The 57,020-nt window shown below is 59.2% G+C and carries 52 protein-coding genes (1 of these 52 running past the window's edge); 23 read left to right on the top strand and 29 right to left on the bottom strand.

What is annotated here, in order from left to right; genetic code table 11:
- The 3 genes from ACA072_RS00260 to ACA072_RS00250 form a co-directional block, all read left to right on the top strand.
- Positions 1 to 1,841: the 3' portion of a GGDEF domain-containing protein gene (locus ACA072_RS00260; protein ID WP_497622341.1), read on the top strand. The gene continues 172 nt to the left of window position 1, outside the view; only the last 1,841 of its 2,013 coding nucleotides appear in the window; its start codon lies beyond the left edge, outside the window; its stop codon occupies positions 1,839 to 1,841.
- Positions 1,842 to 1,944: 103 nt separating this feature from the next.
- On the top strand, positions 1,945 to 2,724 hold the full coding sequence (locus ACA072_RS00255; RefSeq protein WP_497622340.1) for an N-acetylmuramoyl-L-alanine amidase: 780 nt from the start codon (positions 1,945 to 1,947) through the stop codon (positions 2,722 to 2,724).
- 75 nt (positions 2,725 to 2,799) lie between these two features.
- Complete coding sequence (locus ACA072_RS00250; RefSeq protein WP_497622338.1) at positions 2,800 to 4,413, top strand: EAL domain-containing protein; 1,614 nt, start codon at positions 2,800 to 2,802, stop codon at positions 4,411 to 4,413.
- Positions 4,414 to 4,428: 15 nt separating this feature from the next.
- Here the strand turns inward: ACA072_RS00250 and ACA072_RS00245 are convergent, their stop codons facing one another.
- Together ACA072_RS00245 and algB are read right to left on the bottom strand one after the other, a co-directional pair.
- Positions 4,429 to 6,216 carry a KinB sensor domain-containing domain gene (locus tag ACA072_RS00245; RefSeq protein ID WP_497622336.1) on the bottom strand — a complete coding sequence of 596 codons (1,788 nt, stop codon included), beginning with the start codon at positions 6,214 to 6,216 and terminating at the stop codon, positions 4,429 to 4,431.
- A 7-nt stretch (positions 6,217 to 6,223) separates the two neighbouring features.
- The gene (gene algB, locus ACA072_RS00240; RefSeq protein WP_010465602.1) at positions 6,224 to 7,570 is read right to left on the bottom strand and encodes a sigma-54-dependent response regulator transcription factor AlgB; all 1,347 of its coding nucleotides are present in this window, start codon (positions 7,568 to 7,570) and stop codon (positions 6,224 to 6,226) included.
- Positions 7,571 to 8,013: 443 nt separating this feature from the next.
- On the opposite strand from algB, the gene ACA072_RS00235 reads away from it, so the two are divergent.
- From ACA072_RS00235 to ACA072_RS00215, 5 genes are all read left to right on the top strand, one after another.
- On the top strand, positions 8,014 to 8,301 hold the full coding sequence (locus ACA072_RS00235) for a hypothetical protein (protein ID WP_497622334.1): 288 nt from the start codon (positions 8,014 to 8,016) through the stop codon (positions 8,299 to 8,301).
- An 82-nt stretch (positions 8,302 to 8,383) separates the two neighbouring features.
- The gene (locus ACA072_RS00230) at positions 8,384 to 8,548 is read left to right on the top strand and encodes a DUF1328 domain-containing protein (protein ID WP_003177151.1); all 165 of its coding nucleotides are present in this window, start codon (positions 8,384 to 8,386) and stop codon (positions 8,546 to 8,548) included.
- Between the two features lie 2 nt (positions 8,549 to 8,550).
- Positions 8,551 to 9,015 (top strand): inhibitor of vertebrate lysozyme family protein, encoded by a 465-nt coding sequence (locus ACA072_RS00225; RefSeq protein WP_497622332.1) that lies wholly within the window; start codon positions 8,551 to 8,553, stop codon positions 9,013 to 9,015.
- 699 nt (positions 9,016 to 9,714) lie between these two features.
- Positions 9,715 to 11,046: a glutamate/aspartate:proton symporter GltP gene (gene gltP, locus ACA072_RS00220; RefSeq protein ID WP_497622331.1), complete on the top strand. Its 1,332-nt coding sequence runs from the start codon at positions 9,715 to 9,717 to the stop codon at positions 11,044 to 11,046.
- 221 nt (positions 11,047 to 11,267) lie between these two features.
- The gene (locus ACA072_RS00215) at positions 11,268 to 12,497 is read left to right on the top strand and encodes a nucleoside recognition domain-containing protein (protein WP_219094744.1); all 1,230 of its coding nucleotides are present in this window, start codon (positions 11,268 to 11,270) and stop codon (positions 12,495 to 12,497) included.
- Positions 12,498 to 12,632: 135 nt separating this feature from the next.
- On the opposite strand, the gene ACA072_RS00210 is transcribed toward ACA072_RS00215, so the two are convergent.
- From ACA072_RS00210 to ACA072_RS00150, 13 genes are all read right to left on the bottom strand, one after another.
- The gene (locus ACA072_RS00210) at positions 12,633 to 13,259 is read right to left on the bottom strand and encodes an ABC-type transport auxiliary lipoprotein family protein (protein ID WP_497622329.1); all 627 of its coding nucleotides are present in this window, start codon (positions 13,257 to 13,259) and stop codon (positions 12,633 to 12,635) included.
- Positions 13,256 to 14,194: an MlaD family protein gene (locus ACA072_RS00205; protein ID WP_497622327.1), complete on the bottom strand. Its 939-nt coding sequence runs from the start codon at positions 14,192 to 14,194 to the stop codon at positions 13,256 to 13,258. The genes ACA072_RS00210 and ACA072_RS00205 overlap by 4 nt, the downstream gene beginning before the upstream one ends.
- Position 14,195: 1 nt before the next feature.
- A complete protein-coding gene (locus ACA072_RS00200; RefSeq protein ID WP_497622325.1) occupies positions 14,196 to 14,999 on the bottom strand; it encodes an ABC transporter ATP-binding protein in 804 nt (267 codons plus the stop codon).
- Positions 14,996 to 16,144: an ABC transporter permease gene (locus ACA072_RS00195; RefSeq protein ID WP_497622323.1), complete on the bottom strand. Its 1,149-nt coding sequence runs from the start codon at positions 16,142 to 16,144 to the stop codon at positions 14,996 to 14,998. The genes ACA072_RS00200 and ACA072_RS00195 overlap by 4 nt, the downstream gene beginning before the upstream one ends.
- A 55-nt stretch (positions 16,145 to 16,199) precedes the next feature.
- Entirely contained in the window at positions 16,200 to 17,228 is a 1,029-nt protein-coding gene (locus tag ACA072_RS00190) for a DUF5924 family protein (protein WP_497622321.1), read from the bottom strand.
- 219 nt (positions 17,229 to 17,447) lie between these two features.
- Positions 17,448 to 18,836, bottom strand: a complete 1,389-nt coding sequence (locus tag ACA072_RS00185) for a M16 family metallopeptidase (protein WP_497622319.1) — start codon at positions 18,834 to 18,836, stop codon at positions 17,448 to 17,450.
- A gap of 167 nt (positions 18,837 to 19,003) precedes the next feature.
- On the bottom strand, positions 19,004 to 20,662 hold the full coding sequence (locus tag ACA072_RS00180) for a Na/Pi cotransporter family protein (RefSeq protein ID WP_497449589.1): 1,659 nt from the start codon (positions 20,660 to 20,662) through the stop codon (positions 19,004 to 19,006).
- A 278-nt stretch (positions 20,663 to 20,940) separates the two neighbouring features.
- Positions 20,941 to 21,600, bottom strand: coding sequence for a hypothetical protein (locus ACA072_RS00175; protein WP_497622317.1), 660 nt, complete (start codon positions 21,598 to 21,600; stop codon positions 20,941 to 20,943).
- On the bottom strand, positions 21,597 to 22,226 hold the full coding sequence (locus ACA072_RS00170; protein ID WP_497622315.1) for a hypothetical protein: 630 nt from the start codon (positions 22,224 to 22,226) through the stop codon (positions 21,597 to 21,599). The genes ACA072_RS00175 and ACA072_RS00170 overlap by 4 nt, the downstream gene beginning before the upstream one ends.
- The gene (locus ACA072_RS00165; protein ID WP_497622313.1) at positions 22,226 to 23,383 is read right to left on the bottom strand and encodes a DUF2515 family protein; all 1,158 of its coding nucleotides are present in this window, start codon (positions 23,381 to 23,383) and stop codon (positions 22,226 to 22,228) included. Before ACA072_RS00165 ends, ACA072_RS00170 begins: the two co-directional genes overlap by 1 nt.
- 19 nt (positions 23,384 to 23,402) lie before the next feature.
- Complete coding sequence (locus tag ACA072_RS00160; protein WP_497622311.1) at positions 23,403 to 23,906, bottom strand: PAAR domain-containing protein; 504 nt, start codon at positions 23,904 to 23,906, stop codon at positions 23,403 to 23,405.
- A gap of 252 nt (positions 23,907 to 24,158) precedes the next feature.
- Positions 24,159 to 24,926: a TerC family protein gene (locus tag ACA072_RS00155; RefSeq protein ID WP_497622309.1), complete on the bottom strand. Its 768-nt coding sequence runs from the start codon at positions 24,924 to 24,926 to the stop codon at positions 24,159 to 24,161.
- 85 nt (positions 24,927 to 25,011) lie between these two features.
- On the bottom strand, positions 25,012 to 26,319 hold the full coding sequence (locus tag ACA072_RS00150) for a CitMHS family transporter (RefSeq protein WP_497306722.1): 1,308 nt from the start codon (positions 26,317 to 26,319) through the stop codon (positions 25,012 to 25,014).
- A 406-nt stretch (positions 26,320 to 26,725) separates the two neighbouring features.
- On the opposite strand from ACA072_RS00150, the gene ACA072_RS00145 reads away from it, so the two are divergent.
- Positions 26,726 to 27,127, top strand: a complete 402-nt coding sequence (locus ACA072_RS00145) for a GFA family protein (RefSeq protein ID WP_497622307.1) — start codon at positions 26,726 to 26,728, stop codon at positions 27,125 to 27,127.
- Here the strand turns inward: ACA072_RS00145 and ACA072_RS00140 are convergent, their stop codons facing one another.
- Entirely contained in the window at positions 27,128 to 27,454 is a 327-nt protein-coding gene (locus ACA072_RS00140) for a DOPA 4,5-dioxygenase family protein (RefSeq protein ID WP_497622305.1), read from the bottom strand.
- Positions 27,455 to 27,531: 77 nt separating this feature from the next.
- Between ACA072_RS00140 and ACA072_RS00135 the strand changes: the two genes are divergently transcribed.
- Entirely contained in the window at positions 27,532 to 28,209 is a 678-nt protein-coding gene (locus tag ACA072_RS00135; RefSeq protein WP_497622303.1) for an NAD(P)-dependent oxidoreductase, read from the top strand.
- On the opposite strand, the gene ACA072_RS00130 is transcribed toward ACA072_RS00135, so the two are convergent.
- Positions 28,196 to 29,146, bottom strand: a complete 951-nt coding sequence (locus ACA072_RS00130) for a choline sulfate utilization transcriptional regulator (protein WP_497622301.1) — start codon at positions 29,144 to 29,146, stop codon at positions 28,196 to 28,198. The genes ACA072_RS00135 and ACA072_RS00130 overlap by 14 nt on opposite strands.
- A 114-nt stretch (positions 29,147 to 29,260) precedes the next feature.
- Between ACA072_RS00130 and betC the strand changes: the two genes are divergently transcribed.
- From betC to ACA072_RS00115, 3 genes are all read left to right on the top strand, one after another.
- Positions 29,261 to 30,775: a choline-sulfatase gene (betC, locus tag ACA072_RS00125; RefSeq protein ID WP_497622299.1), complete on the top strand. Its 1,515-nt coding sequence runs from the start codon at positions 29,261 to 29,263 to the stop codon at positions 30,773 to 30,775.
- A gap of 16 nt (positions 30,776 to 30,791) precedes the next feature.
- A complete protein-coding gene (gene choX, locus ACA072_RS00120) occupies positions 30,792 to 31,712 on the top strand; it encodes a choline ABC transporter substrate-binding protein (protein ID WP_497622298.1) in 921 nt (306 codons plus the stop codon).
- Positions 31,713 to 31,882: 170 nt separating this feature from the next.
- Positions 31,883 to 33,451, top strand: coding sequence for a SulP family inorganic anion transporter (locus tag ACA072_RS00115; RefSeq protein WP_497622297.1), 1,569 nt, complete (start codon positions 31,883 to 31,885; stop codon positions 33,449 to 33,451).
- A 90-nt stretch (positions 33,452 to 33,541) separates the two neighbouring features.
- Here the strand turns inward: ACA072_RS00115 and aroE are convergent, their stop codons facing one another.
- Together aroE and hemF are read right to left on the bottom strand one after the other, a co-directional pair.
- On the bottom strand, positions 33,542 to 34,363 hold the full coding sequence (gene aroE / locus ACA072_RS00110; protein ID WP_497622296.1) for a shikimate dehydrogenase: 822 nt from the start codon (positions 34,361 to 34,363) through the stop codon (positions 33,542 to 33,544).
- Between the two features lie 11 nt (positions 34,364 to 34,374).
- Positions 34,375 to 35,289 carry an oxygen-dependent coproporphyrinogen oxidase gene (gene hemF, locus ACA072_RS00105; RefSeq protein ID WP_497622295.1) on the bottom strand — a complete coding sequence of 305 codons (915 nt, stop codon included), beginning with the start codon at positions 35,287 to 35,289 and terminating at the stop codon, positions 34,375 to 34,377.
- Positions 35,290 to 35,445: 156 nt separating this feature from the next.
- On the opposite strand from hemF, the gene ACA072_RS00100 reads away from it, so the two are divergent.
- Entirely contained in the window at positions 35,446 to 36,423 is a 978-nt protein-coding gene (locus tag ACA072_RS00100) for an NADPH:quinone reductase (protein ID WP_497622294.1), read from the top strand.
- A gap of 128 nt (positions 36,424 to 36,551) precedes the next feature.
- Here the strand turns inward: ACA072_RS00100 and tsaC are convergent, their stop codons facing one another.
- From tsaC to ACA072_RS00085, 3 genes are all read right to left on the bottom strand, one after another.
- On the bottom strand, positions 36,552 to 37,109 hold the full coding sequence (gene tsaC, locus ACA072_RS00095; RefSeq protein ID WP_497622292.1) for an L-threonylcarbamoyladenylate synthase type 1 TsaC: 558 nt from the start codon (positions 37,107 to 37,109) through the stop codon (positions 36,552 to 36,554).
- 54 nt (positions 37,110 to 37,163) lie between these two features.
- On the bottom strand, positions 37,164 to 38,267 hold the full coding sequence (gene dprA / locus ACA072_RS00090) for a DNA-processing protein DprA (RefSeq protein WP_497622291.1): 1,104 nt from the start codon (positions 38,265 to 38,267) through the stop codon (positions 37,164 to 37,166).
- Between the two features lie 80 nt (positions 38,268 to 38,347).
- Positions 38,348 to 39,373, bottom strand: a complete 1,026-nt coding sequence (locus ACA072_RS00085) for a LysM peptidoglycan-binding domain-containing protein (RefSeq protein ID WP_497332161.1) — start codon at positions 39,371 to 39,373, stop codon at positions 38,348 to 38,350.
- A 167-nt stretch (positions 39,374 to 39,540) separates the two neighbouring features.
- On the opposite strand from ACA072_RS00085, the gene def reads away from it, so the two are divergent.
- The 5 genes from def to ACA072_RS00060 all read left to right on the top strand — a co-directional run bounded on the left by def (position 39,541) and on the right by ACA072_RS00060 (position 44,227).
- The gene (gene def / locus ACA072_RS00080; RefSeq protein ID WP_109627010.1) at positions 39,541 to 40,047 is read left to right on the top strand and encodes a peptide deformylase; all 507 of its coding nucleotides are present in this window, start codon (positions 39,541 to 39,543) and stop codon (positions 40,045 to 40,047) included.
- Positions 40,048 to 40,104: 57 nt separating this feature from the next.
- A complete protein-coding gene (fmt, locus tag ACA072_RS00075) occupies positions 40,105 to 41,064 on the top strand; it encodes a methionyl-tRNA formyltransferase (protein WP_497622289.1) in 960 nt (319 codons plus the stop codon).
- On the top strand, positions 41,061 to 42,371 hold the full coding sequence (rsmB, locus tag ACA072_RS00070; protein WP_497622287.1) for a 16S rRNA (cytosine(967)-C(5))-methyltransferase RsmB: 1,311 nt from the start codon (positions 41,061 to 41,063) through the stop codon (positions 42,369 to 42,371). The genes fmt and rsmB overlap by 4 nt, the downstream gene beginning before the upstream one ends.
- 22 nt (positions 42,372 to 42,393) lie before the next feature.
- Positions 42,394 to 43,767 carry a Trk system potassium transporter TrkA gene (gene trkA / locus ACA072_RS00065; protein WP_497449569.1) on the top strand — a complete coding sequence of 458 codons (1,374 nt, stop codon included), beginning with the start codon at positions 42,394 to 42,396 and terminating at the stop codon, positions 43,765 to 43,767.
- Positions 43,768 to 43,912: 145 nt separating this feature from the next.
- Entirely contained in the window at positions 43,913 to 44,227 is a 315-nt protein-coding gene (locus tag ACA072_RS00060) for a tetratricopeptide repeat protein (protein ID WP_497622285.1), read from the top strand.
- Here ACA072_RS00060 and ACA072_RS00055 read toward each other — a convergent pair whose 3' ends face one another.
- The 3 genes from ACA072_RS00055 to tag form a co-directional block, all read right to left on the bottom strand.
- Positions 44,228 to 44,467 carry a PilZ domain-containing protein gene (locus tag ACA072_RS00055; protein ID WP_497622283.1) on the bottom strand — a complete coding sequence of 80 codons (240 nt, stop codon included), beginning with the start codon at positions 44,465 to 44,467 and terminating at the stop codon, positions 44,228 to 44,230. It lies immediately after the preceding gene.
- Between the two features lie 72 nt (positions 44,468 to 44,539).
- Positions 44,540 to 45,427, bottom strand: a complete 888-nt coding sequence (locus tag ACA072_RS00050; protein WP_497622281.1) for a lysophospholipid acyltransferase — start codon at positions 45,425 to 45,427, stop codon at positions 44,540 to 44,542.
- 40 nt (positions 45,428 to 45,467) lie between these two features.
- The gene (tag, locus tag ACA072_RS00045) at positions 45,468 to 46,025 is read right to left on the bottom strand and encodes a DNA-3-methyladenine glycosylase I (protein WP_497622279.1); all 558 of its coding nucleotides are present in this window, start codon (positions 46,023 to 46,025) and stop codon (positions 45,468 to 45,470) included.
- A gap of 81 nt (positions 46,026 to 46,106) precedes the next feature.
- Between tag and glyQ the strand changes: the two genes are divergently transcribed.
- From glyQ to ACA072_RS00025, 4 genes are all read left to right on the top strand, one after another.
- Entirely contained in the window at positions 46,107 to 47,060 is a 954-nt protein-coding gene (glyQ, locus tag ACA072_RS00040) for a glycine--tRNA ligase subunit alpha (RefSeq protein ID WP_008155694.1), read from the top strand.
- Positions 47,057 to 49,111 (top strand): glycine--tRNA ligase subunit beta, encoded by a 2,055-nt coding sequence (glyS, locus tag ACA072_RS00035; protein WP_497622277.1) that lies wholly within the window; start codon positions 47,057 to 47,059, stop codon positions 49,109 to 49,111. Before glyQ ends, glyS begins: the two co-directional genes overlap by 4 nt.
- A 4-nt stretch (positions 49,112 to 49,115) precedes the next feature.
- Complete coding sequence (gene gmhB / locus ACA072_RS00030; RefSeq protein ID WP_497625057.1) at positions 49,116 to 49,655, top strand: D-glycero-beta-D-manno-heptose 1,7-bisphosphate 7-phosphatase; 540 nt, start codon at positions 49,116 to 49,118, stop codon at positions 49,653 to 49,655.
- Between the two features lie 81 nt (positions 49,656 to 49,736).
- Entirely contained in the window at positions 49,737 to 50,516 is a 780-nt protein-coding gene (locus ACA072_RS00025; RefSeq protein ID WP_497622275.1) for a lysophospholipid acyltransferase family protein, read from the top strand.
- Between the two features lie 287 nt (positions 50,517 to 50,803).
- On the opposite strand, the gene gyrB is transcribed toward ACA072_RS00025, so the two are convergent.
- From gyrB to dnaA, 4 genes are read right to left on the bottom strand one after another with little or no spacing between them, the layout of a single operon-like run.
- On the bottom strand, positions 50,804 to 53,227 hold the full coding sequence (gene gyrB / locus ACA072_RS00020; RefSeq protein WP_131059042.1) for a DNA topoisomerase (ATP-hydrolyzing) subunit B: 2,424 nt from the start codon (positions 53,225 to 53,227) through the stop codon (positions 50,804 to 50,806).
- Between the two features lie 5 nt (positions 53,228 to 53,232).
- The gene (recF, locus tag ACA072_RS00015) at positions 53,233 to 54,336 is read right to left on the bottom strand and encodes a DNA replication/repair protein RecF (RefSeq protein ID WP_131059041.1); all 1,104 of its coding nucleotides are present in this window, start codon (positions 54,334 to 54,336) and stop codon (positions 53,233 to 53,235) included.
- Positions 54,337 to 54,356: 20 nt separating this feature from the next.
- Positions 54,357 to 55,460, bottom strand: coding sequence for a DNA polymerase III subunit beta (dnaN, locus tag ACA072_RS00010; protein WP_497622274.1), 1,104 nt, complete (start codon positions 55,458 to 55,460; stop codon positions 54,357 to 54,359).
- A gap of 39 nt (positions 55,461 to 55,499) precedes the next feature.
- Positions 55,500 to 57,020, bottom strand: a complete 1,521-nt coding sequence (gene dnaA / locus ACA072_RS00005) for a chromosomal replication initiator protein DnaA (protein ID WP_497622272.1) — start codon at positions 57,018 to 57,020, stop codon at positions 55,500 to 55,502.

The raw sequence follows: 57,020 nt of genomic DNA, 5'->3' as shown, positions 1-57,020 counted from the left end.
TGCGTGAAGTGGTGCGCACCGATGACATGGACGCCGGCCTGGCCGCCCTGCTTCCGCGTCTGGAAAAAGCCGTACTCGATTCCGAGCAGCGCCGGGAAACCCGGGTCAATCAAACCAGCGCCGCACTGAATGCGCTGGTGACTCAATTGCAAACACTGCCGCTGCCTCGCGAAGTCAGTCGTCCGTTGAAAAACTTTGCCAAACAACTGGACAGCCGAGTCAGCCAGGCCCGTGAACTTCCGTTGCTGCTCAGCGAGCTGAGTGGCCTGCAAGGCAAAGCCTTGCGTCAACTCGATACGCCGGCAGAACCTGATCGCCCCGGTTTCCTGCAGCGACTGTTCGGTAACCGGGAAGCGGATGAAGCCGCGCCGCAGATCGTCGCTCCTGCGGCACACGCAGCGCCCCAGCAAATTGTCGAAACGATCGCCGATGTCCCGCACGTAGCGGTTGATCTCGCACCCATGGCCGAGCTGCAGCCAGCCGTGCAGCCGACGGTAATCGACGTCGAACCCGCCGCTGTAACCCCTGATTCACTGGAAATACACGCCACGGAACCTGCTCCTGTAGTGGTGGCGTTTGTCCCGCCTGTGCTCCAGCCGGAGACTCCGCCTGCGCCAACTGTTGAACCTCTGCCGACCATCGAAGAGCCGGCAGAACCAACACTTGCGAACATTTCGCCAGTCGAGCCGGTGCAACAGGTAATCAATCCGGATGAACTGATCCCGGTGGCCGCTGAAGCGGAGCACCTCGAGCCTGAGGATATCGTCTACGCCCTGCCCGATTCACCCGAGCCGTCCTACAGCTCTGTCGCCAAGCACATCGAAGACACGCTGCTGGGCCTGCTCGACGAACTGACGCTGCCCGAACGCCATCGACCGCAAGCTGAAGCGATGCGTGATCGCCTACAAAACGGTTTGAACTGGTATGAATTAATCCCGATCCTCGACGATCTGGCGACGTTGATGCTGGCGATCACCGACAGCGGTCAGCACGAGTTCGAAGCTTACCTGCAGCAACTCAACGAACGTCTCGAATCGTTCCAGAGCAACTTGCAAGCGGCCAGCGACGGACATGCCGACAACCGCTCTGCGGCGCGCGAGATGGATACGCAGATTCGCGAGCAAGTCGATGGCCTGCAGAGCAGCATGCAGGAAGCGGCGGACCTGGACGACCTCAAGCACGTCCTGGAGAACCATCTCGAAGGCCTGCTTGGCACCATGGATCAACACCAGAAACAGCGCGACGAACGAGAGCAGGAAGTCGCAGCTCGGCTCCACAGCCTGGCCGAACGTGTGGCGCACATGGAACAGGAAGCGCTGGGCTACCGTGAACACCTTGAAGAACAACGGCAGAAAGCCCTGATCGATCCACTGACCAGCCTGCCCAATCGGGCGGCCTGGAGTGAACGGCTGGAGCACGAAGTCCGCCACTGGCAGCAACACGGCAATACCCTGTTGCTGGCGATGCTCGACCTCGACCATTTCAAACGCATCAACGATAACTACGGCCACCTGGCGGGTGACAAGGTGCTGAAGATTATTGCCAGCGTGTTGCGCAAACGCCTGCGCGGGACGGATTTCATTGCGCGGTTCGGGGGTGAGGAGTTTGTCTTGCTGATGCCCGACACCTCACCGGTAAATGGCGCAAAGCTGCTGGAAACCTTGCGCGCATCAATTGAAGCCTGCCCGTTCCACTTCAAAGGCGAGCGGGTGACCATTACCATTTCCATGGGTTTTAGCGCCTTCAAATCAGGAGAACATAGCGACTTTGTGCTTAAAAGAGCCGATCAGGCGTTATACCGGGCAAAAAATGCCGGTCGCAACCGAGTCGAAGCTGGCTGACAGCCAATTGTTCCATTTTATTTAAAACAGCGCTTTTGCCCTCTGCGCGCAAGTCAGTACGTTACACTGTTGCATTACTGACTTGCGTGTATTGCCTCCTGCCATGAAATGTCTTGCTCTCATTGTGTCGCTGCTCCTGTTGGCCGGATGTGCCAGCGGCCCGCGGATCGACACCAGCCACCCTTCCGCCAATCACGACAGTCGTATTCAGTTCGTGGTGGTGCATTACACCTCCGCGTCGCTCGAACGCTCGCTGCAATTGCTCACCCAAGGTGAGGTCAGCAGTCACTACCTGATCGGTGACGACAAAGGCGCCACCATCTATAAGCTGATGGATGAAAATCTTCGGTCCTGGCACGCAGGCGAAAGCGAATGGCAAGGCCGGACCTGGTTGAACTCCAGCTCCATCGGCATCGAGATCGTCAATCCTGGCTTCAAGGACACGCCGACGGGACGCCTCTGGTACCCGTACAGTGAAGATCAGGTTCAGTCGCTGATCTTCCTGCTCAAGGACATCAGCAAGCGTTACAACATCCACCCGAGCTCCATCATCGGCCATAGCGACATCGCGCCGCTGCGCAAGCTCGATCCCGGCCCGCTGTTCCCCTGGAAACGCCTGGCCGCCGAAGGCATAGGCGTCTGGCCAAACGAGCAGGCCGTCGCGCGCCAGCAGGCCCGGTTCGCAGCAGAACTGCCGAGCGCCAGCTGGTATCAGGGACAGCTGGCGCGACTGGGTTACGCCACGCCACAAACGGGCGAGCTTGATGTCGCCACGCGCCATGTACTGGCGGCCTTTCAGATGCACTTCCGCCCCACCCGATTCGACGGCACACCCGACGCTCAGACGGCGGCGCTCCTGCAAGTATTGAATCAGACAAAATAATGACGCCCGCCCGACGGTAAGGGCTTTTTCTCAATCAGCAGCTATAACTCATTGGTAATTCTTCGGATATCCATAATGACTGTAGCTCGAGAGACGCTTCGTAGCTGGTTCTATCGCCCCTGGTTTTTGGCGATGCTGGCTGCTGCCTTGAGCGCAACGTTATTGATGGCCGCCAGCCTGTTTTTAGCGATGCATCAGGTCGAGCAGAGAGAAAGCCAGGAAATGAATGCCCAGGGCGAGCGCTTCCTCGCCCGGTTGGAGCAACTATTCGGGCAACTACGTGAAAGCCTCGACGATCTGGAAGCCCAACCCCTGCGTGGCTGCGATGATGAAATGATCGCAACCTTGCAACAGGTCAGCTTCAACTACCGCTTCGTTTACGAAGCCGCCTATATGGATGCCTCGCGGATCTGCTCGAACCGCCCTCGCCAGGAGGGGCTGTCGCTGAGTCGACCGCCGGACATCAAGGGGCCCACCTACAGCTATTGGCTGAACACCACCACCGAACCTGATGAAAACCGCGCTGCGTTGATGCTTGGACGCGGCAACTTTCGGGTCGCGACCTCTCGCGGCCATTTGACCGATATGGTCGATCTGTCCCCGGGGAGCAGCCTGCTGGTGGTGCTCTCCCATGGCACCCGTGCGATCCCTGTCCTCGGTGTCGCACAGGTCTGGCCCCCCACAGAATCCTGGCCCCTGACAAACCGCGATGCGCTGCAAGTGACACAAACTCGCTTGATTTACCGTATGCCCACCAACAATCCCGAATACCAATTGGTGCTGATCACCCCGCGCACGAACATGCATGTGCCGGCCGTGTGGTGGTGGCTGCTACCGGCCAGCCTGGCGCTGGGTATCTTCGTCGGGTTCATGGTGTTTCTGCTGGTGCGCCAGCGTCAGTCACTGGACGCCGAACTGAACGGCGCCATTCGACGCGGCGAATTGCAGGTGCTTTATCAGCCGATCTTCGATCTCGACAGCCGCAACTGTGTCGGGGCCGAAGCCTTGCTGCGCTGGCGAAGACCGGACGGCACCCTGACCAGCCCCGACCTGTTTATCCCGATGGCGGAAAACACCGGCCAGATTCGCCAGATGACCGACTTCGTATTGCAGCGACTCCTCGAACAACTCGGGCAACTGCTGCGCGCCAATCCGCAGTTGTACATTTCCGTCAACCTTGCAGCTTGCGACGTCATGGTGCCGCGTATCGGCCAGGTGATGGCACGTCTGCTGACCCTGCACCGGGTCGCGGCGAAGCAGATTGCCTTCGAGGTGACTGAGCGGGGCTTGATCGATGTGGTGGTGGCCAGAGAAAACCTGCAAGCATTGCGCGATGTCGGGCATCAGGTGCTGATCGATGATTTCGGCACCGGCTATTGCAGCCTCGCCTACCTGCAAACCCTGCCGGTGGACTGCCTGAAAATCGACAAGGCGTTCATAGATGCCCTGGGCCATGATGCCGCCAGCAGCGGCGTGGCACCGCACATCATTCACATGGCCCAGGCCCTTCAACTCAGGGTGATTGCCGAGGGCATAGAACATGAAGCGCAAGCAGCATTTCTGAGCAGCGAAGGGGTGAAGTACGGCCAGGGCTGGTTGTTCGCCCATGCCCTGAGCGCCGTGCAGTTCATCGAACTGATTACCCGTGGTCGCCGGCGGAACAATCGACGCCTGGATGATGAAGCCTGAAGAGACTGCAGCGGTTTAAACTGCCAGTGCCATGTAGAACTGCGTCCCCTGCCCCGGCCGCGAATAAACGCCCATCCGTCCGCCATGCAACTGCACGATTTCCTTGCACAGCGCCAAACCAAGTCCGGCACCGCCCTTCTTGCGGCCGACCTGGACGAAGGGCTCGAAAATCCGCCCCTGCTGACCGTAGGCGATGCCTTCACCGTTGTCTTCCACGCTGATAATCACCCGCTCACCATGGCGCCGCGCCTGCAACCGTATCAGCCCATCCTGGGCGGTATGGCGCAAAGCGTTATCGATCAGGTTATCAAGCACCCGGTCCAATTGCGCCTGGTCGGCCTGCAACCTGGGTAAAGGCCCCTGCACTTCCACCACCAACTCGATGCCCTTCAACGCTGCAGCCCCGGCAAAGCGTGCCTGAGCCTGCTCCAGCAACGCTTCAATGGAACATGGCGCCAGCGAAAGTTTCTGCAACCCGTTCTGGTAGCGCGAGAAATTCAGCAGGTCGTTGATCAGTTGCATCAAGCGCTGCATTTCTTCATTCACGGTGTCCAGCAAATCGGCTTCGCGGGAGTCCTCAGGAAATTTCGCGCGCTCGCGGAACAGACCGAAGGCCATGTGCATTCCCGTCACCGGGGTGCGCAACTCATGGGAGGCGCGCAACACGAATTCGCTGCGCACCCGTTCGAATGCCCGCTGTTCGGTAACGTCATGCAGCACCATCACGGCGCCGAGAATGTGGCCCTGCGTATGGCTGACCGGAGTCAGGCTGTAAGTCAGCAACCGCGACTCACCGTCGACCTCGATGCTCAAGTCTTCCGGCGCCCGCTCCAGGGTCCCGCCGCGCAGCACCAGTTGCAGCTGCTCATCCAGTTCGGGACGCTCAAGCGCCGTGCCCAGCCCCTGACCGAGTCGGTCGGTGTCCCAACCCAATTGACGCTGGGCCACTGGGTTGAGGTGCTCCAGATGGCCTTCGCGGTCGATCATCAGCAATCCATCGTCGATGCTGTCGAGTACAGCCTGCAAACGCTGCTGACCGGCGAGCAGTTCGTCGATATTCATCGCCTGATGCTCGCGCAGCGCCTCGGCCATGATGCCGAAGCGCTTGGTCAGCTGGTTCATTTCCTCGGCGGAGGAAACCGGCAGGGTCACTTCGAAATTACCTTGGCCGATGTCGTCAGCGGCCTGGACCAACGCTTCGATCGGAGCGCCAAACCGCCTGGCGATCGCATGGGCAGTCATGAAACCGATGATCAACACCGCCAACCCCACCAACCCGAGCAGCCCGGCAATCAGCAGTGCGCGTTCTCGGGCCTGGCGCTCAGTGTCGTTGATGTTATCCAGTGCGCGCTTCTGTTCGGAGACCAGACCGCTGCGCAGGGTATTGAATTTTTCCGCCAGTGCCGCGTTTCCACTCAATGCAGGCGTCGGCGACTGGGTCTGATCGTAGACCTGAAGAAAGTCGAGGTAGTCAGCCTTGGCCTGATTGAACCCGTAGCCGCTGTTGCTGGAATGCTGAAGCGTGATGCCTTCTTCCAGCAGCTCGAGGTAATGCTGCCTGGAAGCCTGGAACGCTGCGGGATCGGGCTTTTCGTCGATCATGATCATGAGCTGATCACCCAGGGTCTGACGCAATTTCAGCCCCAGGTCCAGCGAGACAAAATTGTTGCGAACCAACACTTCCTGGGTGCCGGCCATCTGCATCACGCTGACGAGCCCGAGCAAGAGCCCGAGCAGCGCCACAGTGATCAGCGCCGAAATACTCAGAAACAGCCGAGTCCGCAGCTTCATCGCCAGTTTCATTGTCGGCTCACAGGTTGTACTGCTTGCGTTTGCGGTACAGGGTCGAGGCATCGATGCCGAGGGTCTTGGCCGCCTGATCCAGCGTATCGGCGGTGGCGAGGACGGCGCCAATGTGGGCTTTCTCCAATTCATCCAGGCTCAACGCCGCACCAATACGCGGCGCATTGTTGGTCGGGGTCTCTGCCATCCCAAGGTGACTGATCTCGACCCGTTCCTGTGGGCAGATAATGCTCGCCCGCTCCACCACGTTACGCAGCTCGCGAATGTTGCCGGGCCAGCGATAACCCAGCAACGCTTCCCGGGCCTCATCGCTGAAACCCCGTGCCGGACGCGCGTATTCCTTGACGAAGCGAGCCAGGAAACGGTCGGCCAGGTTCAGAATGTCTTCCCGGCGCTCGCGCAGTGGCGGCAAGTGCAACGTGATGACGTTCAGGCGATAGAGCAGGTCCTCTCGGAAACGGCCGTCGCGCACCATGTCTTCGAGGTTCAGGTTGGTCGCCGCGAGGATTCGCACATCGGCGCGGCGTGTCACCGGATCGCCGACGCGCTCGTATTCCTTGTCCTGGATGAAACGCAGCAACTTGGGTTGCAACGTCAGGGGAAAATCGCCGATCTCGTCGAGAAACAACGTACCGCCATCCGCCTGATTGACGCGTCCCAGAGTGCTTTCGCTGGCGCCTGTGAACGCGCCTCGGCTGTGGCCGAAGAGTTCGCTTTCCATTAATTCAGCAGTCAGGGATGGGCAGTTGATGGTGACGCAGGATTTCTTCTGACGCTTGCTCCAGCCGTGAATGGCCTGGGACAGTTCACCTTTACCCGTACCGGACTCACCGAGAATCAGAATGTTGGCATCGGTACTGGCGACCTGGCGTGCCGTTTCAAGTACCACTTTCATGGCCGGGCTGTGGGAATCCAGGCCGTCCTTGGGTTTACGTACTTCGCCTTCAAGGGCTTCCAGGCGCGCCGAAAGCTGCCGAACTTCCAGTTGCTTGGCAGTTGCCAGGCGCAGTTGGTCGGGGCTGCAAGGTTTGACGAGGTAGTCGGCGGCACCGGCCTGGATCGCATCCACGGCGGTGTCCACGGCCGAGTGAGCGGTGACAATTACCACCCGCATCCAGGGGGCCTGAATGCGCATCTGGGCCAGCACATCCAGGCCATTGTCCTCACCCAGGCGCAGATCGAGGAAGCACAGATCAAACACCTGGCGTTGCAGCAAAGCATCGGCCTGTGCCGCACTGTTCGCGGTGGCCACGCTATAGCCTTCGTCTTCGAGGCAATAACGGAAGGTTCGCAGAATGGCGGACTCATCATCCACCAGCAGAATACGGCCTTGATGCTCAGTGGCTGATTCCATGTTCCCGCGCTCCTTTAAACGAATGATTTTTGATTTAGTCCCGGAAAAATCGGGCAAGTTGCATGGTTGATTCTGATCCATTCCAGCCATGGCAGGGTAGCTCTCTACTCACCCATTAGCTAATGGGCTGATTTTGCTGGTTTTTTAGTAAAAATCCGCTTTTCAAGCGATTAGCCACGTCCTTTTCTGACATCTGCGCCCTCCTCTCAATTCAAAAATAATCAAAGTTCTCGCGAACTGATCGTGCAATACGCACGACCCTGCGCGGCCCATCGTGCAGGATGCGTCTATCATGTTTTTCTCACACAAGATAACTAGTTGATTTTTAAGGATTTTTTTCTATAAAAAAACTGGCATGCAGGCTGCAATAACCTAGGTAATCAGGGCCATTTTGAAACGTCGCCCGCGAACAAGATCACCACCAGAGTGGGAGGAGTTTCAGGATGAATCGCCAACGTGTCGCCCCATTGCGCATCTCGCCGTTGCATATCCAGCAAGGCCTGTTTGGCATCCTGGCGCTGTTGATCACGCTGATCGCAGGCCAGCAGTTCCTTCTGTGGGAACAGAGCCAGCAACCCGAGGCGCCGCAGGTGTCGATTCAACGTGCAACCCAGACCCACTTCAGCGCCGTCAGCAGCCACCAGGCTGACCTCGCCCCGATGCGAATGATGGACGTCGACCAGGCTCAGCCTGTGGATGAGATGCCCCGTCAGGAACGTTGGGTGTTCTGAGCAACCGAACCTGGCGCGCTCGATGCGCCGGGAAAAGCACCACAAGATGCATTTCTAATATAGAAGCGTAAGGAGAATCACCATGTTGAGCTGGGCAATCACATTCTTGATCATTGCCATCATCGCCGCCGTACTGGGCTTCGGTGGTATCGCGGGCACCGCCACGGGTATCGCCAAGATTCTCTTTGTCGTGTTCCTGGTGATGTTCATTGCTTCGTTCTTCTTTGGCCGTCGCGGTCGAGGCTGAATATGAGCGTTTTTGTAAAGACATTGGCAGCCGCCCTGCTTCTGGGCGGCAGTGCCATCGCGATGGCGGCCAATGATGGCCAGACGCGGGCCAGCGAATTGTTGAATTCGGACCCGCAGTACCGTGAAACCTGGACTAAAGTCGTTAAAAAGGAAGAGCGGCTGCCGGAATGGGTGATGAACCTTTCTGGCGATTCCGAGCAAATGAATGCAGTTGAAGAAGATGGCGACAAGTACCTGGTCGGGCCGCTTTGCGAAACGCAACCGACGTGCCTGAACAAACGCTTGATCGTGGCCTTCAGCTTCGACAAAAAGGACGCGTACGCCATGCTGGTCGAAGTGCCCGCAGGACTGCCAGCCGACAAATCGCCCACGCGACATGCCGACTATCGCTTCCTCGGGAAACCGGACCAGGGCATGCAGGATCTGTTGATGGAACAGCTCAAGAAAGATCCTAAGTGGTACTGAGTTTGAAACACGAAAGGAGCAGCATCGCTTCTTTCCAGTGCGCTACCCGAGGAAGGTAGACGCATGACCAAGGGGTCGGGACGTTCTGCCTGTTTCAGCGGCGGAGTGACCTACGGGCACATGGAGTGTCTGCGCAAGGGCCGGGTCAGGTAATAAAGCTGCGACGCAAGTTCGCCAGCCCCGAGTGGCTCGACGGACTTGCGAAGAGCTTCAACGTGCAAAACGTTGATCTAGAGCACTTCGCTCATTCCCTTCTGCTGCATATTCCCCGCAAAACCGTTTCGCGGTATTTCTTCACGACCGTATATCGAGAAACCTTCGACTTTCAGCTGAGGAGTTTTCGCTGGAAAACATAGGCTTTTTCCGAAATTTCGTCGTAAATTCAACTGTTTAAAAAACAACCAACCTCCTCTGAAATGACCGGTTCACGGCACTTATGCCTGCCGAAATGTCGTATTCGAACCGGTTGGGACGCGAGTTTCAATTAAAAAAGCTCATGCCGATTCGGCATAGGGTAGGCGTTTACGGCATTAGACGTCGCTTCCTTGCATCGGAATAGTTGCGCCTTTTTTCGCCTGCCAGAGAGCCGAAACAAAGCGCTCCGGGGCACCTTATACGGGGGCAGATGCACAGACTTTTTCGCCACGAGCGTTCCAGTTCTTGCATTCGCCTGAGTCAAACGCAAGTAAGGGTAAAGATATGAAGAAGGCAAAGCTCAGCCTCGCCTGGCAGATCCTCATCGGTCTGGTTCTGGGGATAGCAATCGGTGCGCTGCTCAACCATTTCAGTGCCGAAAAAGCCTGGTGGATCAGCAACGTCCTGCAACCGGCAGGCGATATCTTTATCCGTCTGATCAAGATGATCGTGATCCCGATCGTCATCTCCTCGTTGATCGTCGGCATCGCTGGCGTAGGCGATGCGAAGAAACTCGGGCGTATCGGCCTCAAGACCATCATCTACTTCGAGATCGTCACCACCATCGCCATTGTGGTCGGTCTGTTGCTGGCCAACGTGTTCCATCCGGGCACCGGCATCGACATGAGCACCCTGGGTACCGTGGATATTTCCAAGTACCAGGCGACGGCGGCCGAGGTTCAGCATGAACACGCGTTCATCGAAACCATCCTCAACCTGATCCCGTCGAACATCTTCGCGGCCATGGCCCGCGGCGAGATGCTGCCGATCATCTTCTTCTCCGTGCTGTTCGGTCTCGGCCTGTCGAGCCTGCAATCGGACCTGCGCGAGCCGCTGGTGAAGATGTTCCAGGGCGTCTCGGAAAGCATGTTCAAAGTCACCCACATGATCATGAACTACGCCCCGATCGGCGTGTTTGCACTGATCGCAGTGACCGTGGCCAACTTCGGTTTCGCCTCCCTGGTGCCGCTGGCCAAACTGGTGATCCTGGTTTACGTCGCCATCGCCTTCTTCGCCTTTGTCATCCTCGGCCTGATTGCCAAGCTGTTCGGCTTCTCGGTGATCAAGCTGATGCGCATCTTCAAGGATGAGCTGGTTCTGGCTTATTCCACCGCCAGCTCTGAAACCGTACTCCCGCGCGTGATCGAGAAAATGGAAGCCTACGGCGCGCCGAAAGCGATTTGCAGCTTTGTGGTGCCGACCGGTTACTCGTTCAACCTCGACGGTTCGACCCTGTACCAGAGCATCGCGGCGATCTTTATTGCCCAGCTCTACGGCATCGACCTGTCGATCAGCCAGCAATTGCTGCTGGTGCTGACGCTGATGGTGACCTCCAAAGGCATCGCCGGCGTACCGGGCGTGTCCTTCGTGGTGCTGCTGGCTACCTTGGGCAGCGTGGGTATTCCGCTGGAAGGCCTGGCGTTCATCGCCGGTGTCGACCGCATCATGGACATGGCGCGTACCGCTTTGAACGTGATCGGTAACGCCCTGGCCGTGCTGGTCATCTCCCGTTGGGAAGGCATGTACGACGACGCCAAGGGTCAGCGCTACTGGAACTCGCTGCCGCACTGGCGCAGCAAGGAAAAATTGCCGGTGGGTGAAGTCTCCAGCAACTGATAGCTGAACCCTGTGGAGTCTGGCTTTTATGTGGGAGCCAGCCTGCTGGCGATAGCGGTGTAACAAACAACAGAGATGTTGAACGTGCCGGCCTCATCGCCAGCAGGCTGGCTCCCACAGTGACCCGAGCAAGCCACACAAACAAACCCCGGAGAAATCCGGGGTTTGTCGTTTCTGCACACCCCGCTATCATTCGCCGCATTCTTCGGGGGATTTAACTGATGCTCAATGGCCTGTGGCTTGGCTTCTTCATCGTGGCTGCCGTTTCGGCGCTGGCGCAATGGCTGATCGGCGGCAACGCCGGGATCTTCGCGGCGATGGTGGAAAGCATTTTCGCCATGGCCAAGTTATCCGTCGAGGTCATGGTCCTGCTGTTCGGCACCCTGACCCTGTGGCTGGGCTTCCTGCGAATCGCCGAGAAGGCCGGGATCGTCGAGTGGCTGGCCAAGGCACTGGGCCCCTTGTTCCTGCGCCTGATGCCGGAAGTACCGGCCGGTCACCCGGCCATCGGCCTGATCACGCTGAACTTCGCCGCCAACGGCCTGGGCCTGGACAACGCCGCCACGCCGATCGGCCTCAAAGCCATGAAGGCGCTGCAAGAGCTCAACCCCAGCGCCACCATCGCCAGCAACGCACAAATTCTGTTCCTGGTGCTTAACGCCTCCTCCCTGACCCTGCTGCCGGTGACGATCTTCATGTACCGCGCCCAGCAAGGTGCGCCCGATCCGACGCTGGTGTTTCTGCCCATCCTGCTGGCAACAAGCTGTTCGACACTGGTGGGCTTGCTGTCGGTGGCGTTCATGCAACGTCTGCGGCTGTGGGACCCGGTGGTGCTCGCCTATCTGATTCCCGGCGCCTTGGCCCTCGGCGGCTTCATGGCGCTGCTGGCGACGCTCTCGGCGACCGCCCTGGCCGGCCTGTCATCGATCCTCGGCAACCTGACCCTGTTCGGGCTGATCATGCTGTTTCTGGTGATCGGCGCGTTGCGCAAAGTGAAGGTCTACGAAGCGTTCGTCGAAGGCGCCAAGGAAGGCTTCGACGTGGCCAAGAATCTGCTGCCGTATCTGGTGGCGATGCTGTGCGCCGTCGGCGTGCTGCGCGCGTCGGGGGCGCTGGACTTTGGTCTGGACGGGATTCGGCATCTGGTGGAGTGGGCCGGTTGGGACACGCGCTTCGTCGATGCGCTGCCGACGGCGATGGTCAAGCCGTTTTCCGGCAGCGCCGCGCGGGCGATGCTGATCGAAACCATGAAGACATCCGGGGTAGACAGCTTCCCGGCGCTGGTCGCAGCGACGATTCAGGGCAGTACTGAAACGACGTTCTACGTGCTAGCGGTGTATTTCGGAGCAGTGGGGATTCAACGGGCGCGGCATGCGGTGGGGTGTGCGTTGCTGGCGGAGCTTGCCGGCGTCCTCGGCGCCATCGGCGTTTGCTACTGGTTCTTCGGATAACCACAAAAACCACTGTGGAGAAAAACCCTGTGGGAGCGGGCTTGCTCGCGAATGCGATGTGTCAGTCAACATCATTGCTGAATGACCCACCGCATTCGCGAGCAAGCTCGCTCACACATTAGGTTTGTGTTGGCTTCAAGGGCGGGGCGGCGGCGCGACTTTCTGCCCTTGCTCAACCGCCCAACTCACCACCTGCGCCGTCAACTTATCATTGGCCTGGCCAAACCCGATCACCACCGCCGGCACCTTCACGTCGCTCAATGGCTGACGCACTTCAAAGCGGCGACTGGCGAGGATGCGCTGGTCATACCCGCGCACGAGCAAAGCATCCAGGCGCACGACCACGCTGGCGGCGGTGCCTTGGTATTCAGTCTGGAACGCCTGCAAGCTTCCGCCCAATTCCAGATCTGCCTGGAAGTTGCTGTCATCGGTGCTCAGCAACGGCACCCGACCGTCCCGCTGGAAACCATCCAGCAGCCGATTACGCAGCAACACCGGCGCCGGATCGCTCCAGCGCGAGGCGGCGTAGCTGCTGATCAGATCACCTTGCGGGATCACGGCGATTTTCGGGCTGTTCAGCGCTTCGCTGGCCTGTGGCTTGGTCAGGCGCAGCGACCAGCGTTGCGGCGTGCCGTGACTGGCCGATGCGCCGCTCTGGGCCGAAGGCAAGCGATAGACATCGGACGGCTCGGACTTGGGCAGGATAGAGCAAGCGCTGACCAACGCGAAGCCGGCGAGGAGGGCGAGGGTCGCAAGCTTCATGGCGTGAACTCCTTGTTCTTGTCATTGCCCAGCAAGTAACCGCTGGGGTTGGCTTCCAGGCGTTGGGAGATGGCCCGCAACGACGTCAGGGTATCGCGCAGTTCGCGCACCGCCGGCGCCAGGCCATTGAGGCCCTGCATACCACTGTTCAGCGAATCCTGGTTGTTGGTGAGCAATGTGTTGATGGTCGCGCTGCTTTGCTCCAGCGACTTCATCGCCTGCTCGGCGCTGCCGAACATCTGCTTGCCCTGATCGTTGAGCAGGCCGTTGGCGTTACGCATCAGCGCTGATGTCTGTTCCAGCATCGCACTGGCCTGCTTGCCGACCGAGGCCAGTTGCTGCATCGCCTGACGAATATCGCCGCGCTGGTCGGCGATAGTGCCGGTGGTTTGTTCCAGATGTTCCAGCGTCTGGCTGATGCGCTCGACGTTCTCCGTGGAAAACATCAGGTTGGCGTTATGCATCAGCGTGTTCACGCCGGCCATCAGGTCGCCGCTGTCATTCAGCAAACGAGCGATAGGCGAGGGTGACGCAATAATCACCGGCAGATGGCCGTCTTTACCCTTGAGGTTCGGACTTTGCGGCGTACCGCCGCTGAGCTGAATGATCGAGGTGCCGGTAATCCCGGTCAGTGCCAATATCGCCCGGGTATCTTCCTTGATCGGCGTATCGCCGCCCAGGCGAATTCGCGCCAGCACCCGGCGCGGGTCTTTCGGGTCCAGGCGCAACGTCACCACGTCGCCGACCTTGATCCCGCTGTATTGCACGGCGCTGCCCTTGGACAAGCCGCTGACCGCCTCGTTGAAGACGACTTCGTAGTCCTTGAACTCGGTGTCGACGCTGGACTTGGCCAGCCACAGACCGAAGAGCAGGGCGCCTGCCACCACAATCACGGTGAACAGGCCGATCAATACATGATGGGCTCGGGTTTCCATGTCAGACCTCGTTCAACTGTTGAGCGGCCGTCAGCGCCGCGCGGCCGCGAGGGCCATGGAAGTATTCGTGAATCCACGCATCGTCGGTTTCCGAGACCTTGTCGATGGCGTCCGCCACCAGCACTTTCTTCTGCGCCAGCACCGCCACCCGGTCGGTGATGGTGTAAAGCGTGTCGAGGTCATGGGTCACCAGAAACACACTCAGGCCCAAGGCATCGCGCAGGGTCAGGATCAATTGATCGAAGGCTGCAGCGCCAATCGGGTCGAGGCCGGCGGTGGGTTCGTCGAGAAACAGGATGTCCGGGTCCAGCGCCAGGGCGCGGGCCAGCGCCGCGCGCTTGATCATGCCGCCGGACAGCGAGGCAGGGTATTTGTCCGCCGCCGACAGCGGCAGCCCGGCCAACGCCAGTTTCACCGCCGCCAGGTGCTCGGCGTCTTCACGGCTCAGGCCAGCGTGTTCGATCAGGGGCAGGGCGACGTTCTCGGTCACGGTCAGCGAAGAGAACAGGGCGCCTTTCTGGAACAGCACGCCGAAGCGCCGCTCGACCATCGAGCGCTCGTGTTCGGGCAGAGTAGGCAGGTTCTTGCCGAAGACCTTCACCATCCCTTCGCTGGGCTGGCGCAAGCCGACGATGCTGCGCAGCAGCACCGATTTCCCGCTGCCGGAACCGCCGACCACGGCGAGGATTTCACCTTTGTACAAATCCAGATCGAGGTTCTCGTGCACGCTCTGGCTGCCGAAGCGATTGCACAGCCCACGGACTTCGATCACCGCCTCGGAGGGCGCTCGGGGTAGACGACTCACCAGCCCATCTCCATGAAAAACAGCGCGGCTACAGCATCGAGCACAATCACCACGAAAATCGACTGCACCACGCTCGACGTGGTGTGCGCACCAACGGACTCGGCGCTGCCACTGACCTTGAAGCCTTCAAGGCAACCGATCGCAGCGATCAGGAAGGCGAAGATCGGCGCTTTGACGATCCCCACCAGAAAGTGCTGAACGCCGATATCGGTTTGCAGTAACGACAGGAACATCGCCGGCGAAATATCCAGCGACACGGCGCACACTACGCCACCGCCGATAATCCCCGAAAGCATCGCCAGAAAGGTCAGCATCGGCAGCGCCACCAGCAACGCCAAAACCCGTGGTACCACCAGCAACTCCATCGGATCGAGACCGAGTGTGCGGATGGCATCAATTTCTTCGTTGGCCTTCATTGAGCCGATCTGCGCCGTGAACGCACTGGCGGTACGGCCGGCCATCAGGATCGCAGTCAGCAACACACCGAATTCGCGCAGGAAGGAGAACGCCACCAGGTCCACGGTGAAAATGCTCGCGCCGAAGCTCGCCAATACCGTCGCGCCGAGAAACGCCACCACGGCACCGACCAAAAAGGTCAGCAAGGCCACGATAGGCGCGGCGTCGAGGCCGGTCTGTTCGATGTGCGCCACCATTGGCGTGATGCGCCAGCGCTTGGGGCGAAACAGCCCGCGTGCGATGGTTTCGAGGATCAGGCCGACAAAGCCCAGCAGTTGCAGGGTGTCCTGCCAAACAGTGTCAACCGCACGGCCGATGCGGGTCAGCAGCTGAATGCCGACGCTGATTTCCGGTTCCTTGATCGGCACGCAGAAGTCGCTGAGCGAGCAATAAACCGTCTGCAACAAGGCGCGGTCGGGAGGGGACAACGTGCAATCGGGATGTTCGGCGGACCGGCCCAAACGCTCGGCCCCGAGCAATTCGACCAGCAGCGACGCACCGGCCGTATCCAGTGCACCGAGTCCATTGAGGTCGATGTGCGCGCTGTCGTCGTATTGGCCGCGGAGTTTTTCGCTCAGGTCTTTGAGAACGGCGTAATGGGCGAGCGTCCAGTCACCCGTGACCCGCAGTTGTGCAGGGGAGTGAGAGGCGTCTAGCTGGGCATTGCCGGCCATTGTGCTGCTGGTCATAAGCTCCGTGCTTGTTCGGCTATTTACGCAGAACTACGTAATAGCACGAACCGGATTACTTTTCTTTGATCGGTGTGCTGTCCGTGATCTTGAAGCGCAGCACACCGATCAGTTGCCCGTCTTCGGTCAGCACCCGAACCTGCCACTTACCCGCAGGGTTGCCGGGGAAGTTCTGCTTGTGGGTCCAGGCGCGGTAGCCTTCCTTGCGCCCGCCGTGGATGTCCAGCGGGATGCGATCAACCTCTTTGCCGTTGAACTGCCAGACGTGATAAATCCGCTCGCCCAGGCCGCGCGGGGCGTTGATCGCGGTGAAGGCGTACAAGCCGCCGCCACGGATCTGCTCGGCGCTGACTTCTTCGAGACTGGCACCGGGGGTGCGGTCCTGCATTTGGGTGCTGATCGCCACATCGGTCATCCACAGGGTCGCCGGCGGCACCCACGAACGCAGCACCCAGCCGAGGCCACCGATACCCACGGTGATACTCAGGATCGCCAGCGCGTTGCGCACCGTGCGGATCGGGAAGATCGACGCCAGGCTCGGGAACGACAACACCACAGCGGTGCCCAGCGCCAGTTTGAAACTCTGTGCAGTGGTCAGGTGCAAAATGACGGGCAGGGCGGTCAATAGCGCGGCGAACAGCGTCAACGTGTGCAACGCCAGGAACGCCCAGCGCCGAGGCGCCAGCCATTTGTAGTAGAGCGGGTCGATGATGGAAATCAGCGCCGCCATGCTCAGCAACCCGGTGAAGAACAACTGGCCGCTGTTCCAGGTCGTGGTGATGAAAAAGAACGGCAGGACGAAGAACAGGCTTTCCTGGTGGATCATCTGCGTGGCGTAACGCAGCAAAGGCTGGGGGATTTCGCGCTTGAAGAGCCTGGTGAACAGCTTGGTGAGGCTGTTTTCCAGCATCAGCCAGATCCAGCTGAGCACCATGATGATGGTGATCCAGGTCGCCAGGCCCTGTTGCCGATCCACCAGCATGAAGCTGCCGACCCCGGAGATAAAACCACCGAGCGCAATGACCCCTGGATAGCGCTTCATCAATTCCAGGATGCGCTGGACGTACAGGGTCAGAGTAGGCATTCGGCGGTTCACAATAGTCGTGGGGAAAATCCTCGACAGAGTACCGCCCGTGGAGCGGTGTGGCGAGGTCCGCAATCCGATCATAAAACCCTGTAGCAGCTGGCGTAGCCTGCGTTCGGCTGCGCAGCAGTCGTCAAACCATTCACCGCGGTGTATCAGGTACATGTAGCAAAACGGATTGACGACTGCTGCGCAGCCGAACGCAGGCTACGCCAGCTGCTACACGGGTGGTGGCGCTCTTCGGTGCAAGCGCCAGCCCAGCAGCATCAACACCACAAGACCAAACACCCCGGCCATCACCCACATCAACTGGTCATAACTCATCAACGGCTTCTCGATCCGCACATACCCCGGTTGCACGAGCAACTCACGCATGGCCTTGTTCGCTTCCGCCAGGGTCACGCCTTGCAGTTCCCTGGCCGGGTCGGCGAAGCGCCCGTCCTGGTAGTCCCCAAGCGCGCTCCAGTAGTAATCGGCCAGTGCGCTGTTGCCTTGCACGGCCCAGGCCTGGCGGGCAATGGCGGCCTGTTTGAGGCGGTTGAAAGTGCCTGCGTCGAGACCGTCCTTGAGCAAACTGGCCTTCAACTCATCCAGCACCTGTTCGGCTTCTGCCACGTCGTCGCGCTCGAGGTCAGCGTTCAGGCTCATGAAGCCCACGCCGCCAAACACTTCGCGCTCGGCCGAAGGGCCATAGGACAAACCATGGGACAGCCGGAGTTGGCGATAGAGCGCCCAGTCCAGATAGTCCTTGAGCAGATCGAAGGTTTCGTCGTGCTGATCCTGCAGCACCGGTTCCGGCACCAGCCAGTGCACCTTGGCACCCCCGCCGACAAAGCCGTCGCTTAGGGTTCGCTCGTGAGCCGCACTGGCCTGGATTTCCGGCAAGGGCAGGTGATCGGTCGGGTCGACCGCTTCAAGCGCGCCATACGAACGCTCCAGATACGCCGGCAACAACTTGTCGAGCTCGCCGACCACGATCAGCGTCATGTTGTTGGGCGCATACCAAGCCTTTCGCACGGTCTCCAGTTGTTCGCGGGTCAGGTCATCGACCTCGGCCCGCTCAGGGCATTTCAGGCCCAGTTCCACCGCCAGCTGATTGCTCGCGGTGTGGCCCAGGTCCTGACGATCCAGCCAACGCTGCAAATGCGAGTAATGGCCACCGTCTTCGCGCTCGACCACTTGTTTGGCGGCGTTGATGGCGTTGTCGTCGATTCGGGTCTGGGTCAGCAGCGCCAACAGCAGGTCGAGCACCTTGCGCTGGTTTTTCGCCGGGGCTTCGATGACGAACGTGGTGTCCGCATTGCTGGTGAACGCATTCCACTCACCGCCCAAGGCCTGCATGCGCTCTTCGAGGCCGCCTTCGCCGGTGGCGTCGATGCCGCTGAACAATAAGTGTTCGAGCAGATGCGGCAGTTCCTTGTCGGCGCAGCTGAAATCATCCAGCCCCACGCCGACCACCAGGCGAATCGCCACATGCCCGCGCTCGGTGCCCGGCTTGAGCAGCAACTGCAGACCGTTGGGCAGCGTATAGCCCTCGACCTGGAAGCGATCCAGGGCAAAGGAAGGGAATGAGCCAAGTAAAAGACAGGCGAACAGCAGACAACGCATAGCAAGCTTCCAGGCAACCAATCGGAGATCCATGTCGTCAGTCATGCCGCCTTCGCGAGCAAGCCCGCTCCCACATTTGAAACGCATTCCACTGTGGGAGCGGGCTTGCTCGCGAAGACGGCCTTGAAGCTGAATACATCTTACTGACTGACCCCACCGCCAGACGTTCAAGGCGAATGCGTGATGTCAGCCATATCGTCGACCGCCAGTGCACCGGTGTCCGACGTTTCCAACACCACATAAGCGCTGCTGCAGAACAGCGAATTCAAGCGCTTCATGTCGGCGATCAACTCCAGGTGCAGTGAACTGGTCTCGATACTCTGCACGATCTTACGTTGCAACCGGCTGACGTGAGCATGGGCCAGGCGGCGTTCCTGTGCGCGAAAGCGACGTTTCTCACGCAGTAACTGCCGGGCACTTTCCTTGTCGGCACTGAGAAATACCGACAACCCGAGACGCAGGTTGGAGATCAACTGGCTGTGCAACCCGGCCAATTCTTCCAGGCCCACCTCGGAAAAAGACCGGCGCTGCGAGGTTTTCTGCTGCTGCACCTTTCGCAGCATGCGTTCGATCAGGTCACTGGCGAGCTTGAGGTTGATCGCCAATTCGATGATTTCCGCCCAGCGCCGACTGTCTTGATCGCTCAGGTCTTCCCGGGGCATTTGCGCCAGGTAGAGCTTGATCGCGCTGTAAAGCGCTTCGACATCATCGGTCAGCTTGCGCATTTCCTGGGTGATGGCGGATTGTTTGCCGCGCAGCACGTCGAGCATCGCTTCGAGCATGTTGTCGATCAGGTCGCCCATGCGCAGGGTTTCTCGCACGGCGTTGGCCAGTGCCAGGCTGGGGGTGACCAGCGCTGTCAGGTCAAGGTGTCGGGGTTTCGCCATGCCGTTGAGCTCCGGCCGCTCCGGCAGCAGCCACGCGCAGAGCCTGGCCATCGGGCCAACGCTGGGCAACAGGATCAGGCAGCGTGCGGTGTTGTAGAGCAGGTGGAAGCCGATGACCATTTCCTGAGGGCTGAAGTCGAGGCTGTCGATCCAGTGCACCAACGGGTCCAGCACCGGAATGATCAGCAGCAGGCCGATCAGTTTGTACAGCAGGCTGCCAAGCGCCACTTGGCGCCCGGCGGCGTTTTGCATGCTGGTGCTGAGGAAAGCGAGGACGCCGCTGCCGATGTTGGCACCGATCACCAGGCCGATGGCCACCGGCAGACTGATCACGCCAGCGCCAGCCAGGGTCGCGGTCAGCAGGACGGCGGCCAGGCTGGAGTAGGAAATCATCGCGAACAGCGCGCCGACCAGGGCGTCGAGCAGGATGTCCCCGGTCAGTGAGGCGAAAATCACCTTCACGCCCTGCGCCTGGGTAATCGGCGCGGCGGACTCGACGATCAGTTGCAGCGCCAGAATGATCAGCCCGAGGCCGATGCTGACGCGGCCCATCTGGCCCAGTCGGGTCTGCTTGCGGGACAGGAAGAAAATCACCCCGAGAAAGATCAGCAGCGGCGACAGCCAAGACAAATCGAGCGTCAGCACCCGCGCCATCAGCGCGGTCCCGACATCCGCGCCGAGCATGGTCGCGAGAGCGGGAGTCAACGCCATCAGGCCCTGACCGACGAAAGAGGTGACAAGCATGGCGGTGGCGTTGCTGCTCTGGACCATCGCGGTGACGACGATCCCCGCAATGAACGCCAGCCAGCGCTTGGACATGTTCTGGCCGATCACATGGCGCAGATTGGAACCGTAGACCCGCAGGATGCCGGTTCGGACGATGTGCGTGCCCCAGATCAACAAGGCCACGGCAGATAACAAATTGAGCAGGGTGAGCATGCAGGCCCCCTGTGGTGGTAGCGCCCCAAAGGGGCAAATTGACGGTGCCGCGCGACGTTCTACGTTCTGTACTTAAGCTGTAGTTGGCTAACGGTCTGGGCGCCAGCATCGCATAGCTAAAGAAGTGATTGAAACAAAACTGTCATGAAAACAGGTTCATGCAGAAGAAGGGGCCCGAAGGTCTCAGTCCCTCAATTGAAAAAGTGCGCGAACCTAACCCTGTGGCGAGGGAGCTTGCTCCCGCTGGGCTGCGCAGCAGCCTCGTCTGAAGCGACTCTTCATTCGCTGTAGTAATCCGAACCTACACTGACATCGATCAGATACTTCGCCGTTTTCGGGTCACGCTCATCACAGCGGGCGTAGCATTTGACGTTAAGCGCAAGACTGTACTTGTGAGGTATAAGGAGCATCACAATAACAACCTGATCGAACAATTTACTTTGAAGCGAATTTCTTTCAGTTTCATTTGTTGTTACCAGCCAAGCATGATCACTGGTGTCTCGCGGTGTCCAACCTGCTTCTTTCAACATGCTCTGCATTTTTTCTAGAAGGGGCATGAGCTCCTCAAATGCTAAAGTCTCTAGCATTGGAGATGTGGTAAGGGTTGCAACTTTGCTCTTGTTGTACGTCACTGCACCAAATTTGGTTGGTGGCAAGGTGAAGCCATGCTCGGGATCATCAAACCGGATTACAACAGGGCTGCTGATCCAGGTTGAACTTGGATGAGGTGGATCTTTAACGTCGTTAGGATCCCCAGGATAAATTGCCGTGTTGCCATGAACAGGGAATGTCGAGTCTCGTGCGACTTCTCTGTATGACTTCCCGATATAAACGTTCAAAAAATCAACTGGGTAGTGAAAGGAAGTCAGACAAATGAACAGCATAAAAAATGCTGCCCTTTGCAAAAAACGACGCCGCCTTCTGGAGCGACTCTTCATTCGCTGGAGTAATCCGAACCGACACTGACATCAATAAGATACTTCGCTGTTTTCGGGTCGCGCTCATCACAGCGAGCGTAGCATTTGACGTTTAGCGCAAGACCATATTTGTGCGGGACCAGAAGCATCACAACAACAACTTGGTCGAATAACAGGTTCTGCAAAGCATTTCTCTCGACCTCGTCACTTAACCCCAACCACGCGTGGTGTTCATTATCCCGCGGGACCCATCCAGAACTTTTTAACATCTCCTGCAACTGGATAATTAAGGGCGTTAACTGATCGTAGGGTAAAGCTTCTAACATCGGAGAAGTGGTAAGAGTCGATACTTTTTCCTTACTGTAACCCACCGCGCCAAACTTAGTTTGCGGTAAGGTGAAGCCGTGCTGCGGGTCATCAAAATGGACAACCACTGGACTGCTGATCCACGTCGAGTCTACTTCAGGCGGCTCACTTGGATATATTGCAGTTTTAGCTTTTACTGGAAACGTTGAGTCTCGCACTACATCTTCATAGGGTTTTCCTACACGAACGGAAATCGTATCTACGGCTTTCAAATCGCGAACGACATAAATAATCAAGAATATGGATATTAGAGTCAGAAGGCTCCAAACCAGCTTACGCATCACTTTACTCCTCCGCCGCTAGCAATTTCCGAAATAGATGTCTTTAGTTGAGCATGGGCAGTTGGATTTTTTAACAAGGTGTCAAATTGTGTTGCCGCTCGTAATACGAACTCCATTCGCTGATCCTTGTCCGCTAAATCCGCGATGGGGTTACGGCTAAAAGCGACTTTCCGACCATCTGGAACTTTACATTGACTAGCAAGAGTTAACTGTATTTCCTCCGGCAGCCCCGAAAACAAACCAGTAACAACCGACACCACGTCACCCGCTTGAGTCCCTCGCATTAATAGCGCGAAATGTTCTACGTCATACATTGCAGGTTGAAGGATATTTAACTGCTCATGACGAGCCATCACTCTGACGCTGCCGCTAACATCGCCCTTATCAATAGAGGCGAAAGTTTCGAAAATCTCCAAACGGGCAGTACCAAAGTCAACTTTATCCGCAATAGGCCAGAGCACTTCACTACGCAGGCTGCTGCGGTCAGGTAAACACTTCTCCATTTCTTTAAATCCACGCACCATAAAAAAACGGTGCAGTGGGTAAACATCCAAGAACAGAGCAGTGTTTCCAAGCGCCAGCATTTGGTGAACGTATTTCAATTCTTCTTGGAGCAATGCAATTGCATCACCAGAGAGTGGGTCACTCGTAAGGGGGACCGAATTCTGCTGCTTTGCCTGGTTCCATTTTTTCCAAAGCTCAGGGTCCGAACGCCATTTGTTGACCACCATACGTTCATACAAATCCTTGGGCTGGCTATCTTTGAGCGTCCGGTAAGCCTTTTTTTCGGCTTCAATTCGTTGCTCCAACGTAGCGGCATGCAACAACCCACACCCCACCTGCTTCGAAGCAAACGCCGCCAACCCCGCCCACTGAAACCGGTTATCCGCCAGCCACAACTGTGCATAGGCTGCGTTGATCTTGCGGTTACGAGCTTGCGGGTCGGCAATCAACACGCCGCCCGGTGCGACCCATTCTTCGGCTTCTTTCTGAAACCTGCGCCACAGGCAGTTACAGGTCAGCAACGGCACTTCGACGCGGGTTTTCGGGTTGGGGCCGCCCTTGGTGGTTTCGCGCTTGCAGGCGGGGAGTTCGCAGGTGCTGTCCCAGAGTTTTTTCATGTCCAGGTCGTCTGGCGCGATGCATTGTCCGGTCATTTCATTCTTCCTTGAGGCGTCAGACAGTCCAGCGGACTACGGCGAGGTCGGGCTGTAGGGTAGCGACGCTTTGGGTCATGCCCTCAGCGTTGGTCTGGCCTTTGACGATGCGGCCTTCGGCGGTTTCGATTTCGTAGTCCTGCTGGGCAATCGGCTCGCCATCGCCGGCGCTGACAGCTTTGAATTCGACCAAGGGCTGACCAATGATCGGCAGGGGCGGAATGAATGGCGTGGGGGTATGAGAGCTGCCGATGATGACGTCACCGGAGCCGCCAATTACCACACCGCCATGGCTGGTGGTGCTATCAAGCGTCATGGCGTTCAGACCGTTGATGAACACGGTTGAAGAGAATCCGCCGTTCAAGACCTGACCGCAGGTGCATGTGTCGCTGACCCGAGCGGCCGCAAGGCCGTTGAAAAACACATCGGGAGACCCGCTGGCAATCGGGTTGGTGCCGTGGCCGGGAAGGGGACAGGTGGTCGGGTCCGTGAGACGTGCAGCCGGTTTTCCAGACATATGCATTCCTTGGCTTTGTCGTTTGAAGCGAGCGGGGGACGCTAACCACCAGAGCTCGGTGCGTCAACCTTTGAACAAACCTTCGTGAAGAATTCGCAATCGAGTGGTGAATAACCGCGATCCGCCAGGCTAATCACAGAGCAAAAAAAGTGGGAGCGGGCTTGCTCGCGAAAGCGGTGTATCAGGCAACATTGATGTCGACTGACACTCCGTCTTCGCGAGCAAGCCCGCTCCCACAGGTTTATGCGCAGACTCGGGTTATTGCCCCGGAATGTCCTTGCGCAGTTTCACCGGATCTTGCTGTTTGCGTTTTTTCGCAATCGCGGTGCGCATCTTGATGTTGATCGCTTCCACCGCCAGCGAGAACGCCATGGCGAAGTAGACGTAGCCTTTTGGCACGTGAACGTCGAAGGATTCAGCAATCAGCACGGTACCGACGATCAGCAGGAACGACAGCGCCAGCATTTTCAGCGACGGGTGCTTGTCGATGAACGCACTGATGGTGCCGGAAGCCAGCATCATCACCAGCACCGCAACGATGATCGCCGCGACCATGACCGGTACGTGGGAGACCATGCCGACAGCGGTAATCACCGAGTCCAGCGAGAACACGATGTCGATGATCGCGATCTGGATGATGGTGTAGAGGAAGTTGCCGCCCTTGCCACCTGGCTCCTCATTGGTTTCGTCTTCACCTTCCAGCGCGTGGTACATCTCTTGCGAGCTCTTCCACAACAGGAACAGGCCACCGAAGAACAGGATCAGGTCTCGCCCGGAAATGCCTTGGCCGAACATTTCGAACAAGTCGTTGGTAAGGCGCATGACCCAGGTGATCGACAGCAGCAACAGGATCCGCGTGACCATGGCCAGCGCCAGGCCGAAGATCCGGGTGCGCTGCTGCATGTGCTTGGGCATGCGGCTGACCAGGATCGAAATCATGATGATGTTATCGATACCCAGGACGATTTCCAGGGCGGTCAGGGTAAAGAAGGCAACCCAGATTTCAGGGTTGGTCAGCCATTCCATGTGTATTCCTTTGAGCGAGTGTTAAACCAGAACGGGCCCGGACTTCAAACAGCGAAGCCTGGACCCGTTGTGGTGAGTCTTGGGCTTATAGAGTGCTGAACAGCGGAAAGATCCCCATCAGCAATGCTGCAACCAGTATGCACATGCACACCAACACTGCCCATTTCAGGGTAAAGCGCTGATGGTCACCAAAATCGATACCGGCCAGGGCCACCAACAAGTAGGTCGATGGTACCAGCGGGCTCAACAGGTGGACGGGCTGACCGACGATCGAGGCACGTGCCATTTCAACCGCGGTTATACCGTAATGACTGGCTGCTTCGGCAAGTACTGGTAACACGCCGTAATAAAATGCGTCGTTCGACATGAAGAACGTGAACGGCATGCTCACCAGCGCAGTGATGACGGCCAGGTACGGGCCGAGGAAATCAGGGATCACCGCCAACAGGCTTTTCGACATGGCATCGACCATGCCGGTGCCCGACAGGATACCGGTGAAGATGCCCGCCGCGAAGATCAAACCGACCACCGCCAGCACGCTGCCGGCGTGAGCCGCGACGCGATCCTTCTGCTGTTGCAGGCAAGGATAGTTGACGATCATGGCAATACTGAACGCCACCATGAACAGCACCGGCAGCGGCAACAGTCCGGCAATCAGGGTGCACATCAGGCCCAGGGTCAGGGCGCCGTTGAACCAGATCAGTTTTGGACGACGGGCATCCGGGAACTGCGAGACGCTGATTTCGCTGTGGTCGACTTCATCGCCCACCAGGTGCAATTCACCCAGACGCGCACGTTCACGTTTGCCGTAGAAGTAGGCAATCAAGAGGATTGCCACGACCCCGGCAGCCATCGCCGGAATCATTGGTACGAAAATGTCGGACGGATCCACGTGCAGCGCACTGGCCGCACGGGCCGTCGGGCCGCCCCACGGGGTCATGTTCATCACGCCACCCGCGAGGATGATCAGGCCGGCCATGATCCGCGGGCTCATGCCGATGCGGCTGTAGAGCGGCAGCATGGCGGCCACGCAGATCATATAAGTGGTCGCGCCGTCACCATCGAGGGAAACGACGAGCGCCAGTACGGCGGTGCCGACCGAAACTTTCAGCGGGTCGCCCTTGACCAGTTTGAGGATCTTGCGCACGGCCGGGTCGAACAGGCCGGAGTCGATCATCAAGGCGAAATACAGAATGGCAAACATCAACATCACGCCGGTCGGCGCCAGCTTGGTGATGCCTTCGAGCATCATCGGGCCGATCTTCGGCGCAAAACCACCGAACAGGGCGAAGACGATTGGAATGATGATCAGGGCGATCAGCGCGGACAGGCGCTTGGTCATGATCAGGAACATGAACGTGATGACCATGGCGAAGCCAAGGAAAGTCAGCATGGGAATACTCCAGGCGTAGCGCGGCTAGGGAATGGGCGAACCGGTGGGTCAGCGCAGAACGGGAAGCACGAGGCGTACGGGCGGAGTTGCAGCGAAGCGGCGGGTAGCAGAGGACATCAGGGTCACCATTGTTGTTGTTAAATGGGCTGTGCGAGCGATAAAACACTGGCATTGGCCGACCGGTCTTTTGCCGGCAGTGGGGGCGATCCTAATCGGGGAAGCTTTCAGCCAGCTTTCGCTGGTGAAAGCATTGACCGGATGGGCGACCGGTCGTCGGACTGGGGAAGGGAGGTGGATCGGGTTGAATTCTTCGCGAGCAAGCCCGCTCCCACATTGAAATGCGTTCTGCTGTGGGAGCGGGCTTGCTCGCGAAGGCGTCAGTAAATACGCATCAGGAGGTAAGGTCATGATCGACATTCACACCGGCGGCTGCCACTGCGGACACCTGCGCTATCAATTCAGCGGGCCGTTGCACGACATCGCCCACTGCCACTGCTCGATCTGCCGACGGGTCAGCGGCGGGATCGTGACGACCTGGATCACCGTGCCCGCATCGGCCTTTAAATGGCTGAAAGGAACGCCGGCGCAGTACGAATCTTCAACCACCTGCGTGCGCTATTTCTGCCCGACTTGTGGGGCACAACTGGCGCTGACCACGCACCTCAGCCCCGCAAGCATCGACGTGACCATCGCCACCCTCGATTACCCGGAGCAGGCCCCGGCCGAGCGGCATATCTGGACTGACAGCCGTTTACCCTGGCTGCACCTGGACGAGCACTTGCCGAGTGAAGCCGAAGAAAACCTCTGATCAAAAAATAGACAGATCCAGCGGCCGGACCGCACCCATCCAGATAGCGTGCTCGGTGTGGTCCAGCAAATCATCGCCGGTGTCCGGGTGCAGGAACACCACCAAACCCTTGCGGTTGAGCGCCAGCCACGGCAGCACGTCACCGATCAGCTCCGGCCCGAACGCCAATTGGCAACTCCAGTCCGGGTGCGGCCCCACCGGGCGTTCGTGCACGCGGCCCATTTTCAGCGGGAACACTTGCGCCGCTTGCTCACACAGCGCTCGCGCCTGATCAATGTTGCTGGCGTCGAAATAGACATGAGCGTGGTAACCCTTGATCTGTTGCATCTGATTCCCTCAAAAACCCAGTCGAACCCTCACCGATTCCTACAGGTCACACGCCATATAGAACAAGGAATCCCAGCATGAAAAATGCCGAAACCCCGGTGGTGAAGGTGGTGCTTTATGGTGCCATGAGTAGCCTGGGCAGTGCGCTGATGGCTGAAATGCTGCGGCGCCAACATGAAGTGATCGCGATTCTGGACGACCTGACGGCGCTCCCACCGCGCCCGGGTTTGCGCACCAAGGCCGGCGATCTGTTCGAGGCCGAACGGGTCAAGCAAAGCGTAGCGGGCAGTTCGGCGGTGATTTGCCTGCTGGACGCACCGGGGCTGCCGTTCAACAGCGAACATGTGGAAAAAACCATCGTGCCAGGCCCGGTCGAGCAGGTGCTGGCGGTGGATGCGCTGATCGAGGGCATGCAGGCGGCGGGCATTGCACGACTGTTCCTGGTAGGGAATTTCGACGAACTCGACGAAACAGAGGTTGAAGTGCTGGATCACCTTCAGCGGCATGCCGCCGAGGAAATCCTGGATGCGCTGCAAAGCAGTGCCTTGCACTGGACCTTGGTGAATGCGCCTCGCGGCGTACCGGGGCTGACGATCGAACATTTCAGCCATATCAGCAGCAGCCTTGAGCCAGGCCTGGCCGAACCGCTTGGACGGTTGAACCGCGTGGCGGTGGGGATTGCCGATGAGCTGCAGCTTAATCTTCACGTACGTGAGCACGTGAACTTCGTTTCGACCGACCCTACACCGCGATAGACGGCAGCGGCAAACCACTCAGGGATTGGGCGCTGGTGGCCTGCTCAGCCATCAACCAATCGACAAACTGCTGGATCAATGCCCCGCGCCGTTTGCGTTGGGGCAGAACCACGTAATAGCCGAGCCTGGAAATCACCGTGTCCGCAATCGGTCGGCATAACAAACCCTGCGCCAGTAAGTTATCCACAAGGTGCCGCCAGCCAATGGCCACGCCTTGGCCGCCGATCGCTGCTTGAATCAGCAACGTGTAATTGTCGAAGCGCAATTGCCCGGGGGCCGGTGCCGACGTAATCCCCAACTCGCGAAACACGCCGCTCCAGTCGAACCAGTTACTGCTGTTTTCACCGCGCAGGTGCAGCAGAGGGAATTCCAGCAATGACTGGGCCGGCAAGGGCAGGGGACGGTCCTTCAACAACAACGGGCTGCACACCGGAAACACCTCTTCGCTGAACAGCCAGTGGCTTTCACCCTGTTTAAAGCGGCCATCTCCAAACAGCACCGCCACGTCGATATCGGTGCGCAACATGTTGTGATTGCGCTCGCTGGTGACCAGGCTGACGTCGACTTGGGGATTGGCTTTATGAAAGCGGTGCAGTCGTGGCATCAGCCAATACGCGGCGAAGGCGAAATCCGTGGCTACCTGCAACACTTCATGTTGATGCTGTGCGCTGATTGCGCTCAATCCCGCATCGATATTCTGCAAACCGAGCTGAACTTGTTCAAAAAGAATGGTCCCGGCTTCCGTCAATTCGATGCCACGGTAGATGCGATCAAACAGCCGTGCCGCGAGCTGTTCTTCCAGCCGTTTTATCTGCTGGCTGACGGCGGGTTGGGTAGTGCCGAGTTCAACCGCCGCCGCGGTAAAGCTGCGATGACGCGCCGCCGCTTCAAATGCTCGCAGTAGATCCAGCGACAGGTTTCCAAGGGCGTCATACATAAGCGGGGCTTATCCTAGTCATTGCCGTGGCTGGGCTTTACCACAAAGTGCATGGACTCCATGCTCGATCGCAGCACTCTCGCATAAATATTCACTATGGAATGCCGCGATCACATGAAGCGCAAGAATATTCTTTTCATCATGGCCGATCAGATGGCCGCGCCAATGTTGCCGTTCTACGGTCCTTCGCCCATCAAACTGCCTAATCTGAGCCGCCTCGCCGCCGAAGGCGTGGTGTTCGACGCCGCTTATTGCAACAGCCCACTGTGCGCGCCGTCGCGTTTCACCCTGGTCAGCGGTCAGTTGCCGAGCAAGATCGGCGCCTACGACAATGCGGCCGATTTCCCAGCCGATGTACCGACTTATGCCCACTACCTGCGTCGACTCGGCTACCGCACCGCGCTGTCGGGCAAGATGCATTTCTGTGGTCCGGATCAGCTCCACGGCTATGAAGAACGCCTGACCAGCGACATCTACCCGGCCGATTACGGCTGGTCAGTGAACTGGGATGAGCCAGATGTACGCCCGACCTGGTTCCACAACATGTCCTCGGTGCTGCAGGCCGGGCCATGCGTGCGCACCAATCAGCTGGATTTCGACGAAGAGGTGGTGTTCAAGGCCCAGCAGTACCTGTTCGATCACATTCGCGAGGATGGCGAACAGCCGTTCTGCCTGACCGTTTCGATGACTCACCCACACGACCCGTACACCATTCCCAAGACTTTCTGGGACATGTACGACGATGCCGACATCCCGTTGCCTACAACACCGGCACAGGCCGAACTCGATCCGCACTCCCAGCGTTTGCTCAAGGTGTATGACCTGTGGGACAAGCCACTGCCTGTGGATAAGATTCGCGATGCGCGTCGCGCGTATTTTGGAGCGTGCAGCTATATCGACAGCAACGTCGGCAAACTCCTGCAAACACTCGAAGATACCGGGCTGATCGACGACACCATCATCGTCTTCTCCGGCGACCACGGCGACATGCTCGGCGAGCGTGGCCTCTGGTACAAAATGCACTGGTTCGAAATGGCTGCACGCGTACCGTTGTTGATCAGCGCGCCGGGGCAATTTGGTGCTGGCCGGGTCAGTGCTGCCGTTTCCACCGCTGACCTGCTGCCAACCTTCGTTGAATTGGCCGGCGGCTCATTGGAGCCGGGCCTGCCGCTGGACGGTCGCTCGCTGGTCTCGCACCTGCAAGGGCAGGGCGGTCACGACGAAGTCTTCGGTGAATACATGGCCGAAGGCACCATCAGTCCTTTGATGATGATCCGCCGCGGCGCCTACAAATTCATCTACAGCGAAGACGACCCTTGCCTACTCTTCGATGTACACAATGATCCGCGCGAGCAGGAAGAACTCAGCCAATCGCCTCAACATCGGCCATTGTTCGAGGAATTTCTGGCTGAAGCCCGGGCCAAATGGGACATACCGGCGATACACCAAGAGGTGCTCGCGAGCCAGCGTCGTCGGCGTTTTGTCGCCGAGGCGCTGACCATCGGCAAGCTGAAGAGCTGGGATCACCAGCCGCTGGTGGACGCCAGTCAGCAGTACATGCGCAATCACATCGACCTCGACGATCTGGAACGCAAAGCACGTTATCCACAACCCTGCCAAAACCAATAATCTTAAGGGGAAGTCCATGCAAAAGTTATCCACAGTACTGACGGTCGGGCTACTGGCTCTGGGCAGTGCGTCGGCGTTTGCCGATCAGAGCTGCGACACGGTGAAAATGGCCGACCCTGGCTGGAGCGACATCGCCGCGACCAACGCCATTACCGGGTTTCTGCTGGACGGCATGGGCTACAAGGCCAAGGTCGACACCCTCGCGGTGCCGATCACCTTTGGCGGGTTGAAGGATGGCCAGGTCGACGTGTTCCTGGGTAACTGGATGCCGGCGCAGCAGGGCTTCTACGACAAGTTCGTCGCCACCGGCGATGTCACGCAACTGGCGAAGAACCTCGACGGCACCGAATTCACCCTGGCAGTCCCGGATTACGTGTGGGACGCGGGTGTGCATAACTTTGCCGACCTGAACAAATACGCCGACAAGTTCGACAAGAAAATCTACGGTATCGGCTCGGGCGCCCCGGCGAACATCTCGCTGCAAGAGATCATCAAAAAGAACGACTTCGACATGGGCCAGTGGAAACTGGTCGAGTCCAGCGAGCAGGCCATGCTGGCCGAAGTGTCCCGCGCCGTGAAGAAACAGAAGTTCGTGACCTTCCTCGGCTGGACACCGCACCCGATGAACGTGCAGTTGAAAATGCATTACCTGAAGGGCGGCGAGAAGTACTTCGGCGACACCGGCAGCGTTTATACACTGACCCGCAAAGGTTATGCACAGGCCTGCCCGAACGTCGGCAAGCTGCTCACCAACCTGAGTTTCACTCAGGAGATGGAGAACAGCATCATGGCCGAGGTGGTGAACAAGAAAGTCAGCAATGCCGATGCGGCCAAGGCGTGGATCAAGGCCAACCCCGCCGTGCTGGATAAATGGCTGGATGGCGTGAAGACCGTGGATGGGAAGGAAGCGTTGCCGGCAGTGAAAGCGAAGCTCTAACTCCCTCCGCCGATCGTTCCCACGCTCTGCCTGGGAATGCATCCCGTGACGCTCCGCGTCACATCTTGAAGCGGACGCGGAGCGTCCATGGCGGCATTCCCACGCAGAGCGTGGGAACGATCAGTGCAGGGTCCTGATACCCTTGCGCAAAACCCAACCCGAGAGGACCCATGGCCTTCCCCAGCCGCCATTCACTCTTTCCCTTCCTTTCCTGGTTGCCCCGGCAAACCCGCGCCAGCGTCGGTCGTGACCTGATCGTTGGCCTCAGCGGCGCCATTCTTGCGCTGCCACAATCTATTGCCTACGCCCTGATCGCCGGACTCCCGCCGGAATACGGCCTGTACGCCGCGATCATCCCGGTGCTGATCGCTTGCCTCTGGGGTTCGTCGTGGCATCTGATCTGCGGTCCTACGGCGGCGATTTCCATTGTCCTGTATGCCAGCGTCAGTCCTCTGGCCGTTCCCGCGTCAGAAGACTACGTCACCCTGATCCTGCTTCTTACGCTGCTCGCCGGGATTTTCCAGTGGCTGCTAGGCTTGCTGCGCTTTGGTGCCCTGGTGAATTTCGTCTCTCACTCGGTGGTGCTGGGCTTCACCCTCGGCGCGGCGGTGGTGATTGCCATTGGCCAACTGCCGAACCTGCTGGGGTTGGACCTGCCCAACCAGTCCACCGCACTGGACAGTTTCCTGATGGTGTTCAAACACCTCGGTTTTGTGGATAAACCTTCGCTGGTACTGGGGCTGGCCACCGTCGGGGTGGGCGTGATCCTGAAATTACTGCTGCCACGCTGGCCGACGCTCTTGATCACCTTGGCGCTGAGCGGACTTTTGGTGTGGTTCTGGCCATCGATGTTCGGCCACGTGAAGTTGGTCAGCGCGTTTGTCGGGCGGCTGCCGCCCTTCAGTCCGCTGCCGCTGGACCTGGATCTGATCCTGCGCCTGCTGCCCAGCGCCGTGGCGGTGGGGATGCTCGGACTGGTGACGAGTCTGTCGATTGCCCGTTCCTTGTCGGCACGCTCCCAGCAATTGCTCGACGCCAATCAGGAAGTCCGCGCCCAGGGTTTTTCGAACATGGTCGGGGCGTTTTTTTCCGGATCACTTTCAGCCGGTTCCTTCACCCGTTCCGGCCTGAGCTACGAGGCGGGTGCCTGCTCACCGTTGGCCGGGGTGTTTTCAGCGTTGTGGGTGGCGCTGTTCGCCATCTTCGGCGCGGCGTTGATCGCGCACATTCCGATCCCGGCCATGGCGGGCAGCATTCTGTTGATCGCCTGGGGATTGGTGGACCATCGGGGCATTCGCGCGCTGTTGCGGGTCAGCCGCGCCGAGTTCCTGGTCATGGTGCTGACCTGTGTCGCCACGCTGTTGCTGGAGTTGCAGACCGCAATCTATGCCGGGGTCCTGGCTTCGCTGTTCTTCTACCTCAAGCGTACTTCGCAACCGCGGGTGCAGCATTGGCGCGAAGGCGATGAAGATATTCTGCGGGTCGGAGGTTCGATCTTTTTCGGCGCCAGCCATTACCTGCAAGTGCGCCTGCAACGGATGCACGGCGCGCGCGTAGTGATCGAGGCGCAGCAGATCAACTTTATCGACTATTCAGGGGTGGAAATGCTGCATCAGGAAGCGCGGCGGCTGCTCAAGCAGGACCGCAGCCTGACCTTGCGCCGCGCACGGCCGCAGGTGGTGGAAGAGTTGAGGAAGCTTGAAGGGGCGGAGAAATGCCCGATCCGGTTTGAGGATTGATCCGACATCGGTGTCGTTCGCCATCGCGGGCAAGCCCGCTCCCACAGGTTTTCGGTGATCCTTGTGGGAGCGGGCTTGCCCGCGATGCTTTTAGAGGGCTAGCTGGCGGCGGAGTTCGGCCAATACCGGCGCCGTATCCGGGCGCACACCACGCCACAGAAAGAACGCTTCCGCCGCTTGTTCAGCGAGCATCCCCAGGCCGTCCATCGACACCGCAGCGCCATGTTCACTGGCCCAACGGCAGAAAGAGGTCGGCTCCTTGCCGTACATCATGTCGTAGCACACCGTTTTGCCCGGCTCGATCAGGCTACTGGCAATCGGCGGTACATCGCCCGACAAACTCGCGGATGTGGCGTTGATGATCAGGTCCACCGATTCCCGCAACCAGTCGAAACCGCTGGCCGACACGGGCCCAAGGTCCGCGAACAACTCCGCCAACAACTCGGCTTTCTCCACCGTGCGGTTGGCGATGATCACCGATTCCGGCAACTCGGCCAGCAACGGTTCCAGAGCACCACGGACCGCGCCGCCAGCGCCGAGCAGCAGGATGCGTTTGCCCTTGAGGCTGAAACCGGCGTTGACCGTCAGGTCCCGCACCAGCCCGGCGCCGTCGGTGTTGTCGCCCAGCAAACTGCCATCGGCGAGTTTGTTCAGGGTATTGACCGCGCCGGCCCGCTGCGCACGCTTCGTCAGACTGTCGGCCAGGCGATAGGCCTCTTCCTTGAACGGCACCGTCACATTCGCCCCGCGACCTTCGAGGAAAAACGCCTTGGCGAAGTCAGAAAAGTCGTCAAGCGGCGCCAACGAGGTGCTGTAGTCCAGTTGCTGAGCGGACTGCTCGGCGAACAAGCGATGGATCAGCGGCGATTTACTGTGGCCAATCGGGTTACCGAACACGACATAACGATCCATCAGGATTCCTCTCAGGCCTTGGCCAACCAATCGCGGTCTTGCAGGAAGTATTCGGTCAAGCGGGCTTCTTCGCTGCCCGGCTCGGCCTTCCAGTCGTAGCCCCAGCGGACTTGCGGTGGCAGGGACATGAGGATCGACTCGGTACGCCCACCGGATTGCAGACCGAACAACGTGCCGCGGTCGTAAACCAGGTTGAACTCGACGTAGCGGCCACGGCGAAATTCCTGGAACTCACGCTGTTTGGCGGTGAACGCATCGTTCTTGCGGCGCTGTACGATCGGCAGGTACGCCTCGATGTAGGCGTCACCGATGGCGCGCATGAAAGCGAAGCTGGTGTCGAAGTCCCATTCGTTCAAGTCATCGAAAAACAGACCGCCGATGCCCCGCGGTTCGTGGCGATGCTTGATGTGGAAGTAGCTGTCGCACCAGGCCTTGTAACGCGGATAGACGTCCGGGCCGAACGGCGCGCAGGCCTGCTCGGCGACGCGGTGCCAGTGCACACAGTCTTCTTCATTGCCGTAATAAGGCGTCAGGTCGAAACCGCCGCCGAACCACCAGACCGGTTCTTCGCCTTCTTTTTCAGCGATGAAAAAGCGCACATTGGCGTGGGAGGTCGGCACCTGCGGGTTGTGCGGATGAATCACCAGCGACACGCCCAGGGCTTCGAAACCACGACCGGCCAATTCAGGTCGGTGGGCGCTGGCGGACGGTGGGAGACCGCTGCCAAACACGTGGGAAAAGTTGACGCCGCCCTTTTCGATCAATGCGCCGTTTTCGATCACTCGCGTGCGACCGCCACCGCCGGCAGGCCGGGTCCAGGCGTCTTCGACGAATTGCGTGCCACCGTCTTCGGCTTCCAGAGCAGAGCAAATACGGTCTTGCAGGTCGAGCAGATAGGCTTTTACGGCCTTGGTGCGGGTCGTCATGTCATCACCTTGAATCGGGCAAAGCTGCGCGGCGTTTGACGGCCGGCGGCAAATTGCTGCGTAGGATAACACTGCACCTTGCACCGCCGCAGTTGACGAAGATCAAGCTTAGGAGTCCGATAGGGAGCTTCGCAAAATGACCTAAGGAGAGTTCTGATGGCAAAGCGTATCCAGTTCAGCGCCCATGGCGGCCCCGAAGTGCTTGAGTATGTCGACTATCAACCCGCTGAGCCCGGCCCGCAGCAGGTTCGAGTGACCAACAAGGCCATCGGACTCAACTTCATCGACACCTACTACCGCAGCGGTCTCTACCCGCCGCCTGCCCTGCCATCGGGCGTGGGGGCGGAAGGTGCGGGCGTGGTCGAGGCAGTCGGCAGCGAAGTGACCCGGTTCAAGGTCGGTGATCGCGTGGCGTACGGCAGTGGACCGTTGGGCGCCTACAGTGACGTTCACGTTTTGCCGGAAGCCAATCTGGTGCATTTGCCGGACGCGATCAGTTTCGAACAGGCCGCCGGGGTGATGCTCAAGGGCCTGACCGTGCAGTACCTACTGCGTCAGACGTATGAACTCAAGGGGGGCGAAACCATTCTGTTCCATGCCGCTGCGGGCGGTGTCGGTTCCCTGGCCTGCCAGTGGGCCAAGGCCTTGGGCGTGAAGTTGATCGGTACGGTCAGCTCACCGGAGAAAGCCGCGCTGGCCATGGCCAACGGTGCCTGGGCGACCATCGACTACAGCCACGAAAATGTCGCACAACGCGTACTGGAATTGACTGACGGCAAAAAAGTCCCGGTGGTGTACGACGGCGTCGGCAAGGACACCTGGCTGACGTCGCTCGACAGCGTGGCTCCACGGGGCCTGGTGGTGAGCTTCGGCAATGCTTCCGGGGCAGTCGATGGGGTAAACCTGGGGATATTGTCGGCGAAGGGATCGCTATACGTGACCAGGCCGACGCTCGCGACTTATGCAAATAATGCAGAAAATCTGCAGCGTATGGCGGATGAGCTGTTTGAGATGATCATCAGCGGCAAGCTTACGGTCGATATCAGCCAGAAGTATCCATTGGCTGAAGCGGCGAAGGCGCAGACCGAGTTGTCGGCGCGGCGTACCACTGGCTCGACGGTGTTATTGCCTTAAAATTATAGGATTTGTAAGGGCCTCTTCGCGGGCAAGCCCGCTCCCACAGGACTTCGGTCGTTCACATGATTTGTATACGACTCGGACCTGTGGGAGCGGGCTTGCTCGCGAATGGCCGCACTGCGGTCTTAATCCGGGCGAATGACATTCCCGGTCGCAAGATCGCGAATCACGCTCGGATTCTTGCGCCCGCCCAGATTACCGCCGAGGATAAAATCCACCTGCCCACGGAAATACTGCTCGACTCGAATCCGCGTCCGCGCCGCCGGCCGGCCCTGAGGGTTAGCCGAGGTCGAAACCAACGGCCCCACCCTCGCACACAAATCCCGCACCTGCGGGTGATCGCTAACGCGCAGCGCCACCGTTTCATGTTTACCGGTAATCCACAGGGGCAACAAATTCTGATGCGGCACCAGCCAGGTGTTCGGCCCCGGCCAAGTGCTGGCCATGCGGTCCATCCACAGTTCCGGGAAGTCTTCAAACAGGAAGTCGAACTGACGGATATTGTCGGCCACCAGAATCAGGCCCTTTTCCATCGACCGGCCTTTGATCATCAGCAGACGAGAAACCGCAGCTTCGTCCCACGGATCGCAACCCAGGCCCCAGACCGCTTCGGTTGGATAGGCAATCACCGCCCCTGAGCGAACGGCTTGTGCGGCTTGTTGCACACGCCAATTGTTGACCATGAAAAACTCTCCGGAATAAGGCTCTGCGCAGTTTACCGATCTTCCTTATAAAACCTAGCTCACCCGCGCAAACCAGCGCCCGCTTTCGCACACGGCATGGCCATCCATTTCAAGTTCCGTCAGCGCTGCCAGGACTTTGGACAAGGCCCAGCCACTGCTGACCGACAACGCTTCGCTGGTGTGGGGCGCGGCGTGCAGCAAGATGAGCAGGGGATGAGTGGGTGCTTGCAGCGCCTCTGTGGATAACGGCAGCCGTTGCCAACCGCGCAAGGCTTCGAGGATATGCTCGATGGTTTCCACCAGCATTGCGCCGTCGCGGATCAACTGATGACAGCCCTTGGCCCCTGGGTGATGGATCGACCCAGGAATCGCGTACACCTCGCGCCCCTGTTCCGCCGCCAGCCTCGCCGTGATCAATGAGCCGCTGGCGACGCTCGCCTCGACCACCAACACACCGAGGGATAAACCGCTGATGATCCGGTTGCGCCGAGGGAAGTTGCCGGCGCTGGGGCCGGCGTCCAGCGGGAACTCGGAAAGCACCGCGCTGCCCGACGCGATCATGGCATCGGCCAGCCGCCGATTGCGCTGTGGATAAAACTTTTCAAGTCCCGTGCCAAGTACCCCGACCGTTCGCCCGCCGACGTCCAGCGCGGCTTGATGCGCAGCGGCATCAATGCCCAGCGCCAGACCGCTGGTAATGACGAAACCGGCGCTGGCCAGGCTGCGCGAAAACGCAGCCGCGGTGTCCATGCCCGGTCGCGAAGCACGACGACTGCCGACCATCGCCAATTGCGGTTTTTCCAGGATCCCCGGATCACCTGCCACAAATAACAGCGGCGGCGCATCACTGATTTCCGCCAGCAGCGCCGGGTACTCAGGTTGGTCCCACATCAGTAAATGCTGGCCCGGACGCTCTAGCCAGGCCAATGCGTGGCTCGCGCCATCGCGCACTTCACTGGCGCGACGAGCCTCGGCGCACGCCAGCGGCAAGCCCAGCGAACGCCAGGCGCTGGCGGGCGCGCTGATGGCTTTGGACGCCGAGCCAAAGGCTTCGAGCAATTTTTTGAAACGCGCCGGGCCGAGTTCCGGCAAGCGATGCAGACGTAGACGAGCTTCCAGTTCCGCAGGGGAAACCGGTGTGACGGCAGACAGCGACATGGATCATCCTTGATCGTTATGAGCCCCGTTCAAACGGGAATAAGCTGTGGATAACTCTGTTGGTAACTTGTGGAGCAGGCTTAAGGATTTCGCACCTTGTCCATCACCGCCAGCGAGCGCGATGCGTTGAGGACCAACCCGTAACTGAGCTTGTCGTAGGTACGGAAAACCATCAGCAAACCGGCACGCTCATCGGGAATTTTCAGCGGTTGACCGGTGATCCGGTCACGCACGGTTTCACCGGTTTTCATCACCACCAACACGTTGCCTTCCGCCAGGCCATCGCGCTGGCCCTTGTTCAGCGTGACCACATCCAGCGCGCCAATCTGGGTGACCCCGCGCGGCACATCAATGATCAGGCCATTGATCTGGGTTTTTGGCGCACTGGGCATGAAGGTCGAGTTGATTGAACGCTCTTCACCGCTGAACAACCGGTCGCCGAGACGCACTTCCTGAGTCGTGCGTTGCAGTGCCAAGGTGGCAACGTCGCCTTCGGTGGCCACAATCTCGCCACCGCCGATGTCATCGGCGTTGATCCCCAGAAACTCCTTGCTCTCGGGATCGGTGTAGACCTTGCCCTGACGGAAGATGCCGTACACCGGCTGGTTCGGGTCGAAATGGCCACGGGCGAAGATTCGGTCACCAGTGCCGCTGAGTACGCGTTCGGCATCGCCGGCAACGATGTAAGGCGCCTTGTCGAAGTCCTCGACCTTGTCGACGATGCGGTTGCTCAGCAGAAAGCTGTTGATCGATTGCAGCGGAATGCTCGGGATCGCATCGGCCACCGGCGAGCTGCGCACCCGTGGCGAGAGCTTGATGGTGCCGCGCGAAGCGCCCCGATTGAGGGTCAGGCGCGGTTGGCCGTTGACGTAGACCAGCGACAGCGAATCGCCGGGGTAGATGAGATTGGGGTTTTCAATCTGTGGATTGGCTTGCCACAACTCCGGCCACTTCCACGGCTCCCGGAGGAATTTTCCCGAAATGTCCCAGAGTGTGTCACCCGCCACCACTGTGTATTGCTGTGGAAAACCTTCCTTGAGTTGCACTTGCCCGTGCGCCAAACCGGCCGAGGCCAGAAGGAGCAAGGCGAGTAGTGATTTCCTCATGCGGTGAATCCCTTTATTATGTGCGTTCGCGTGAAACGCCAGAGCCCTCGTGGCTCGCTCCTCGTTTCTGAAAAGAAAAGGGAGCTACGCTTCACAACGGTAGCCGGCATCTTCGGACCCGCCAGGCCATCGCCCGACTTTACCTCACACGTGCAGCAATTAAGCTTATGGCCATTTTAGACATCCTCGAATTTCCCGACTCGCGCCTGCGCACTATCGCCAAACCTGTGGCCGTAGTGGACGACGAAGTGCGTCAGTTGGTCGATGACATGTTTGAAACAATGTATGAAGCGCCAGGCATCGGCCTCGCCGCGACCCAGGTCAACGTGCACAAACGTATCGTCGTGATGGACCTCTCCGAAGACCGCAGCGAACCACGGGTGTTCATCAACCCCGAGTTCGAATCGCTGACCGACGAGATGGAGCAATACCAGGAAGGCTGCCTCTCGGTGCCGGGCTTCTACGAAAACGTCGATCGCCCGCAGAAGGTCAAGGTCAAGGCACTGGACCGCGACGGCAAGCCTTACGAACTGATCGCCGAAGGCCTGCTCGCCGTGTGCATCCAGCACGAATGCGACCACCTCAATGGCAAATTGTTCGTCGACTACCTGTCCAACCTCAAACGTGACCGAATCAAGAAGAAACTGGAAAAGCTCCATCGCCAGAACGCTTGATGCCCTTCTTTCAAAGGCTTGCTGCGGCAAGCCTTTTTCTTTTCAGAGATTGCTCCCATGACTGAGCCACTGCGCATCGTCTTTGCCGGCACCCCGGAATTCGCCGCCGAACACCTCAAGGCCCTGCTCGCCAGCCCTTACGAGATCGTCGCGGTTTACACCCAGCCGGACCGACCGGCGGGCCGTGGGCAAAAGCTGATGCCGAGCCCGGTCAAGCAACTCGCATTGGAAAACAACATCCCGGTGTTGCAGCCGCCTACCCTGCGCAACGAAGACGCTCAGGCTGAACTGGCCGCACTCAAGCCGGATTTGCTGGTAGTGGTCGCCTATGGCTTGATCCTACCGCAAGCGGTGCTGGATATTCCGCGCCTGGGTTGCATCAACAGCCACGCCTCGTTGCTGCCACGCTGGCGCGGTGCGGCGCCGATCCAGCGTGCCGTTGAGGCGGGCGACAGCGAAAGCGGCGTGACCGTAATGCGCATGGAGCTTGGCCTCGACACCGGGCCGATGCTGCTGAAAGTCACCACACCGATCACCGCTGAAGACACCGGCGGCAGCCTCCACGACCGTCTCGCCGAAATGGGCCCACCGGCCGTGATTCAGGCGATTGCCGGCCTCGCCGCCGGAACACTGGAAGGTGAAGTGCAGGACGACAGCCTCGCCACTTATGCTCACAAATTGAACAAAGACGAAGCGCGTATCGACTGGAGCCGTCCGGCAATTGAGCTGGAACGCCTGGTCCGCGCCTTCAACCCGTGGCCGATCACCCACAGCACGCTGAACGGCGAAGCGCTGAAAGTGCTGGCCGCGAGCCTTGCCGAAGGGCAGGGCGCACCGGGGCAAATCCTCAGCGCCAGCAAGGACGGTTTGATCGTCGCTTGCGGTGAGCAGGCCCTGTGCCTGACACGCCTGCAACTGCCCGGCGGCAAGGCGTTGAACTTCAGCGACGTGTTCAACAGCCGTCGTGAGAAATTCGCCGTCGGCACCGTGCTCGGTCAAGCGGCGGACGCTCAATGAATCCACGTCTGGCCGCCGCCAAGGCACTCGCTGCTGTTCTTAACGGAAAAGCCTCACTCAACAGTTCTCTGCCGACACAAATGGACAAGGTTGAAGACCGCGATCGCGGCTTTACTCAGGACCTGGCGTTTGGCACCGCGCGCTGGCAGCCGCGTTTGTCGGCACTGGCGGCCAAGTTGCTGCAGAAGCCTTTCAAGGCAGCGGACGCCGATGTCGAGGCGCTGCTGCTGGTAGGCCTCTACCAACTGCTTTACACCCGCGTCCCTGCCCACGCCGCCATCGGTGAAACCGTCGGCTGTGCGGACAAGCTGAAAAAGCCCTGGGCCAAGGCCTTGCTCAACGCCGTGTTGCGCCGCGCCCAGCGTGAAAGCGAAGCGCTGCTGGCCGAACTGGAACACGACCCGGTGGTGCGCACCGCGCATCCGCGCTGGCTGCAAAAATCCCTCAAGGCATTCTGGCCTGAGCAATGGGAAGCCATTTGTGTGGCGAACAACGCGCATCCGCCGATGATTCTGCGGGTCAACCGTCGTCATCACACCCGTGATGCTTATCTCGGGTTGCTGACTGAGGCCGGTATCGGCGCCACGCCATGCGTTTACAGTCAGGACGGCATCATCCTCGAAGCGCCGGCCGACGTGCGCAGCCTGCCGGGTTTCGCCGAAGGCTGGATCAGCGTGCAGGACGAAGCGGCGCAACTGGCCGCCGACCTGCTCAACCTGGCGCCGGGCCAACGGGTGCTGGACGCCTGCTGCGCACCGGGCGGCAAGACCTGCCACATCCTCGAAGCCGAGCCTGCACTGGCGGGCGTCGTGGCGGTGGATCTGGAAGCCAAGCGCCTGGTGCGGGTGCGCGAAAACCTCGCACGCCTGGGCCTGAGCGCCGAACTGATTGCCGCCGACGGCCGCGACACCGCGACCTGGTGGGACGGCAAACCGTTCCAGCGCATCCTGCTTGATGCGCCGTGTTCGGCCACGGGCGTGATCCGTCGTCACCCGGACATCAAACTGACTCGCCAACCCGACGACATCGCCGCGCTCGCGGTGCTTCAGGGCGAATTGCTCGATGCCATGTGGATCACTTTGGAGGTCGGCGGCATCCTGCTTTACGCCACCTGCTCCACGCTGCCGACCGAGAACACCGAAGTCATCGAAGCCTTCCTCGCTCGCACACCGGGTGCGCGTGAGCTGGACCTCGCCACGGCGGCGGGTATCAAGCAACCTCACGGTCGCCAGTTGCTGGCCCAGGAAGGCGGCCACGACGGGTTCTACTACGCCAAGCTGATCAAGATCGCCGCCGCGCGCGGTTAACCGGTTTTAAGGGAGTGACTGGATGAAAATCATCATCCTCGGCGCAGGACAGGTCGGCGGTTCGCTGGCAGAACATCTGGCCAGCGAGGCTAACGACATAACCGTGGTCGACACCGACAGCGAACGCCTGCGCGACCTCGGCGATCGGCTGGACATCCGCACCGTGCAGGGCCGCGGCTCACTGCCGACGGTGCTGCGTCAGGCCGGCGCGGATGACGCCGACATGCTGGTGGCCGTGACCAACAGCGACGAAACCAACATGGTCGCCTGTCAGGTCGCCCACACCCTGTTCCACACCCCGACCAAGATCGCCCGGGTCCGCGAAGCCGCGTACCTGACGCGTTCCGAGTTGTTCGATAACGAAGCGATTCCGGTGGACGTGCTGATCAGCCCGGAACAAGTGGTGACCAATTACATCAAGCGCCTGATCCAGCATCCGGGCGCGTTGCAAGTAATCGACTTCGCCGAAGGCAAAGCGCAATTGGTGGCGGTGAAGGCGTACTACGGCGGGCCGCTGGTGGGTCAGCAACTGCGCCAATTGCGTGAACACATGCCCAACGTTGAAACCCGTGTCGCCGCGATTTTCCGCCGTGATCGGCCGATCCTGCCCCAGGGCGATACGGTGATCGAGGCCGACGACGAAGTGTTTTTCATCGCCGCCAAAGCGAATATTCGCGCGGTGATGAGCGAGATGCGCCGCCTGGATGAAACCTACAAGCGCATCGTCATCGCCGGTGGCGGGCAGATCGGTGAGCGTCTGGCCGAGGCGATCGAAAGCCGTTATCAAGTGAAGATCATCGAGATGAACCCGGCCCGCTGCCGCCATCTCTCGGACACCCTCGACAGCACCGTGGTGTTGCAGGGCAGTGCCTCCGACCGCGACTTGCTGATGGAAGAGAACATCGCGGACGCGGATATCTTCCTGGCCCTGACCAACGATGACGAAGCCAACATCATGTCTTCGTTGCTGGCCAAGCGCCTGGGCGCGAAGAAAGTGATGACGATCATCAACAATCCGGCTTACGTGGATTTGATCCAGGGCGGCGATATCGACATCGCTATCAGCCCGCAACTGGCGACCATCGGCACGCTGCTGGCCCACGTTCGGCGTGGCGACATCGTCAGCGTGCACTCATTGCGGCGCGGCGCGGCGGAGGCCATCGAGGCAATTGCCCATGGTGATGAGAAGTCGAGCAAGGTGATTGGCAAGGCCATCGAGAACATCGGTTTGCCGCCGGGCACGACGATTGGCGCAATCATTCGTGATGAGGAAGTGATCATTGCGCATGACAACACGGTGATCGCGGCGGGGGACCATGTGATTCTGTTCCTTGTGGATAAAAAGCATATTCGGGATGTGGAGAAGTTGTTCCATGTGGGTCTCAGCTTCTTCTGATCTCGCTACCAGATCATTCCCACGCTCTGCGTGGGAATGCCTCAACGGACGCTCCGCGTTCGGCTTTGGATGGGACGCAGAGCGTCCCGGGCTGCATTCCCACGCAGAGCGTGGGAACGATCACTCCTCAACAAGGAATCCACCGATGCTCGAATCCCTGGAAAAAATGCTCGCCAAGGGTGTGGATAACTCACTGCTGCGCTTTGGCCTCGGCAAGGGCTATCTGGACCTTGGGGACAACGCCAAAGCTGCCGAGCATTTCCAGCGCTGCGTCGAATTCGACCCAAAGTATTCGGCCGCCTGGAAGCTGTTAGGCAAGGCCCGTCTGGCGCTGGCAGACTTTGCGGCTGCGCGTCAGGCGTGGGAGCAGGGCCTGGAAGCCGCCCGCGCGCATGGCGACAAGCAAGCAGAGAAGGAAATGACGGTGTTTCTGAAGAAGCTAGAGCGCCAGGCGCACTGATCAGAGGTAGCGCAGGCCAATGCCGTCGGCATCCACCAACACCACTTCCATGCGCACTCGCGGCGCGCCTGTGGGTAAGTCCTGCACCTGTCCATAAACCACCGCGCCTTCAGGCAACGACGACAAGCCCGGGTGCTTGACGTAGACGCCCGTGGCCGACAGGTTGCGGGTCTGGCCGAGGCATTCGCCGAAGCTTTCGTGCGTGATCTTGATGCGAAACGATTTGCGGTGTTCGGACATCTTTTGCGCCCTTGTATGAACCGTTGTGGATAACCCTGGGTTCAAGGTTATCCACAGATCATGCCAATCAACTCAATACCAACGCTCTTCACCCGGCGGCCGCTTCTTGAAGCGCTTCATGCTCCACATGTACTGGCTCGGATAGGCCCGCACATACCGCTCGACCACTTGGCTCATCGCCGCGCAAGACGTCTCGGTATCGATGCTGTACATGGCCTCTGGCGCGGCTTCGAGGATCACTTTGTACCCAGAGCCGTCCGGCAGCCGCAGCGCGTGCAGGAACACGCCGACCGCTTTGCCGCCCGCCAGCATGTTTGGCACAAACTTGCTGGTCAGGGCCTGGGTGGCGAAGAACGGCACGAAGATCCCGGCGGATTCGGACGGTTCCGGGTCAGCGGGAATGCCCACTGCACCACCTTTGCGCACTTCCTTGATGACGCTGAGGATGCCTTCCTTGGTAGAAGCTGCCACCCGGTTACCCAATTGCACACGCTGTTTGCGCAGCAAATCATCCACAGCCTTCAGCTTTGGCGGACGGTAAAAAATGATCGGTTTGCACTGGTTGCAATAGAAGTGGTTCAACACTTCCCAGTTGCCCAGGTGGCTGGTGATGCCGACCACGCCTTTGCCGGAGGCGAGGGCGTCTTTCAATACATCGAGCCCTTCGACTTCACGCACCAGGTCGATGGAACGCTGGGCAGGCCAGATCCAGGCGCAGGCGCTTTCGGTCAGGGACTTGCCGATGTCTTTCAGGCTCTGACCGACCAGACGCTCGCGTTCAGCCGGGTCCATTTCGGGGAAGCACTTGGCGAGGTTGATCCGCACCACATCGCGGGAACGGTTGGGGGTTTTCCACATGACCCAGCCGATGGCCGAGCCCACAGCTTGCACTGCCCGCCACGGGAGCAGGGCAAACAGCCGCAGAGCGCCTACCAGCAAGGCGCCTTTAAACTTATCCACAGGTCACTCCTGATCTTGTGCTGTGCGCGAGGCGGCCATTCTAACCGCCGTTGGCAAGCTGAGCGTAGCGGTCGCAGTCTTGCGTGTGGTCCATGACCATGCCCGAGGCCTGCATCAGCGCGTAGCAAATGGTCGGTCCGACGAACGTGAAGCCGGCCTTTTTCAGGCCTTTGCTCATCTCCACCGCGACCGGCGTGACCGCCGGAACCTCGGTACGATCCTTGAAATGATTGATCACAGGCGTGCCGCCAACGAAGGACCAAAGGAATGCCACCGGATCCTCCAGCGCCAGCCAGGCCTGGGCGTTGCGACGGGCCGCATTGAGTTTGAGCCGATTGCGAATGATCCCTGGATCGAGCATCAATTCATCGATTTCCGCGTCGCTCATCTGCGCCACCCGTTGGACGTCGAAGCCGAACAATACCTCGCGATATCGCTCACGTTTACGCAGCACGGTGATCCAGGAAAGGCCGGCCTGGAACCCTTCGAGCAAAAGCAACTCGAACAATCCCTGCGCATCGCGTAGCGGCGTGCCCCACTCCTGATCGTGATAAGCCATGTACAGCGGATCTTCGGAACACCAAAAGCAGCGTGGCATAAGGCTCCAGGGGGCGTGCGCAGGACCGAATCGGGTATACTCCCGCTCTTTAAATCGCAGCCCAAGAAACAGGTGAATTTCGTGAGCCAGCCTACGCCAGCCGTGCGTACCTTCCAAGACTTGATCCTCGCCCTCCAGCAATACTGGGCCGAGCAAGGTTGTGTGGTACTTCAGCCCTACGATATGGAAGTAGGCGCCGGCACTTTCCACACCGCTACATTCCTGCGCGCCATTGGCCCGGAAACCTGGAACGCCGCTTATGTGCAGCCCAGTCGTCGCCCGACTGACGGCCGCTACGGCGAAAACCCGAACCGTCTGCAGCACTACTACCAGTTTCAGGTAGTCCTGAAGCCGAACCCGGACAACTTTCAGGAACTGTACCTGGGCTCCCTCAAGCATGTCGGCCTGGACCCGCTGGTCCACGACATTCGCTTCGTCGAAGACAACTGGGAATCGCCGACACTGGGCGCCTGGGGTCTGGGCTGGGAAGTCTGGCTCAACGGCATGGAAGTGACGCAGTTCACTTACTTCCAGCAAGCGGGCGGCATCGAGTGCTACCCGGTGACCGGCGAGATCACCTACGGTCTCGAGCGTCTGGCCATGTACCTGCAAGGCGTGGACTCGGTTTACGACCTGGTCTGGGCTGACGGCCCGATGGGCAAGGTCACCTACGGCGACGTGTTCCACCAGAACGAAGTGGAGCAGTCGACCTACAACTTCGAACACGCCAACGTCGAGAAGCTGTTCGAACTGTTCGACTTCTACGAAAGCGAAGCCAAGCGCCTGATCGAACTTGACCAGCCGCTGCCGTTGCCGAGCTACGAAATGGTGTTGAAGGCCTCCCATACCTTCAACCTGCTGGATGCACGCCGGGCGATTTCGGTGACTGCGCGTCAGCAATACATCCTGCGTGTGCGCACCCTGGCGCGTTCCGTTGCGCAAGCCTACCTGCTGGCTCGCGCCAAGCTGGGCTTCCCGATGGCGACCCCGGACCTGCGTGATGAAGTACTGGCCAAGCTGGAGGCTGCACAATGAGTGCTCAAGATTTTCTGGTTGAACTGGGCACCGAAGAACTGCCACCCAAAGCCCTGAACACGTTGGCCGATGCGTTCCTGGCCGGTATCGACAAGGGCCTGCAAGCCGCTGGCCTGAACTACGAGACCAAAACCGTCTACGCCGCGCCACGTCGCCTGGCGGTGCTGATCACTTCGCTGGCTACCCAGCAACCTGATCGCAGCATCAACCTCGATGGCCCGCCACGTCAGGCCGCGTTCGACGCCGAAGGCAACCCGACTCAAGCGGCATTGGGTTTCGCCAAGAAGTGCGGCGTCGACCTGAGCGAAATCGATCAGAGCGGCCCGAAACTGCGCTACAGCCAAAGCATCGCCGGCAAGCCGACTGCGAGCCTGCTGCCGACCATCGTCGAAGATTCGCTGAACGACCTACCCATCCCGAAGCGCATGCGCTGGGGTGCTCGCAAGGAAGAATTCGTTCGTCCGACCCAGTGGCTGGTGATGCTGCTCGGTGACCAGGTCATCGATTGCACGATCCTCGCCCAGAAGTCTGGTCGCGACTCCCGTGGTCACCGCTTCCATCACCCGCAAAGCGTGCGCATCACCTCGCCGGCCAATTACTTGTCCGACCTGCGTGCCGCCTACGTGCTGGCCGATGCCAATGAGCGTCGCGCGCTGATCAGCAAGCGCACCGAAGAACTGGCGACCTTGCAGGAAGGCACCGCAATCGTGCCGCCAGCCCTGCTCGATGAAGTGACCGCGCTGGTTGAATGGCCGGTGCCGCTGGTGTGCTCGTTCGAGGAACGCTTCCTCGACGTGCCGCAAGAAGCCTTGATCACCACCATGCAGGACAACCAGAAGTACTTCTGCCTGCTGGATGCCGACGGCAAGTTGCTGCCACGTTTCATTACCGTGGCCAACATCGAAAGCAAAGACCCGCAGCAAATCATCGCCGGTAACGAGAAAGTGGTTCGCCCACGCCTGACCGACGCCGAGTTCTTCTTCAAGCAAGACAAGAAGCAGAAACTCGAAGACTTCAACCTGCGCCTGCAGAACGTGGTGTTCCAGGAAAAACTCGGCAGCGTCTACGACAAGGCCGAGCGCGTTTCCAAACTCGCCGCGTTCATCGCGCAACGCATTGGCGGCAACGCAGCCTGGGCTTCCCGTGCCGGCCTGCTGTCCAAGTGCGACCTGGCGACTGAGATGGTCGGTGAGTTCCCGGAGATGCAAGGCGTCGCCGGTTACTACTACGCCCTCAATGACGGCGAGCCGGAAGAAGTCGCCCTGGCACTCAACGAGCAGTACATGCCGCGCGGTGCCGGCGCTGAATTGCCGACCACCCTGACCGGTGCGGCCGTGGCCATCGCCGACAAGCTCGACACGCTGGTGGGCATTTTCGGCATCGGCATGTTGCCTACCGGCAGCAAAGACCCGTATGCCCTGCGCCGTGCTGCCCTCGGCGTCTTGCGCATCCTGATCGACAAGAAGCTCGACCTCGACCTGAACGACGCCGTGGCGTTTGCCGTGAATGCGTTCGGTGCCAAAGTGAAGGCTGCCGGCCTGAACGATTCGGTGCTGGAGTTCATCTTCGACCGTCTGCGTGCCCGTTATGAAGATGAAGGCGTGGATGTCGGGACTTACCTGTCCGTCCGTGCCCTGAAGCCGGGTTCGGCGCTCGACTTCGATCAGCGTGTACAAGCGGTAGAAGCGTTCCGCAAACTGCCGGAAGCCGCTGCCCTGGCCGCAGTGAACAAGCGCGTTTCGAACTTGCTGAGCAAGGTCGAAGGCTCCGTTCCGTCGGTCGTGGAAGCCAAGTACTTCGACAACGCGAACGAGTTCTCCCTGTACTCGGCGATCCAGCAGGCTGACCAGGCTGTCCAGCCGATGGCCGCTGCGCGTCAGTACAGCGAATCGCTGGCACGTCTGGCTGCCTTGCGCGAGCCGGTGGATGCGTTCTTCGAAGCGGTAATGGTCAACGCGGAAGACGCCAAGGTGCGCGCCAACCGTTATGCGTTGCTGGCGCGCTTGCGTGGACTGTTCCTCGGCGTCGCCGATATTTCGATGCTGGGCTGAGGGGCTGCTGTTGAAACTGCTGATTCTCGATCGCGACGGGGTGATCAATTACGACTCCGACGCTTACATCAAGTCGGTGGAGGAGTGGATTCCGCTCCCCGGTTCGATCGAAGCCATCGCGCAGTTGAGCAAGGCCGGCTGGACGGTGGCGGTCGCCACCAACCAGTCGGGCATCGCTCGCGGCTATTACGACATCGCCACCCTGGACGCCATGCACGAGCGTTTGCGCTCGCTGGTGGCGGAGCAGGGCGGCGAGGTCGGGCTGATCGTCTACTGCCCGCACGGGCCGGACGACGGTTGCGATTGCCGCAAGCCAAAACCCGGGATGTTGAAAACCATCGCCGCGCATTACAACGTGTCGCTGACTGATTTATGGTTCGTCGGCGACAGTCTTGGTGACCTGGACGCCGCAAAAGCCGTCGATTCTCAGCCAGTTTTAGTAAGGACCGGGAAAGGCGAAAAGACTTTGGGCAAGACCCTACCGGCAGGCACCTTGATATTTGACGATCTGGCGGCGATTGCCGCAGAACTTATCCACAATTAGAGTGCTTCGATTGTTCCGGTTATGGATTGATCGGAAGTGCGCTTTATATAGACGGGCAGAGCCCGCACGGTAAACGTCACCATGTCGATACTGCAGGCCATCAGAACGTTCCTCTTTTATCTGTTGCTGGGCACCAGCTCTTTGCTTTGGTGCAGCCTGAGCTTTTTTATCGCACCGTTCCTGCCCTTCAAGGCGCGCTATCGCTTCATCAATGTGTATTGGTGCCGCTGCGCCTTGTGGCTGAGCAAAGTGTTCCTGGGCATCAGCTACGAAGTGAAGGGCGCCGAGAACGTCCCGGACCAGCCTTGCGTGATTCAGTCGAACCACCAGAGCACGTGGGAGACCTTCTTTCTCTCTGCCTACTTCGAGCCGTTGAGCCAGGTGCTCAAGCGCTCATTGCTGTTTGTGCCGTTCTTCGGCTGGGCCATGGCCATGCTGCGACCGATCGCCATCGACCGCGACAATCCGAAAGCCGCGCTCAAGCATGTGGCGAAGAAAGGCGATGAACTGCTGAAGGATGGCGTCTGGGTGCTGATCTTCCCCGAAGGAACTCGCGTTCCTTATGGCACCATCGGCAAGTTCTCACGCGGTGGCACCGCGTTGGCGGTCAACGCCGCACTTCCAGTGCTGCCGATTGCGCACAATGCCGGCAAGTTCTGGCCGAAAACCGGTTGGGCGAAGAAGCAGGGTGTCATCACCGTAATCATTGGAGAGCCGATGTACGCCGTGGGCACTGGGCCGCGCGCCATTGCCGATCTGAATGATCGGGTGCAGAGCTGGAACGAGCAGATGCAACGGGAAATGGGGTCTATTCCGCCCGCTCCGCAAGCGCCGACTGCCAGTGATCAGATAGCTGTCTGAGATTCTGTGGATAACCTGTGTACCATTTTGCTGAAAACTAACGTTTTTTGATTTTATCTTTATGATTTATATACATATTTCTTAAACTCATAAAACTCGGGAAATGGTGCATAAGTTTTTTTCGGGCGCAAAAAAACCGGCTGATATAGCCGGTTTTTTTATGCCTCGGATTTGCTGTGTTTCATGCGTTGAACAACAGCGGGTTCAACTGCTTCAGTGCTAATACACGAACAATAAAAAAGGCCAACGCTGAGCGTTGGCCTTTTTCGTTTGGCAGGTCCGCTGGATCAGAAGTCCAGGTTGGAAACCGCCAAGGCGTTGCTTTCGATGAAGTCACGGCGAGGTTCGACCGCATCACCCATCAGGGTGTTGAAGATCTGGTCTGCGCCAATGGCGTCTTCGATGGTCACTTTGAGCATCCGGCGCTGGCTTGGGTCCATGGTGGTTTCCCACAGCTGATCCGGGTTCATTTCGCCCAGACCTTTGTATCGCTGGATGGTGTGACGCTTGGTGCTTTCAGCCATCAGCCATTCAAGGGCTTCCTTGAACTCGGTGACCGGCTTCTTGCGCTCGCCACGCTGGATGTACGCGCCGTCATCCAGCAAGGTGCTCAGTTGAGCGCCCAGAGATACGACGGTCTTGTAATCGTTGCTGCCGAAGAAATCGCGGTTGAAGGTGACGTAGTTCGACAGGCCGTGGGAGATCAGTTCGACCTCTGGCAGCCAGACGTTACGTTCACGGTCTTCACGCAGGCTGGCTTTGTAGACCAGGCCAGACTTCTCGACGGTGCGCAGGCGGACTTCGTACTGGGCCATCCAGGCCTGCATAGCTGCGTGATCGGACAATTGCTCCAGGCTGACAGCCGGCAGGTAGATGAAGTGCTCGGTCAGTTCCTGTGGGTACAGGCGCGACAGACGCTTGAGGGTCTTCATCACCAGGCGGAAGTCATTCACCAGACGCTCAAGCGCTTCACCGGAGATACCCGGGGCTTCTTCGTTCAGGTGCAGGCTCGCGTCTTCCAGGGCCGACTGCGTCATGTACTCTTCCATGGCGTCGTCGTCTTTGATGTATTGCTCTTGCTTGCCTTTCTTGACCTTGTACAGCGGTGGCTGAGCGATGTAGATGTAGCCGCGCTCGATCAGCTCCGGCAGCTGACGGAAGAAGAAGGTCAGCAGCAGGGTACGGATGTGCGAACCGTCGACGTCAGCATCGGTCATGATGATGATGTTGTGATAACGCAGCTTGTCGATGTTGTACTCGTCGCGGCCGATGCCGCAGCCCAGCGCGGTGATCAAGGTGCCCACTTCCTGGGAAGAGATCATCTTGTCGAAGCGCGCCTTCTCGACGTTCAGGATCTTGCCCTTAAGCGGCAGGATGGCCTGGGTGCGGCGGTTACGTCCCTGCTTGGCGGAGCCGCCAGCAGAGTCACCTTCCACGAGGTACAGTTCGGAGAGGGCAGGGTCTTTCTCCTGGCAGTCAGCCAGTTTGCCCGGCAGGCCGGCGATATCCAGCGCGCCTTTGCGTCGGGTCATCTCACGGGCTTTACGCGCCGCTTCACGAGCACGGGCCGCGTCGATCATCTTGCCGACGACCAGTTTGGCCTCGTTCGGGTTTTCCAGCAGGAAGTCGGAGAAGTACTTGCCCATTTCCTGTTCGACCGCGGTCTTCACTTCCGAAGAGACCAGCTTGTCTTTGGTTTGGGAGCTGAACTTCGGATCCGGTACTTTTACCGATATGATCGCGGTCAGGCCTTCACGGGCATCGTCACCGGTGGTGGCGACTTTATGCTTCTTCGCCAGACCTTCTGCTTCGATGTAGGTGTTCAGGTTACGCGTCAGTGCGGAACGGAAACCCACCAAGTGAGTACCGCCGTCGCGCTGCGGAATGTTGTTGGTGAAGCACAACAGGTTCTCGTTGAAGCTGTCGTTCCACTGCAGAGCGATTTCCACGCCGATGCCGTCTTCGCGCTGGATGTTGAAGTGGAACACCTGGTTGACCGGAGTCTTGTTGGTGTTCAGGTACTCAACGAACGCACGCAGACCACCTTCGTACTTGAACAGCTCTTCCTTGCCGCTGCGTTCATCCTTGAGGACGATGCCGACACCGGAGTTGAGGAAGGACAGTTCACGAATCCGCTTGGCCAGGATGTCCCAGCTGAAGTGGATGTTCTTGAAGGTCAGGTCAGACGGTTTGAAGTGGATCTGGGTGCCGGTGGTTTCGCTCTCACCGACGATTTTCATCGGCTCTTTCGGAACACCGTGGATGTAGGTCTGTTCCCAGATCTTGCCACTGCGGCGAACGGTCAGGACCAGCTCCTCGGACAGGGCGTTAACAACCGATACACCTACACCGTGCAGACCGCCGGATACTTTGTAGGAGTTGTCGTCGAACTTACCGCCGGCGTGCAGCACGGTCATGATGACCTCGGCTGCCGAAACGCCTTCTTCTTTGTGCACGTCGACCGGGATGCCACGACCGTTGTCGCGAACGGTGATGGATTCATCCGGGTGGATGATGATGCTGATGTCGTCGCAGTGGCCAGCGAGCGCTTCATCGATGGAGTTGTCGACTACCTCGAAGACCATGTGGTGCAGACCGCTGCCATCGTCGGTGTCACCAATGTACATACCGGGACGTTTGCGTACGGCATCCAGGCCTTTCAGCACTTTAATGCTCGTTGAGTCGTAGGTATTCGTATTTTCTTCGCTCAATGCCTTCACTCCCGATGGTCGTGGGTCTGGGTGATACGGCCCTGTTCCACGTGGAACAGAGCGACTGGCGTTTCCGTCTGCCAGCCTTCCCTCAATAATTCGTGATCTACACAGGTGATGAACACCTGGCAGCGTAAGTCTTCCAGCAAGCGGCAAAGCGCACGACGGTGGTGCTCGTCCAGTTCGGACGGCAGGTCATCCACCAGATAAATACACTGGCCGCGTCGGGCCTGGCTCACCAAGTGCCCTTGGGCAATCCGCAATGCACAGACCACCAACTTCTGCTGTCCACGGGACAAGATGTCCGCGGCGTTATGTGCGCCCAATCTAAGACGCAAATCAGCACGTTGTGGTCCGGCCTGGGTATGACCCATTTGCTGATCCCGCTGAAGGGATCCGGCGAGCACTGCACTTAGTTCGCGGTCCTTGTCCCAACCACGGTAATAGCTAAGCGTTAAGCCCTCGAGCTCAACCAGTTCGCTCAAGGTCTGTTCAAAGACTGGTTTCAAGGCTTTGATGTAAGCGCGGCGGTATTCATCTATTTCAGCGCTGGCCTGGCACAGTTCCCTGTCCCAAACCGCTTGCGAAACGGCGTCAAGTGTACCATGACGCAGCCAAGAGTTTCTCTGGCGCAGGGCCTTCTGCAAGCGTTGCCACGTGGACATAAATCGCGGTTCCACGTGGAACACACCCCAGTCCAGAAACTGCCGACGAATCTTCGGCGCGCCTTCCAGCAAGCGGAAGCTGTCCGGGTTAATCAGCTGAAGCGGCAGGATCTCTGCCAGTTGCGCCGCACTGCGAGCATTCTGGCCGTCGATGCGAATCTGGAACTCGCCCTGACGGTCGCGAGATATCCCCAATGCGCTGTGACCACCTTCCGCCAATTCAACCTGCCCAAACACCGTGCATGCCAATTGCTCGTACTGAATGACGGGCAACAGACGGGTGCTACGAAACGAACGGGCAAGCCCCAGCAGGTGAATGGCTTCCAGAACACTGGTTTTGCCGCTGCCGTTGGCGCCGTAAAGAATATTGATTCGGGGGGAGGGGGAGATGGTCACCGGGTGCAGATTGCGCACCGCGGTGACCGAGACGCGACTTAAGGACATCTAGCTTCTGCTGAGCATGATTACAGACGCATCGGCATAACAACGTAGGCCGAGTCGTCGTTGTCGGACTCTTGCACCAGTGCGCTGCTGTTGGAGTCGGACAGGATCAGGCGAACCTGCTCGGTGGTCATTACACCCAGCACGTCGAGCAGATAGCTCACGTTGAAGCCGATTTCCAGATTGCCGCCGTTGTACTCAACGCCCACTTCTTCTTCCGCTTCTTCCTGCTCCGGGTTGTTCGCCTGGATCTTCAATTGACCGTTAGCCAATTGCAAACGGATGCCGCGGTATTTCTCGTTGGACAGAATCGCTGTGCGGCTGAAGGCTTCACGCAGCGCCTGACGATCACCGAGCACCAACTTGTCGCCGCCTTTGGGCAGGACGCGCTCGTAATCCGGGAACTTGCCGTCGACCAGTTTCGAAGTGAAGGTGAATTCGCCAGTGGTCGCACGGATGTGATGCTGACCCAGCACGATGCTGACGATGCCGTCTGGCTCAGTCAGCAGGCGCGCCAGCTCAAGGATACCCTTGCGCGGCACGATGACCTGATGGCGATCCGGCTGACCGATATCGGCCTTCATCGAGCACATGGCCAGACGGTGACCGTCAGTGGCCACTGCGCGGATGATGCCTTCGGAAACTTCCAGCAACATGCCGTTGAGGTAGTAACGCACGTCCTGCTGGGCCATGGCGAAGCTGGTGCGTTCGATCAGGCGACGCAGTTTGCTCTGCTCCAGGCTGCACGTCAGCGAGCCAGGGCCTTCTTCGACCGTCGGGAAATCATTGGCCGGCAGGGTCGACAGGGTGAAGCGGCTACGGCCAGCCTTCACCACAAGCTTCTGCTCGTCGACCTTGATGTCGATCAGCGCGTCGTTCGGCAAGCTCTTGCAGATGTCCATCAGCTTGCGCGCAGGCACAGTGATGGAACCCGGGTCCGCGGGCTCTTCGAGTTGCACACGACCGACCAGCTCGACTTCCAGGTCGGTACCGGTCAGCGACAACTGCTGGCCATCGACAACCAGCAGCACGTTGGAGAGCACCGGCAAGGTCTGTCGGCGCTCGACGACGCCTGCGACCAGTTGCAGGGGTTTCAACAGGGCTTCGCGTTGAATGGTGAAATGCATGGTCTAGTCCCTTGCCTTAATAAGCTGCGCTGGTGTTCATCAAGTGGTCAGTGTACGCAGCAGGTTCTTGTAGTCCTCGCGGATGTCCGCGTCGGATTCCTTAAGTTCGTTGATCTTGCGGCAGGCGTGCAAAACGGTGGTGTGATCCCGGCCGCCAAACACATCGCCAATTTCCGGCAGACTGTGGTTAGTCAACTCTTTGGACAACGCCATTGCAACCTGACGCGGACGTGCGACCGAGCGTGAACGACGCTTGGACAGCAGATCGGAGATCTTGATCTTGTAGTACTCAGCGACCGTGCGCTGAATGTTATCCACAGAGACCAGTTTGTCTTGCAGCGCCAACAGGTCTTTCAGGGATTCGCGAATCAACTCGATGGTGATGTCGCGGCCCATGAAGTGCGAGTGGGCGATCACGCGTTTGAGCGCGCCTTCCAGCTCACGGACGTTGGAGCGAATACGCTGGGCAATGAAGAACGCCGCATCGTGTGGCAGATCGACTTTGGCCTGGTCGGCCTTTTTCATCAGGATCGCTACGCGGGTTTCCAGCTCCGGCGGCTCGACGGCAACCGTCAGGCCCCAGCCGAAGCGGGATTTAAGGCGCTCTTCAAGGCCTTCGATTTCTTTCGGGTAGCGGTCACTGGTGAGAATGACCTGCTGGCCACCTTCAAGCAGGGCGTTGAAGGTATGGAAAAACTCTTCCTGGGAGCGCTCTTTACGGGCGAAGAACTGAATGTCATCGATCAGCAACGCATCCACCGAACGGTAGAAGCGCTTGAACTCGTTGATCGCGTTCAGCTGCAAGGCCTTGACCATGTCGGCCACGAACCGCTCCGAATGCAGATAAACGACCTTGGCATTCGGGTTCTTCTTTAATAGGTGGTTACCCACAGCATGCATCAAGTGGGTCTTACCCAGGCCGACACCGCCATAAAGGAAGAGCGGGTTGTAACCGTGCTTCGGGTTGTCCGCAACCTGCCAGGCCGCAGCTCGGGCCAGTTGGTTGGATTTACCCTCAACAAAGTTTTCGAAGGTGAAGGTCCGGTTCAGGTAACTGGTGTGCTTGAGCGCACCTTCAACCTGCACCGTACGCTGCTCGGCGCGAACCGGTGCCTGTTGAGAACTGGCGCCGGCCATGGGGTCGAAGCTGTCGCGAGACGGCTCTTCACTGACCTCGGCCATTTTTTGCGTCGCACGCTTGGTCGGTGTGCTCGCCGGGGCTGGCGCTGGAGCGCTGACAGGCGCTTGAGCGGCCTGAGCCTGGGAAGCAGCGGCGGCCAACGGTGCATTCGGTGCCGCACGCGGTGCCGAACTGCGTTTACTGCCTATTAATAAGGAGAGCGCAGGCGCCATGCCATTGCCATGCTCATCCAGCAGTTCTAGGACGCGGCCCAGATACTTTTCGTTGACCCAGTCGAGAACAAAACGATTCGGTGCGTAGACACGCAACTCGTCGCCTTCGGCTTCGACCTGTAGTGGACGGATCCAAGTGTTGAATTGTTGGGCAGGCAGCTCATCGCGCAAAAGCTCCACGCACTGCTGCCAAAGTTCCACTGACAC

The sequence above is a fragment of the Pseudomonas sp. LBUM1656 genome (genome assembly GCF_059716065.1).
Note: the sequence above shows the minus strand (reverse complement) of the source record. Positions and strands in the feature narration are given on the sequence as shown.

Excerpts from the sequence above, each read along its gene's own strand:
- ACA072_RS00255 (WP_497622340.1), top strand. The coding sequence starts at position 1,945 with ATGAAATGTCTTGCTCTCATTGTGTCGCTGCTCCTGTTGGCCGGATGT.
- ACA072_RS00250 (WP_497622338.1), top strand. The coding sequence starts at position 2,800 with ATGACTGTAGCTCGAGAGACGCTTCGTAGCTGGTTCTATCGCCCCTGG.
- ACA072_RS00245 (WP_497622336.1), bottom strand. The coding sequence starts at position 6,216 with ATGAAACTGGCGATGAAGCTGCGGACTCGGCTGTTTCTGAGTATTTCG.
- algB (WP_010465602.1), bottom strand. The coding sequence starts at position 7,570 with ATGGAATCAGCCACTGAGCATCAAGGCCGTATTCTGCTGGTGGATGAT.
- ACA072_RS00235 (WP_497622334.1), top strand. The coding sequence starts at position 8,014 with ATGAATCGCCAACGTGTCGCCCCATTGCGCATCTCGCCGTTGCATATC.
- ACA072_RS00230 (WP_003177151.1), top strand. The coding sequence starts at position 8,384 with ATGTTGAGCTGGGCAATCACATTCTTGATCATTGCCATCATCGCCGCC.
- ACA072_RS00225 (WP_497622332.1), top strand. The coding sequence starts at position 8,551 with ATGAGCGTTTTTGTAAAGACATTGGCAGCCGCCCTGCTTCTGGGCGGC.
- gltP (WP_497622331.1), top strand. The coding sequence starts at position 9,715 with ATGAAGAAGGCAAAGCTCAGCCTCGCCTGGCAGATCCTCATCGGTCTG.
- ACA072_RS00215 (WP_219094744.1), top strand. The coding sequence starts at position 11,268 with ATGCTCAATGGCCTGTGGCTTGGCTTCTTCATCGTGGCTGCCGTTTCG.
- ACA072_RS00210 (WP_497622329.1), bottom strand. The coding sequence starts at position 13,259 with ATGAAGCTTGCGACCCTCGCCCTCCTCGCCGGCTTCGCGTTGGTCAGC.
- ACA072_RS00205 (WP_497622327.1), bottom strand. The coding sequence starts at position 14,194 with ATGGAAACCCGAGCCCATCATGTATTGATCGGCCTGTTCACCGTGATT.
- ACA072_RS00195 (WP_497622323.1), bottom strand. The coding sequence starts at position 16,144 with ATGACCAGCAGCACAATGGCCGGCAATGCCCAGCTAGACGCCTCTCAC.
- ACA072_RS00190 (WP_497622321.1), bottom strand. The coding sequence starts at position 17,228 with ATGCCTACTCTGACCCTGTACGTCCAGCGCATCCTGGAATTGATGAAG.
- ACA072_RS00185 (WP_497622319.1), bottom strand. The coding sequence starts at position 18,836 with ATGCGTTGTCTGCTGTTCGCCTGTCTTTTACTTGGCTCATTCCCTTCC.
- ACA072_RS00180 (WP_497449589.1), bottom strand. The coding sequence starts at position 20,662 with ATGCTCACCCTGCTCAATTTGTTATCTGCCGTGGCCTTGTTGATCTGG.
- ACA072_RS00175 (WP_497622317.1), bottom strand. The coding sequence starts at position 21,600 with ATGAAGAGTCGCTCCAGAAGGCGGCGTCGTTTTTTGCAAAGGGCAGCA.
- ACA072_RS00170 (WP_497622315.1), bottom strand. The coding sequence starts at position 22,226 with ATGCGTAAGCTGGTTTGGAGCCTTCTGACTCTAATATCCATATTCTTG.
- ACA072_RS00165 (WP_497622313.1), bottom strand. The coding sequence starts at position 23,383 with ATGACCGGACAATGCATCGCGCCAGACGACCTGGACATGAAAAAACTC.
- ACA072_RS00160 (WP_497622311.1), bottom strand. The coding sequence starts at position 23,906 with ATGCATATGTCTGGAAAACCGGCTGCACGTCTCACGGACCCGACCACC.
- ACA072_RS00155 (WP_497622309.1), bottom strand. The coding sequence starts at position 24,926 with ATGGAATGGCTGACCAACCCTGAAATCTGGGTTGCCTTCTTTACCCTG.
- ACA072_RS00150 (WP_497306722.1), bottom strand. The coding sequence starts at position 26,319 with ATGCTGACTTTCCTTGGCTTCGCCATGGTCATCACGTTCATGTTCCTG.
- ACA072_RS00145 (WP_497622307.1), top strand. The coding sequence starts at position 26,726 with ATGATCGACATTCACACCGGCGGCTGCCACTGCGGACACCTGCGCTAT.
- ACA072_RS00140 (WP_497622305.1), bottom strand. The coding sequence starts at position 27,454 with ATGCAACAGATCAAGGGTTACCACGCTCATGTCTATTTCGACGCCAGC.
- ACA072_RS00135 (WP_497622303.1), top strand. The coding sequence starts at position 27,532 with ATGAAAAATGCCGAAACCCCGGTGGTGAAGGTGGTGCTTTATGGTGCC.
- ACA072_RS00130 (WP_497622301.1), bottom strand. The coding sequence starts at position 29,146 with ATGTATGACGCCCTTGGAAACCTGTCGCTGGATCTACTGCGAGCATTT.
- betC (WP_497622299.1), top strand. The coding sequence starts at position 29,261 with ATGAAGCGCAAGAATATTCTTTTCATCATGGCCGATCAGATGGCCGCG.
- choX (WP_497622298.1), top strand. The coding sequence starts at position 30,792 with ATGCAAAAGTTATCCACAGTACTGACGGTCGGGCTACTGGCTCTGGGC.
- ACA072_RS00115 (WP_497622297.1), top strand. The coding sequence starts at position 31,883 with ATGGCCTTCCCCAGCCGCCATTCACTCTTTCCCTTCCTTTCCTGGTTG.
- aroE (WP_497622296.1), bottom strand. The coding sequence starts at position 34,363 with ATGGATCGTTATGTCGTGTTCGGTAACCCGATTGGCCACAGTAAATCG.
- hemF (WP_497622295.1), bottom strand. The coding sequence starts at position 35,289 with ATGACGACCCGCACCAAGGCCGTAAAAGCCTATCTGCTCGACCTGCAA.
- ACA072_RS00100 (WP_497622294.1), top strand. The coding sequence starts at position 35,446 with ATGGCAAAGCGTATCCAGTTCAGCGCCCATGGCGGCCCCGAAGTGCTT.
- tsaC (WP_497622292.1), bottom strand. The coding sequence starts at position 37,109 with ATGGTCAACAATTGGCGTGTGCAACAAGCCGCACAAGCCGTTCGCTCA.
- dprA (WP_497622291.1), bottom strand. The coding sequence starts at position 38,267 with ATGTCGCTGTCTGCCGTCACACCGGTTTCCCCTGCGGAACTGGAAGCT.
- ACA072_RS00085 (WP_497332161.1), bottom strand. The coding sequence starts at position 39,373 with ATGAGGAAATCACTACTCGCCTTGCTCCTTCTGGCCTCGGCCGGTTTG.
- def (WP_109627010.1), top strand. The coding sequence starts at position 39,541 with ATGGCCATTTTAGACATCCTCGAATTTCCCGACTCGCGCCTGCGCACT.
- fmt (WP_497622289.1), top strand. The coding sequence starts at position 40,105 with ATGACTGAGCCACTGCGCATCGTCTTTGCCGGCACCCCGGAATTCGCC.
- rsmB (WP_497622287.1), top strand. The coding sequence starts at position 41,061 with ATGAATCCACGTCTGGCCGCCGCCAAGGCACTCGCTGCTGTTCTTAAC.
- trkA (WP_497449569.1), top strand. The coding sequence starts at position 42,394 with ATGAAAATCATCATCCTCGGCGCAGGACAGGTCGGCGGTTCGCTGGCA.
- ACA072_RS00060 (WP_497622285.1), top strand. The coding sequence starts at position 43,913 with ATGCTCGAATCCCTGGAAAAAATGCTCGCCAAGGGTGTGGATAACTCA.
- ACA072_RS00055 (WP_497622283.1), bottom strand. The coding sequence starts at position 44,467 with ATGTCCGAACACCGCAAATCGTTTCGCATCAAGATCACGCACGAAAGC.
- tag (WP_497622279.1), bottom strand. The coding sequence starts at position 46,025 with ATGCCACGCTGCTTTTGGTGTTCCGAAGATCCGCTGTACATGGCTTAT.
- glyS (WP_497622277.1), top strand. The coding sequence starts at position 47,057 with ATGAGTGCTCAAGATTTTCTGGTTGAACTGGGCACCGAAGAACTGCCA.
- ACA072_RS00025 (WP_497622275.1), top strand. The coding sequence starts at position 49,737 with ATGTCGATACTGCAGGCCATCAGAACGTTCCTCTTTTATCTGTTGCTG.
- recF (WP_131059041.1), bottom strand. The coding sequence starts at position 54,336 with ATGTCCTTAAGTCGCGTCTCGGTCACCGCGGTGCGCAATCTGCACCCG.
- dnaN (WP_497622274.1), bottom strand. The coding sequence starts at position 55,460 with ATGCATTTCACCATTCAACGCGAAGCCCTGTTGAAACCCCTGCAACTG.